The organism is Chryseobacterium sp. R2ACT005 (assembly GCF_049949215.1).
Lineage (GTDB): Bacteria > Bacteroidota > Bacteroidia > Flavobacteriales > Weeksellaceae > Chryseobacterium.
The window spans coordinates 4,554,411-4,612,081 of the sequence record NZ_CP188192.1; the positions used below are offsets into that span (position 1 = coordinate 4,554,411).

General features: G+C 36.9%; 53 protein-coding genes (2 of these 53 cut by a window edge). 18 read left to right on the forward strand and 35 right to left on the reverse strand.

The features are described from left to right. The 3 genes from dprA to ACPF63_RS20860 form a co-directional block, all read left to right on the forward strand. A protein-coding gene (dprA, locus tag ACPF63_RS20850; protein WP_426481160.1) for a DNA-processing protein DprA crosses the window boundary here: on the forward strand, positions 1-374 show its end. 736 nt of this gene lie to the left of the window's left edge; 374 of the gene's 1,110 nt are visible here — the last part of the coding sequence; its start codon lies off the left edge, out of view; the stop codon is at positions 372-374. Positions 375-564: 190 nt separating this feature from the next. Beyond that, entirely contained in the window at positions 565-1,923 is a 1,359-nt protein-coding gene (gdhA, locus tag ACPF63_RS20855; protein ID WP_047376148.1) for an NADP-specific glutamate dehydrogenase, read from the forward strand. Between the two features lie 131 nt (positions 1,924-2,054). After that, entirely contained in the window at positions 2,055-2,423 is a 369-nt protein-coding gene (locus ACPF63_RS20860; protein ID WP_180564928.1) for an iron chaperone, read from the forward strand. A 44-nt stretch (positions 2,424-2,467) separates the two neighbouring features. Here the strand turns inward: ACPF63_RS20860 and ACPF63_RS20865 are convergent, their stop codons facing one another. The 4 genes from ACPF63_RS20865 to ACPF63_RS20880 all read right to left on the reverse strand — a co-directional run bounded on the left by ACPF63_RS20865 (position 2,468) and on the right by ACPF63_RS20880 (position 5,707). Beyond that, the gene (locus tag ACPF63_RS20865) at positions 2,468-2,770 is read right to left on the reverse strand and encodes a hypothetical protein (RefSeq protein ID WP_077413351.1); all 303 of its coding nucleotides are present in this window, start codon (positions 2,768-2,770) and stop codon (positions 2,468-2,470) included. A 230-nt stretch (positions 2,771-3,000) separates the two neighbouring features. Beyond that, the gene (locus ACPF63_RS20870) at positions 3,001-3,489 is read right to left on the reverse strand and encodes a YkgJ family cysteine cluster protein (protein ID WP_426481161.1); all 489 of its coding nucleotides are present in this window, start codon (positions 3,487-3,489) and stop codon (positions 3,001-3,003) included. Continuing rightward, complete coding sequence (locus ACPF63_RS20875) at positions 3,490-4,461, reverse strand: ion channel (RefSeq protein WP_426481162.1); 972 nt, start codon at positions 4,459-4,461, stop codon at positions 3,490-3,492. A 256-nt stretch (positions 4,462-4,717) separates the two neighbouring features. Next, positions 4,718-5,707: a hypothetical protein gene (locus ACPF63_RS20880; protein WP_426481163.1), complete on the reverse strand. Its 990-nt coding sequence runs from the start codon at positions 5,705-5,707 to the stop codon at positions 4,718-4,720. A gap of 200 nt (positions 5,708-5,907) precedes the next feature. Here ACPF63_RS20880 and ACPF63_RS20885 point away from each other — a divergent pair, with 200 nt between their 5' ends. Continuing rightward, the gene (locus tag ACPF63_RS20885; protein WP_180564925.1) at positions 5,908-6,288 is read left to right on the forward strand and encodes a group III truncated hemoglobin; all 381 of its coding nucleotides are present in this window, start codon (positions 5,908-5,910) and stop codon (positions 6,286-6,288) included. A 75-nt stretch (positions 6,289-6,363) separates the two neighbouring features. On the opposite strand, the gene ACPF63_RS20890 is transcribed toward ACPF63_RS20885, so the two are convergent. The 9 genes from ACPF63_RS20890 to hflX all read right to left on the reverse strand — a co-directional run bounded on the left by ACPF63_RS20890 (position 6,364) and on the right by hflX (position 15,838). Further along, the gene (locus ACPF63_RS20890; RefSeq protein ID WP_426481164.1) at positions 6,364-7,434 is read right to left on the reverse strand and encodes a calcium:proton antiporter; all 1,071 of its coding nucleotides are present in this window, start codon (positions 7,432-7,434) and stop codon (positions 6,364-6,366) included. A 65-nt stretch (positions 7,435-7,499) separates the two neighbouring features. Next, complete coding sequence (locus ACPF63_RS20895; protein ID WP_426481165.1) at positions 7,500-7,838, reverse strand: DUF6122 family protein; 339 nt, start codon at positions 7,836-7,838, stop codon at positions 7,500-7,502. A gap of 28 nt (positions 7,839-7,866) precedes the next feature. Continuing rightward, on the reverse strand, positions 7,867-9,105 hold the full coding sequence (locus tag ACPF63_RS20900; protein WP_426481166.1) for a hypothetical protein: 1,239 nt from the start codon (positions 9,103-9,105) through the stop codon (positions 7,867-7,869). Next, entirely contained in the window at positions 9,106-11,118 is a 2,013-nt protein-coding gene (locus ACPF63_RS20905; RefSeq protein WP_426481167.1) for a hypothetical protein, read from the reverse strand. A gap of 17 nt (positions 11,119-11,135) precedes the next feature. After that, positions 11,136-11,804, reverse strand: a complete 669-nt coding sequence (locus ACPF63_RS20910) for a hypothetical protein (protein WP_426481168.1) — start codon at positions 11,802-11,804, stop codon at positions 11,136-11,138. A 134-nt stretch (positions 11,805-11,938) separates the two neighbouring features. After that, entirely contained in the window at positions 11,939-12,655 is a 717-nt protein-coding gene (locus ACPF63_RS20915) for a DNA alkylation repair protein (protein WP_426481169.1), read from the reverse strand. 13 nt (positions 12,656-12,668) lie between these two features. Continuing rightward, positions 12,669-13,955 carry a cation:proton antiporter gene (locus ACPF63_RS20920; protein WP_426481170.1) on the reverse strand — a complete coding sequence of 429 codons (1,287 nt, stop codon included), beginning with the start codon at positions 13,953-13,955 and terminating at the stop codon, positions 12,669-12,671. A 21-nt stretch (positions 13,956-13,976) separates the two neighbouring features. Further along, positions 13,977-14,612: a DUF4919 domain-containing protein gene (locus ACPF63_RS20925; RefSeq protein ID WP_426481171.1), complete on the reverse strand. Its 636-nt coding sequence runs from the start codon at positions 14,610-14,612 to the stop codon at positions 13,977-13,979. Beyond that, on the reverse strand, positions 14,612-15,838 hold the full coding sequence (gene hflX / locus ACPF63_RS20930) for a GTPase HflX (RefSeq protein ID WP_426481172.1): 1,227 nt from the start codon (positions 15,836-15,838) through the stop codon (positions 14,612-14,614). Before hflX ends, ACPF63_RS20925 begins: the two co-directional genes overlap by 1 nt. Positions 15,839-16,031: 193 nt before the next feature. Here hflX and ACPF63_RS20935 point away from each other — a divergent pair, with 193 nt between their 5' ends. From ACPF63_RS20935 to ACPF63_RS20950, 4 genes are all read left to right on the forward strand, one after another. Beyond that, positions 16,032-16,739, forward strand: coding sequence for a LytR/AlgR family response regulator transcription factor (locus ACPF63_RS20935; RefSeq protein WP_228408587.1), 708 nt, complete (start codon positions 16,032-16,034; stop codon positions 16,737-16,739). Between the two features lie 162 nt (positions 16,740-16,901). Then, positions 16,902-17,375: a T9SS type A sorting domain-containing protein gene (locus ACPF63_RS20940; protein ID WP_077413337.1), complete on the forward strand. Its 474-nt coding sequence runs from the start codon at positions 16,902-16,904 to the stop codon at positions 17,373-17,375. A gap of 6 nt (positions 17,376-17,381) precedes the next feature. After that, positions 17,382-19,904, forward strand: a complete 2,523-nt coding sequence (locus ACPF63_RS20945; RefSeq protein ID WP_426481173.1) for a beta strand repeat-containing protein — start codon at positions 17,382-17,384, stop codon at positions 19,902-19,904. A gap of 6 nt (positions 19,905-19,910) precedes the next feature. Beyond that, positions 19,911-20,330, forward strand: coding sequence for a hypothetical protein (locus ACPF63_RS20950; protein ID WP_426481174.1), 420 nt, complete (start codon positions 19,911-19,913; stop codon positions 20,328-20,330). Positions 20,331-20,418: 88 nt separating this feature from the next. Here ACPF63_RS20950 and ACPF63_RS20955 read toward each other — a convergent pair whose 3' ends face one another. After that, positions 20,419-20,853: an META domain-containing protein gene (locus ACPF63_RS20955; RefSeq protein ID WP_426481175.1), complete on the reverse strand. Its 435-nt coding sequence runs from the start codon at positions 20,851-20,853 to the stop codon at positions 20,419-20,421. Positions 20,854-20,939: 86 nt separating this feature from the next. On the opposite strand from ACPF63_RS20955, the gene ACPF63_RS20960 reads away from it, so the two are divergent. From ACPF63_RS20960 to ACPF63_RS20970, 3 genes are all read left to right on the forward strand, one after another. After that, positions 20,940-23,144 (forward strand): S46 family peptidase, encoded by a 2,205-nt coding sequence (locus ACPF63_RS20960; protein WP_426481176.1) that lies wholly within the window; start codon positions 20,940-20,942, stop codon positions 23,142-23,144. Positions 23,145-23,225: 81 nt separating this feature from the next. Beyond that, on the forward strand, positions 23,226-23,702 hold the full coding sequence (locus ACPF63_RS20965) for a DUF1905 domain-containing protein (protein ID WP_426481177.1): 477 nt from the start codon (positions 23,226-23,228) through the stop codon (positions 23,700-23,702). A gap of 133 nt (positions 23,703-23,835) precedes the next feature. Then, positions 23,836-25,062 (forward strand): spondin domain-containing protein, encoded by a 1,227-nt coding sequence (locus ACPF63_RS20970; protein WP_426481178.1) that lies wholly within the window; start codon positions 23,836-23,838, stop codon positions 25,060-25,062. A 119-nt stretch (positions 25,063-25,181) separates the two neighbouring features. On the opposite strand, the gene ACPF63_RS20975 is transcribed toward ACPF63_RS20970, so the two are convergent. The 12 genes from ACPF63_RS20975 to ACPF63_RS21030 form a co-directional block, all read right to left on the reverse strand. Next, the gene (locus tag ACPF63_RS20975; RefSeq protein WP_426481179.1) at positions 25,182-28,289 is read right to left on the reverse strand and encodes an amino acid adenylation domain-containing protein; all 3,108 of its coding nucleotides are present in this window, start codon (positions 28,287-28,289) and stop codon (positions 25,182-25,184) included. 455 nt (positions 28,290-28,744) lie between these two features. Then, a complete protein-coding gene (locus ACPF63_RS20980; RefSeq protein WP_426481180.1) occupies positions 28,745-30,280 on the reverse strand; it encodes a YifB family Mg chelatase-like AAA ATPase in 1,536 nt (511 codons plus the stop codon). 425 nt (positions 30,281-30,705) lie between these two features. Beyond that, positions 30,706-31,668 (reverse strand): T9SS type A sorting domain-containing protein, encoded by a 963-nt coding sequence (locus ACPF63_RS20985; protein ID WP_426481181.1) that lies wholly within the window; start codon positions 31,666-31,668, stop codon positions 30,706-30,708. A 41-nt stretch (positions 31,669-31,709) separates the two neighbouring features. Next, the gene (locus ACPF63_RS20990; RefSeq protein WP_426481182.1) at positions 31,710-33,110 is read right to left on the reverse strand and encodes an outer membrane beta-barrel protein; all 1,401 of its coding nucleotides are present in this window, start codon (positions 33,108-33,110) and stop codon (positions 31,710-31,712) included. Then, on the reverse strand, positions 33,103-33,669 hold the full coding sequence (locus ACPF63_RS20995) for an RNA polymerase sigma factor (RefSeq protein WP_077413328.1): 567 nt from the start codon (positions 33,667-33,669) through the stop codon (positions 33,103-33,105). Before ACPF63_RS20995 ends, ACPF63_RS20990 begins: the two co-directional genes overlap by 8 nt. A gap of 103 nt (positions 33,670-33,772) precedes the next feature. Beyond that, the gene (locus ACPF63_RS21000; protein ID WP_180564914.1) at positions 33,773-34,351 is read right to left on the reverse strand and encodes a DUF4840 domain-containing protein; all 579 of its coding nucleotides are present in this window, start codon (positions 34,349-34,351) and stop codon (positions 33,773-33,775) included. 261 nt (positions 34,352-34,612) lie between these two features. Continuing rightward, positions 34,613-36,028 carry an efflux transporter outer membrane subunit gene (locus ACPF63_RS21005; RefSeq protein ID WP_219072020.1) on the reverse strand — a complete coding sequence of 472 codons (1,416 nt, stop codon included), beginning with the start codon at positions 36,026-36,028 and terminating at the stop codon, positions 34,613-34,615. Then, positions 36,015-39,173, reverse strand: a complete 3,159-nt coding sequence (locus ACPF63_RS21010; RefSeq protein ID WP_426481183.1) for an efflux RND transporter permease subunit — start codon at positions 39,171-39,173, stop codon at positions 36,015-36,017. Before ACPF63_RS21010 ends, ACPF63_RS21005 begins: the two co-directional genes overlap by 14 nt. A 30-nt stretch (positions 39,174-39,203) precedes the next feature. Next, positions 39,204-40,325, reverse strand: coding sequence for an efflux RND transporter periplasmic adaptor subunit (locus ACPF63_RS21015; RefSeq protein WP_426481184.1), 1,122 nt, complete (start codon positions 40,323-40,325; stop codon positions 39,204-39,206). 235 nt (positions 40,326-40,560) lie between these two features. After that, the gene (locus ACPF63_RS21020; RefSeq protein WP_426481185.1) at positions 40,561-41,325 is read right to left on the reverse strand and encodes a LytR/AlgR family response regulator transcription factor; all 765 of its coding nucleotides are present in this window, start codon (positions 41,323-41,325) and stop codon (positions 40,561-40,563) included. After that, positions 41,322-42,440, reverse strand: a complete 1,119-nt coding sequence (locus ACPF63_RS21025) for a sensor histidine kinase (RefSeq protein ID WP_426481186.1) — start codon at positions 42,438-42,440, stop codon at positions 41,322-41,324. The genes ACPF63_RS21020 and ACPF63_RS21025 overlap by 4 nt, the downstream gene beginning before the upstream one ends. A gap of 57 nt (positions 42,441-42,497) precedes the next feature. Then, positions 42,498-42,692, reverse strand: coding sequence for a hypothetical protein (locus ACPF63_RS21030; protein WP_426481187.1), 195 nt, complete (start codon positions 42,690-42,692; stop codon positions 42,498-42,500). Between ACPF63_RS21030 and ACPF63_RS21035 the strand changes: the two genes are divergently transcribed. The 7 genes from ACPF63_RS21035 to ACPF63_RS21065 all read left to right on the forward strand — a co-directional run bounded on the left by ACPF63_RS21035 (position 42,670) and on the right by ACPF63_RS21065 (position 48,646). Next, positions 42,670-43,494 (forward strand): universal stress protein, encoded by an 825-nt coding sequence (locus ACPF63_RS21035; RefSeq protein ID WP_426481188.1) that lies wholly within the window; start codon positions 42,670-42,672, stop codon positions 43,492-43,494. The two genes, ACPF63_RS21030 and ACPF63_RS21035, sit on opposite strands and share 23 nt — an antisense overlap. Before the next feature lie 316 nt (positions 43,495-43,810). Further along, a complete protein-coding gene (locus tag ACPF63_RS21040; protein ID WP_426481189.1) occupies positions 43,811-44,365 on the forward strand; it encodes a hypothetical protein in 555 nt (184 codons plus the stop codon). Positions 44,366-44,377: 12 nt separating this feature from the next. Further along, on the forward strand, positions 44,378-45,022 hold the full coding sequence (locus ACPF63_RS21045; RefSeq protein WP_426481190.1) for a hypothetical protein: 645 nt from the start codon (positions 44,378-44,380) through the stop codon (positions 45,020-45,022). Positions 45,023-45,035: 13 nt separating this feature from the next. Then, positions 45,036-45,806 carry a sensor histidine kinase gene (locus ACPF63_RS21050; RefSeq protein WP_077413319.1) on the forward strand — a complete coding sequence of 257 codons (771 nt, stop codon included), beginning with the start codon at positions 45,036-45,038 and terminating at the stop codon, positions 45,804-45,806. Continuing rightward, positions 45,803-46,447, forward strand: a complete 645-nt coding sequence (locus ACPF63_RS21055) for a response regulator transcription factor (RefSeq protein WP_077413318.1) — start codon at positions 45,803-45,805, stop codon at positions 46,445-46,447. Before ACPF63_RS21050 ends, ACPF63_RS21055 begins: the two co-directional genes overlap by 4 nt. A 269-nt stretch (positions 46,448-46,716) precedes the next feature. After that, complete coding sequence (locus tag ACPF63_RS21060; RefSeq protein ID WP_426481191.1) at positions 46,717-47,562, forward strand: caspase family protein; 846 nt, start codon at positions 46,717-46,719, stop codon at positions 47,560-47,562. A 73-nt stretch (positions 47,563-47,635) separates the two neighbouring features. Then, the gene (locus tag ACPF63_RS21065) at positions 47,636-48,646 is read left to right on the forward strand and encodes a trypsin-like serine peptidase (protein ID WP_426481192.1); all 1,011 of its coding nucleotides are present in this window, start codon (positions 47,636-47,638) and stop codon (positions 48,644-48,646) included. Positions 48,647-48,922: 276 nt separating this feature from the next. Here the strand turns inward: ACPF63_RS21065 and ACPF63_RS21070 are convergent, their stop codons facing one another. The 9 genes from ACPF63_RS21070 to ACPF63_RS21110 all read right to left on the reverse strand — a co-directional run. Then, entirely contained in the window at positions 48,923-49,792 is an 870-nt protein-coding gene (locus tag ACPF63_RS21070; RefSeq protein WP_426481193.1) for a hypothetical protein, read from the reverse strand. A 149-nt stretch (positions 49,793-49,941) separates the two neighbouring features. Then, positions 49,942-50,310 carry a hypothetical protein gene (locus ACPF63_RS21075; RefSeq protein WP_426481194.1) on the reverse strand — a complete coding sequence of 123 codons (369 nt, stop codon included), beginning with the start codon at positions 50,308-50,310 and terminating at the stop codon, positions 49,942-49,944. Positions 50,311-50,312: 2 nt separating this feature from the next. Continuing rightward, positions 50,313-50,867, reverse strand: coding sequence for a hypothetical protein (locus tag ACPF63_RS21080; RefSeq protein WP_426481195.1), 555 nt, complete (start codon positions 50,865-50,867; stop codon positions 50,313-50,315). 128 nt (positions 50,868-50,995) lie between these two features. Continuing rightward, positions 50,996-51,502 carry a hypothetical protein gene (locus tag ACPF63_RS21085; protein ID WP_426481196.1) on the reverse strand — a complete coding sequence of 169 codons (507 nt, stop codon included), beginning with the start codon at positions 51,500-51,502 and terminating at the stop codon, positions 50,996-50,998. Between the two features lie 87 nt (positions 51,503-51,589). Beyond that, positions 51,590-52,087 carry a hypothetical protein gene (locus ACPF63_RS21090; RefSeq protein WP_426481197.1) on the reverse strand — a complete coding sequence of 166 codons (498 nt, stop codon included), beginning with the start codon at positions 52,085-52,087 and terminating at the stop codon, positions 51,590-51,592. Positions 52,088-52,091: 4 nt separating this feature from the next. After that, on the reverse strand, positions 52,092-54,329 hold the full coding sequence (locus ACPF63_RS21095; protein WP_426481198.1) for a cysteine peptidase family C39 domain-containing protein: 2,238 nt from the start codon (positions 54,327-54,329) through the stop codon (positions 52,092-52,094). A 77-nt stretch (positions 54,330-54,406) separates the two neighbouring features. After that, positions 54,407-54,913, reverse strand: a complete 507-nt coding sequence (locus ACPF63_RS21100; RefSeq protein WP_426481199.1) for a hypothetical protein — start codon at positions 54,911-54,913, stop codon at positions 54,407-54,409. 120 nt (positions 54,914-55,033) lie between these two features. Further along, entirely contained in the window at positions 55,034-56,611 is a 1,578-nt protein-coding gene (locus ACPF63_RS21105) for a hypothetical protein (protein WP_426481200.1), read from the reverse strand. Positions 56,612-56,641: 30 nt separating this feature from the next. Continuing rightward, a protein-coding gene (locus ACPF63_RS21110) for a hypothetical protein (protein ID WP_426481201.1) crosses the window boundary here: on the reverse strand, positions 56,642-57,671 show its 3' end. The gene runs 2,612 nt beyond the window's last position; only the last 1,030 of its 3,642 coding nucleotides appear in the window; its start codon lies beyond the right edge, outside the window; the stop codon is at positions 56,642-56,644.

The window sequence follows — 57,671 nt, forward strand, 5'->3', positions numbered from 1 at the left end:
CCAATGATTATAACCGTGATGTCTTTGCCCTTCCCGGAAAAATTACAGACCTCTGCAGTCAGGGATGTAATCAGCTGATTTTCCATAATAAAGCGACAGCCATTTCTACTATAAAAGATCTTATAAGCATGCTCGGGTTTAATGGTCCCAAAGAAAAAATCGAAGAGTTATTTCCTTATAGTGAGACCACAATACAATTGTCTGACAATCAATATTTAATATATCAATCTATTAAAGACCAACCACAGATTTCTCTGGATGATCTGTCACAGAAAATTAATATTCCTCCCTACAAAATTTTACCAATAATTTTGGAATTGGAACTTTTAGGGAAAGTAAAATCATTTTCCGGGAGGCAATTCATCGCAATTTAAGATTTAATGATTTCTTAATATTGCATTATTTCACACATAACATTTCATTTTTAATAAAATTTGAACACAAATTATCAATTTAATAATATTACGAAACATTATTATTTAATTTTTAACAATGTTGAAATACAGTGTTGTGAATCTTGAAAAAAAAATTAAATTTGTTGACAATAATATTCAACCTTAATATATGGAACAATATAATATTGACCAGAAAATCCAAGAGTTTATTGCAAAAATTGAAGCAAAAAATCCTAACGAACCGGAATTCTTACAGGCTGTAAAAGAAGTTGCCGTAACTGTAATTCCATTCATTGCTACTAAAAAAGAATATACCGGAATGAAGCTGCTTGAAAGAATGGCTGAAGCTGAAAGAATTATTATTTTCAGAGTTCCATGGGTTGATGACAAAGGAGAAATTCAGGTTAACAGAGGTTTCAGAATTCAAATGAACTCTGCTATTGGACCATACAAAGGAGGAATTCGTTTCCACCCTACTGTAAACTTATCAGTTCTTAAGTTCTTAGCTTTCGAACAAGTATTCAAAAACTCTTTAACAACTCTTCCAATGGGAGGTGGTAAAGGAGGTTCAGATTTCGATCCACAAGGAAAATCTGATATGGAAGTGATGCGTTTCTGCCAGGCTTTCATGACAGAATTGTGCAAACACATCGGTCCTGAAACAGACGTACCTGCAGGAGATATCGGTGTTGGAGCAAGAGAAATCGGATATTTATTCGGACAGTACAAGAAAATCAGAAACGAGTTTACAGGAGTTCTTACAGGAAAAGGTCTTGCTTACGGAGGTTCATTGATTCGTCCTGAAGCTACAGGATACGGTGTAGTATACTTCGCTGAGCAGATGCTTAAGACTATCGGACAGGATTTCCAGGGTAAAACAGTAACAGTATCAGGTTTCGGAAACGTAGCTTGGGGAGTGATCAAAAAAGCAACTGAACTAGGCGCTAAAGTAGTAACAATCTCTGGACCAGATGGGTACATCTATGATAAAGACGGTATCAGTGGAGAAAAGATTGATTATTTATTAGAGCTTAGATCTTCAGGGAACAACAGAGCTGAAGATTATGCTAAAAAATATCCTTCTGCTGAATTCCATGCTGGAAAACGTCCTTGGGATGTGAAGTGTGATGTTGCTTTCCCTTCTGCAACTCAAAACGAATTAGATTTAGATGATGCAAGAAAATTAGTTGAAAACGGATGTGTTTGTGTAACTGAAGCAGCTAACATGCCTTCTACACTAGACGCCATCAACTATTTCTTAGATAATAAAGTATTATTCTCTCCTGGTAAAGCTTCCAATGCTGGAGGTGTTGCTACATCAGGATTAGAAATGACTCAGAACTCTATCCGTCTTAACTGGACTTCTGAAGAAGTTGATGCAAGATTAAAGGAAATTATGATTGGTATCCATAAAGCTTGTAGAGACTACGGGAAAGATGAAGACGGTTATGTAAACTACGTGAAAGGTGCAAATATTGCCGGCTTCGTAAAGGTAGCAGAAGCAATGTTGGCTCAAGGAGTTGTGTAACAGAAAAACAAAGGTTGGGAAAAATTCCCGACCTTTTTTGATATAGCCTGTTCCCGGGATAATGGGAAAAAAGTAAAAAGTGAAAGGAGAAAGCGCTGCTATATGCAGTGCTTTTTTTTTATTTTTATATCATGAAAAACGCTTTTAAAAATATTGATGAATACATTCTTCTGTTCCCCATAGAAGTACAGGAAAAACTGCTTGAACTACAACAAGCCATCCATTCACTGGTTCCTGGTCTGGAAGAGTATATTGGATATCAGATGCCTGCTTTCAGGTACAAAGGAAAACCTTTGATTTATTTTGCGGGATATAAAAAGCATATCGGATTCTATCCAGGCGCTGAAGGTATCCATAATTTTGAAACAGATTTTAAAGAGAGAAAATATAAATTCTCTAAAGGTGCTGTGCAATTTCCAATTCATGAAGATCTTCCGCTGGATCTGATTACTAAGATTCTTCTATTCAGGGTAGAGGAAATTGATCAAAAAAAATCCTGAAATACAAGATTTCAGGATTCCGACTAGTGTTTGCTAAAGTACTTTTACTTTTTCTTCTTTTTGTCTTTCTTTTCTTCCTTAGGTGCATCTGCAGGTTTCGTTGCATCTGTAGGTGTTGTACTTACAGTTGGGTCAGTTGCAGGAGCAGTTTCCATTGTAGTTGCAGGTGTCTTTTCCTGTTGAGTCTTTGGATCCGAAGGACTTGTAGTCTGTGTATTCGGTTGTTGGGTTTGAGTTGTCGTTGGATTATTAGTAGAAGTATCCGCCGGCTTTTGTGGTGTTGATTGTGCTGATACTGCGATTACTCCGACTAATGTAAACGCTGCCGTTAAAAATAACTTTTTCATAATGTAATATTTAAATGATTGTTTAACTTAAACGAAGCATCATTTATAAAATTATATGTAATAAGCTTATTTAACGTACTTTATAATTATTTAAGAGGAATTTGCAAAAATTATTATAATAATTTGGCTGGAGGATCGAAGCTTGAAGCTTGAAGTTTATCGCAGTTGAAACATCAATTCTTTGGTGTAACAGCTTCCCTCTCCCATCATCCTGCTTCCATCCTTGAAATCTACTTCGCTATATTCTTCATCATTTTTTCCACGAATTCAAACGCGGCCGGGCAGATAACCGTATTTTTCAGCATCAGATTATTAATCTGGTAGATCTTCTTACGGTCTGTATGCGGATATTCGCGGCATGCTTTAGGTCTTACTTCGTAAATAGAACAGGTATTATCATTGTTCAGGAAATGGCAGGGAAGATTCTGCAATACCTTATCATTATCTTCATCCACTCTTAAGAACTTAGATTCAAAATCAGCAGACTTCATACGAAGATGTTTGGAAATACGCTCTATATCCTTTTCCGTGTACAAAGGGCCGGTTGTTTTGCAGCAATTGGCACATTGTAAACAATCTATTTCATCAAAAACTTCATCATGGGTCTCCTGTACAATATAATCGAGGTTTTTGGGCGGTTTTTTCTTTAATCCGTCCAGAAATTTCTTGTGTTCTTTCTGCTTTTGTATCGCTTGTTTTTTATAAAAATCTAAATTCATTTATTCATTATTTCTTACAAAATCCGGAAGATCCTCTTTCTTATACTCATTTATTTTATCAAGATCAAGAACCGTCGTAAGGCTTTCTTTGCTTGGATAATACATCGGAACAAATTTAGCCCCGTAAACAATTTCCCCGGTAGTATATGAAGATCTCTGCACTACGGTGTTTGAAAACACTTCATCAAATGCACGTACCTGTACAATAAGTTCAATATCCGTATTTTTAAAATCATCTTCAGAAAAGCCGTAAAACGGAGAGTTTTCATCAATTTTATGTACCACAGTCCAGTTTAAGGCTAGCGTATTGATCTTACTCATCTGAGTATTGAGTCTGTAAAAATTACTTTTAGCAACTCCATTTTCTATGACTTCAATAGCTGCAGAAAGAATCACATCTGCATCTGTCAGCGCATTGTTTTTATAAGGAGCCAGCCTGAACATCAGGGCCGAAGATTCCTGAAAAGGAGCAATCACAGCTATATCAGAAAACCTGAGATATGCTCTTGGTCTTGAAAATCTTCCGTAAAAAAGCCCTGTTGCAATAGCAAAGGTAAGCAATCCCAAAAAAGCCTCAAAAGTAGCCACAAGGCTGGCCAAAAATCCCACCGGAGCAATTCTTCCATATCCAACTGTTGTGAAGGTCTGGGAACTGAAGAAAAAAACGTCGATAAATTCATTCAGCGGATCACTTTTATCAATTCCTGTAAGATGTTCCACACCAATCAGGTAATAGATCATAGCAAAAAGAAGATTGATCAGAATATAAGCAACAACCAAATAGGAAATAAAGCGGAATGATGAAAGATTCAGCATGGTATGATACCAGCTTAACCTGTTAAAAACATTCACGCCTCTTCTCTGAACATTCGGGAGGCCGTCTTTATTGATAAATCTTCCGGATGCATTGGTTCCAAAACCACTGTTCTCCGCATTTTTCTGACGGATCTTTTTTCTGAATCCTCCTGTCATTTTTTAATCATTTTGATTGTGTTATATAATGATTTCTCTCTGCAAATAAGCCGGTTGATCAGCTCTTCCCTTTTGTTTTTATAATATTAAAAAAACAAAGTTATGTTTTTTAGCCATCATTTCTTTAACATTCATCATTCAGATAACAGATTATTTTTCCACAGGATTTTATGATGTTTGTATTCAAAACAACACACACAAAAACAGCAGAAAGTTTTGAATTTCTGCTGTTTATATTATATTGATCAAAGTGGCTTTATATAGTTTGTGCAGGTGATTCCAGGACCGTAACGCTTACATTGCTGACCGATTTCACAGTCCCTGACTCTCCATGTATATTAGAAAGAAAATTAGGGAAGTTTTCAATAGGAAAAGCCCAATAATAATGGCCATTGACTGGAGAAGGAAAGTTAGCCTGCAATCTTCCATTCAATTTCATGGGAACAAAGTATTCTACAGAAGATCCTTTTAGCTTCGTGAGGATAGAAATGGTCTTTTTAGAGTGTGCCGGGACAATAGCCTTGTAAGTACTGGTTTCTGTAATTTCTTCAGAATTTTCTGTGCCTTCCGTTGTATCTCCTCCTACAACAACTTTAGTGCTTGCTGAAGCTTTTGCAACCAACGGAATATCAACAGATACAGATGCAGCTACTTCAAATGATCCTGAAACAGTACGTTTCCAGGAGGTAGAATATCCCTTTTTGTAAGAATAGGATACCGTAATTTCGCTTTCACGATCTCCATTATTAATAGCTTCCGTAGTATAAGCATTATCCGGCAAATCTATTCCGTCGGTTTTTATCGTTACCTCAGGAGTTCCTAAAACAATGGAAACATTAGGATTAGGAGCTGTATTCCGGGTATCTCCATCTACAGAAAGATCAGGATTAAAGATAATTCCATCCGGGATCTGGCCAGCGTAAGCAAAAACATTTTTCAACTTTGTTCTTTCTCCGGAAAAACCGATATCATATCCCATATCTTTCAAATGTTTAGGCTTGAAAGGGATTTCACGCTCTTCATTAGCCGGACTGTTTACACTCAGACTGTTATTATCTGACAATTTAAACTCATCTACAATTTTCCAGCCTTTCTGCAGCATCTCAGCCTCTGTCAACTGTACTTTCTTTACATCAGCAGAATTCACCTTTTCTGAATCATTATTAATAGTATTCACTTCATCTCTTGAACATGACACCGAAAGCATCAATAAGAGAAACCTAAAAGAATTAATTTTTTTAATCATTTTAATAATTTTTTTAGCGTTTAATACTTAAATTTACAAAAAACAAACTCTTTTAATCTGTTTTTTTGCGAATTAATCAAATTTTAATTTTCCCAATTTCCCATCTGATTATCCTGTATTTTACTCTAAAATGCTGTTTATATGAAATTTATCAATTTAGAGACTGTAATTTTTTATATGATTTACACTAACTTTGGGCTATGAAAAAGCTTGAATCACGAGAAGATATTGAAGACCTAGTCAATAAATTTTACAGCAAAGTCGTTAAAGATGAAACCATAAGCTTTTTCTTTAATGATATCGCTAAAGTAGATTGGGACAAACATCTTCCCAAGATGTATTCTTTTTGGGAGTCTATCCTTTTTGGACAAATGACGTATAAAGGAAATCCAATGGGTGTACATTTCCCTATCAATGAAATACAGGCAATGGAGCAGAAGCATTTTGACAGATGGCTTTTGCTTTGGCGTACGACTATTGAAGAAAATTTTGTTGGAGAAAACGCAGATATGGCAATCTACAAATCCGAAAACATAGCCAAACTCATGGCTTTTAAAATGGAGCTGGCGAGAAGGCTATAATGTGGTACAGGGGATCGGAAAGCGTGACATGAAGCACGAAACCCAAGATTTATTTCAAATAATAAACTTGTTTTTTTAAGGAACAATTACTGTAAAGATATAGGCTGCGAGATTCACCAGTAGAACAGTTCCGTACAGAACATTTGTTTTTCCACGGCTTAATGAAAGCATTACGATAAATACGGATAAAGAAAGCAGGATAATATCCTTTTTGTCTAACCCTAATACCAGTGGAATATCATACATGATACATACTGCAGAAACAGCAGGAATAGTCAGGCCGATACTTGCCAATGCAGAACCCAGCGCAAGATTCAGGCTGGATTGTATTTGATTGGCTCTTGCTGCTCTAATTGCGGCAACTCCTTCAGGAAGAAGTACAACGGCTGCAATAATGACTCCAACAAGGGATTTTGGTGCTCCAAGACTTTGTACCATCCCTTCTATTGTATCAGATAATCCTTTTGCCATAAGCACTACAATAACAAGGCAAACCACCAAAAAACCAAAACTGATAAGCGTTTTTGTCAGTGACGGAATATAATGTTCTTCCGGATGCTCATCAGGAACAATGAAATAGCTTCTGTGGCGCACAGTCTGCACCATCAGGAATACTCCATAGATGACAAGACATGCAATAGATATAAAAATAAGCTGTGCTTCGTTATAGAAAGGTCCGTTGACACTTGAAGTAAAATTGGGAAGGACGAGGGTAAGTATCAGGATTGAAACAATACTTACCAGATAGGTAGTTGCTGAGGTTCTTGCAAAGAACTGCTCATGATATTTAACGCCGCCTACAAGAATACATATTCCCAGAATTCCGTTAAGAATAAGCATTACAGCGGCAAAAACCGTATCTCTGGCCAGCGTGATCGCCTGATCTCCGCCGGCCACCATCAGCGAGATGATCAGCGCGACTTCAATAATGGTGATACAAAGAGCCAGAATAATGGTTCCGAAAGGCTCCCCTACTTTATGAGCTACTACTTCAGCATGGTGTACTGCTGACAATACACTTCCGATCAGTAAAACACCCGCAAGAATATCATAAAGAACACCCGATCCCATCAGTCCGAAAAAGTAGTACCCTACCGCAAGGAGAGGAAAAATATAGGTATAATGTAAGAATTCTTTAGGTTTCATAAGTGACTACAAAATACAAAAAATCTATGAAATTTTCAATATCAAAAGAAAATATTAATAATATTTTAATGAGGCCAGAAGTTAAAGTCCTGATAATCTGTGAACATATGAAACAACAGCCCAATTCCTATAGTTCTGATATTTCCTTTAAAAAACAGCAGCAAAAAATACACCGCAATGGCATAATATGAATGTAAGAAGTGAAAACCTATACTTTCCCGCGATGGATCAAAAATCGGATTGGCAAAAAGATGGTCCAGATCTACCAGCATGGTAGCCAAGAGAATAAAATAAGCCTTTTTCCAGTTTTTACGATAAAAAATCAAAGCAATAAAGATCGGAAAAACAAGATGCAAAAAATAATGAGTAAAGGTTTTAAGTAACGCGATGTCTGATGGAGCCATTAATAGATAATTTTATTCGGTTTTATGCTTACCACCGTAAAATTAAGGGTAATTCTCCGTTTTTTGCTTTTATTTTCACCCAATAATCCTTTGACCTATTCCCATACAACACATAATCTATATCTGAAATGATTCTTTTTTCAGTATTACCAAGCGTTTTCAAAGAAGAATACAATAAAGCATTGTTTCTGATGAAAATATAATTTTCTTGTAAACGTGGTGATAATGTTATTGGTTTTCGGGTTGATTGTATGGCAACATCATCATTATTTTGACTGATTTTATTGGGTTGGAAAGGAATTGCGGTAAATTGATTTTCACTGTTGACCCACTTTTTAGATTGGAAATACTTCCATGTTTTTTGGGGATCATCACTTTTAATATCAAGCTTATAATTCGGTTGGGTAATTTTTTGAAAGGTCTTTTTTTCAACTTCATTGAAATTGTCATCATATTCATAACTGATAATTGTATCATTGACCTGTTCAAGATCCGCTGTTGCTTTAAAGTAAATAGCCTGTGAGGAATCAGCTATACTTTTATTGAAGAAACGGCTAAAATTTCTGATGTTTTCTTTGTCTAATTCTAACTCCAGAAAGTGATTCCTGTTCTGAAGTTTGGAGGCAACAGCATTAAGAATTTCAGGATTGGAATTGTTTTTTATTTCAATTTCATCATCATGTAATTCAATAGAAAAGTTTTGAATTTTCTTTCCTGAGATGAAAGAAATGCTCCCGGCCGTATTATGGATAAACTGATCTGCATCCAAAACAGGATTTGAAGAAGTCTTAAGAATATTTTTCTGAATCTTTTCAAAAGCCAGATCCGAAGTCCCTGCAACACAATGGCTTCCATTGATCATAATAAATAGCTGATCCTTCTGAAAACGATTATTCCCTTTATCTACAAAGTTTTGTTTCTTTAAAAAGGTGATGAATTTTTGAGAATCTTTCAGTTCTAAAATACTGTACCATTCTGAGAACTTTGTGTCTTTAAGATGGAAGATCTGTAGAAAATCCGGAATTCTGATTCCTGAGTCTTTCAAAGAACCTGAACTCTTGCCCTTGGCTTTGCTTCCGGACCAATGGGAGGGATGCGTTGCCAGGCTGAAGAGGTATTGTCCCGTTACTTTCTTTATATCAATTAAAACTACGGCATCTGCATTTTCAGGAATATATCTGAGGTTCTTATTTTTATAAAAAAACACAAAATATACTGCAATAGCCAGCAATAAAACTAACGGGACAATAATCTTCTTTTTATTCATCTATAAAATTTGTGGTTTCTCTTCTGTTTCTCTTGTTTTAAAAACCTGATCGAATACATCAAAGAAATACATTAAGCTGTTTTCTGAAGAATCTTTAATATTATAATTCATTTCTGTCTGGATACTCTCTCCTTTCACTTCTGTCTTATAATACATTTCACCTACATTTTTTCTGATCGCGTCCAGCGCTTTTCTCTCTTTAGGACTTTTGAACTCTTTGTCTAAACCTGTCAAAAGTTTTTGGATATCCAATCTTCCTGATAATGGATATTTAGCCGAATCTTTCGCCCATTTTCTGGAAATATCAGACTGATTTACAGGTAAAATATTGTCCGCCGAGCTCATTAGATAAACAACACCATCTTTTACCGTGAAGAACAACTGATCTATATATCCTCCGTTCTTTTCTTCTTTAAAGGTGTAAAGATTTCCTTTTTTTGAGAATCTCTTAGCCAATTTTTTATTGGTAGTCATTACATCAAAAATACGGTTCCAATAGCCTTCATTCTCCGTTGCAAAGGCAAAAGTAAAGTTAGGAACAGCGATATCTTTAGTCTTCTTTACTTCTTTTTCGTTGAAATCAGCATCATATTCATAATCAGTGTACTCTACTTTTTTAGATTTCAGTTCATTCAAAACAAAGATTCCGTTTCCTGGTGCTATTTTGGTAATAGCCTCTTCATCCAGAACAATTTTCATCGTTTCCATGATCAGCTCCATTTCCTTTTTGTACTCGTTTTCTCCGGAATCCTGAAGCAGGCTGTACATCATATCAAAACATTTGGCTCCATTCACGTTCATAGCATAGTAACCAACACTTTTTTCATTGATCAGTTCCAGTAGTTTTTTATTTTTCTTTCCTTTATAAATAGCAGAAATATTCTTTTGAATGTCAGCATTTTTGTGCTGATAATTATTAACGAGTCTTACTTTATCTTTATCAAAATACAGATTGTAAGAATAGTTGGAATTATACATATTTTTAAAAAACTGCCCATAACTGTAGAACTTCGTCATCTTGCCATAAATTCCTTCATTCACGATTCTTCCATAGTCTGTATAAACAAAAACATCAGAATTGGCATCTCTGAATGCCAGCATTTCTTTAGGAACTTCAATTTCCAGATTTGAACTGAAGTATTGGTCAAAATGATCTTCAGCATTCTTTTTAACGACCTTAAAGTTTTCTCTGCGGATAGAATCCTGTTCTTTTTTGTAAGCGATATCCTCTTCTTCATCGTAAGCATAAGCATCAGCAGGCACTTCTCCTTCATTTTCAGTACTCTCCTTCTCTTCAGGATATTTATGGTGTTTCTGCAGGTATTTGATATCTTTCTGAATTCTTGCGATCTCGTTGTTGTTATCTTTAATGCTTTCCTTCAGATACTTAATATCGTCTTTAAGGGTTTTAATTTCTTCTTTATAATCAAAAGGTTTTTCCGGCTCATCAGTATAAGCAGTATCTCCCGTTTCTGCGTAAACGCTGTCAACGGCAACAGCAGTGCTGTCTGTAACAGCTTCTTCTGACCAAAGATCTTTATAAGGTTGGGTATAGCTTATCATCCTAAGAACTGCACGGTTTCCGTTCCAGGCAACAAAAACATCATCATTGATGTCTACGTAAGAATAGTTCTTTTTATTAGAAACCTCCTGTCCTTTTTTCTTGACAGAATTAATAAATTCCTGAAATTTCTCCTTATTATCAATAATAAAATGAGTATTGTATGCCCTAATAGAATCATTAAAGCTTGCATAATGGTATTGAACAGCATCATATTTGATCCCGGTCTTGGAATAATCTGTCCACGAAAGGTTTTCTTTGTTCTTTTTGCTTAATTCGTGCAGCAAAGGATTCAGTTTATTCCAGTTGATTTTGTTGTTAAGCTCTTTCCCGTTGACTTCCATATAAAATACAGCATCAGTAGGGATTTTCATACTATTTTGGGCAAAAACCAGTGTAAAACCAAAGAGTACAAAAATAATTTTTTGTGTTTTTAATAAGATAGATTTCATGACTATAGTTTAGAAATTTATTGAAAAAGAATTGTGTTTTGTATTTGTTTTTTCTGAAGAATCAGATCCAGAATATCAGCTTCCAGTTTGAGTGCTTTTTTATTGGGAGAAAGCACATACGTATTGTTCGTTTGTGATTTCACTGTACTTTCGAACTGCATAATGGAAGTATATCTGGCATTGTTAAAAACTTCCTTATCCGTCTTGCTCATTTTGTTGTAATCTTCTTTGAAGGTATTGACCTTATTTCTTGCGAATGTCTTTTTCTCAAGATTTTGACTGTACACTTGTGTTGGAACCATTTTGCCCAATATATTCTGAGCTTTAAGTTTTTCCAGACCGGTATTAATGTTTTCAATCTTTTTGAAATTACAGCTCAGTTTGACAATATAATTATCAAAATCCATGGATGTTTTTACGTTGCTGATTCCGGGAGTTCCTTTAAAAATTTTTGCTGCTTCATTAATTTTATTTTCAATGTCAGTCTTTTTGGGAACCTTTTTCCCGTTAATGGTTTCCATTTTTGAGATGGATGCCAGTCTTGTCTTGCTTTTGCTGGCATTCAATATAATTGTATACTCTCCCGTTCCGTCAGCCTTCACATTCACCTTATCAAGAATATCAAAACAGCTTGTCAGGAATAATAAAGGTACAAATAGAAGAAATAATCTGAGAAAATTTTTCATGATTGGGTTTAAAGGCACAAAATTACTCAATTCTGACCTTAAATCCTTACAATCTTTAATTTTTTGAGCATAAATAGCTGTTTTCCGGTACTTTTTCAGGACAGGAAACTACACTACTATTGATTTTATTCTTTTTAAATACGCCCTTTCAGATAATCCTGGCGAAGATCTTCATCCAGCTTTTCAATAGCATACCGAAGACAGGTTCTCGGCATTTCTCTGTAATGCAAATTCAGATAGCTGATCAATTCTCCTTCATTCTTATTTCCCATTTCGCGTAACAGCCATCCGTTTGCTTTATGCATCAGATCGTGAGGATGCTTCAGGTTTCTGGTTACGAACTCCTTAGTAAGATCAAATGATCCCTTTTTTATATAATGCATCGTCCCGACAACAGCTACTCTTTTGTGCCACATTTCTTCAGACTCAGAAAGTTCTCTAAGAAGGTTTTCTTTCTGATTTTCAAAAGCATATCTGCCCAAAATCTTATAACAGCTTGAATCTACCAGATCCCAATTGTTGACATGAGAAAGATGATTAAGATAAAATGCAACCACTTCTTCTTTTACAGCTTTGTCTTTTGTTTTTTCAAACTTTGAAATCAGCATAAAAAGCGCTGTCAGCCTATGTTCATGGTATTTGGAAGAGATTAATGTACTGAGTTCTTCCAAATTTATTTTCGGATAATATTCTTTGGCAACAGAACGCTGATCCGGAACTTTTACGCCCAGAAATAAATCGCCTTCACCGTATTCTCCTTTTCCGGTTTTGAAAAACTTTGGAAAGAATTCTGCCTTTTCAGGAATGGATAGAACAGCCAGTGCTTCCTGTATTTCTTTAACAATGCTCATAGTATAAGCGTTTTTAAGCTTTTTCTTCTAAGGCAATATTCTCCTGCTCTTCCTCTTCTTTTGCAATCTTATTGGGGTTGGCTACCTTGGCAATGGTAAGCCCCTGAACGATGATCGAAAAGACTACTACACAGTACGTAATACTTAAAATAATCTCACTGTATTCACTTTTAGGAATAGACATTGCCAACGCAATGGAAACTCCACCCCTGATTCCTCCCCAAACCAGAACTTTTACGGTCTGCGGGCTGAAACTTCTTCTTAAAGAGGTAAACTTCGTAGGACCCCAGATAGAAATAAATCTTGCAAGCAGCACTACGATAATTGCCAGGAATCCAGGAATCATAAAATGCCTCAGATCTTTTATCATCAAGAGTTCAAATCCGATGAACAGGAATAATACGGCATTCAGAATTTCATCAATCAATTCCCAGAATTTGATCAGATAATCCTGAGTAACCGATTTCATTTTAAAACTTCTGTTGAAGTTCCCCATAAACAATCCAGCTGCCACCATAGTCAGCGGCCCTGAAATATGCATTTGTCTTGCAATAAGATAACCTCCCATCACTACAGAAAGCGTTACTAATACGGAAATAATATAGTCATCCACTTCACGCATCAATCTTGAAGTAACCCATCCTAACAGAACCCCAAGTAAAAGCCCTCCTCCGGCTTCTTTAAGCAAAAGCAATCCGATAGTTTCAACACTCAGATCCACTTCTTTCCCGACTGCCAGCTGTAAAATCACTGTAAAGACCACAACCGCCATACCGTCATTGAAGAGAGACTCTCCGGCTACTTTTGTTTCCAGTGATTTTGAGACATTCGCCTGTTTCAGTACACTCAGAACTGCTACCGGATCGGTAGGTGAAATCAGAGCACCAAAAACAAGACAGTAGATAAAAGGAAGCTTAACACCTACATACGGAAGCAGATAAAACATTCCAAATCCTACCACAAAAGTAGAAATCACAACTCCCACTGTGGAAAATATCACTACAGGTCTGAACTGTTCTTTCAGATCATTAATATTAATATGAATTCCTCCTGCAAAGAGTAGGAAATTAAGCATTGCTCCCATCAACACCTCTGTAAAGTCGATACCGTTCATAAGGTTGTGAAGATGTCCGAAAGTTCTCGGAAGTACTGTTTCTCCAAACATTACCAGAAAAATAGACACCACAATGGCGATCACCATAATTCCGATGGTACTTGGAAGTTTTAAAAACCTGTAATTGAGATAGGCGAATATTGATGCTAATACGATTAATGCTGAAAATGAATAATATAATTCCACTAAGTGTTTTTTATTTTATGATTAATTGGTGAGTTCCAAATAGAGTATTTTAATATAGAGCTGCTGCCCCTCTTTTTCCCAAACATCAAACATGCCATCCTTAGCAGGTTTTGAGCTTCTTGTATAATCCTTTCCTATATTCAGAATATTCAGCAGAATATATTCATCTCCTACAGAATTGACGATATAGGCTGTTTTTTCCGATTTTCCGTCTCCTGAAACTTTTATTCCTTCCGTAAGCGAACGAAACTGATTCAGATGATGCATAAAATTGCTGCCATCCTTCACAGAATCATATGCTCTGAGAAGGATCAGCAAAATATCCAGGTTCGTAGGATCTTTATCATACAAGGTTTTTCCCTGCTTGATACAGTCTGCAAAATTGTTCTGCTTAAAGGCTTCAGCAAGATTTTTAAAGCTATCGTCTGACGTACTTACTTTATCTTTTCTGAAATTTCTTCCATAGTAAAGATATTGTGACTCTATGCTGTCCAAAGATTTTGGATATCCTTTATATTTAAAAATAAGCTTCTCATAATTGTAAGGAGAATCAGAATTTTTAAGACTTTTCTCAACAGCTTTTAAATCAAGTTTTGATTTCTGGCTGAAACCAAAAACCGAACACATGATGAATAAAAGGAAAAAGTGATATTTCATTAATTGTTTCTTTCTTCTTCCTCGTCGTTATCGAAATATTCGAAAAGGAAATCGTTGTAAGGAAATCTGGAAATATGGATTTTCATCACCTCATCGTAAATCATTTTCTTCATTTCCGGAAAGTTTTCCTTCGTTAAAGCAGAAATGAATACCGTTGGATATTTTGATTTCCCCATCCATGTTTTCTTCCACTCTTCCAGCGAAATATTTTTACGGGTTGAAGGGGTAAGATCGTCTTCATCCTTTTTCTCATAGCTGAAATCGTCAATCTTATTGAAAATCATAATCATTGGTTTCTGATGAGCATTGATTTCCATCAGAATATGATTTACAGATTCTATATGATCCTCAAAACTCTCGTGCGAAATATCCACTACATGAATCAAAAGATCAGCTTCACGAACCTCATCCAGAGTAGACTTGAATGATTCTACCAGCTGAGTAGGTAATTTTCTGATAAATCCTACCGTATCCGTAAGCAGGAATGGTAAGTTTCCGATCACCACTTTTCTTACTGTGGTATCCAGCGTGGCAAATAGTTTATTTTCTGCAAAAACCTCAGATTTTGAAATAGAATTCATCAAAGTAGATTTTCCAACGTTGGTATATCCTACCAAAGCTGCACGAACTACTTTCCCACGGTTATTACGCTGAGTTGCCATCTGTTTGTCGATTGTCTTCAGCTTCTCCTTCAGCAAAGTAATTCTGTCACGGATAATACGACGGTCAGTTTCAATTTCCGTTTCTCCGGGACCTCTCATTCCAATTCCCCCTTTTTGACGCTCAAGGTGAGTCCACATTCTCGTCAATCGTGGCAAAAGATATTGATATTGTGCTAGTTCCACCTGAGTTCTCGCATAAGAAGTCTGAGCTCTCTGGGCAAAAATATCAAGAATAAGATTGGTACGGTCCAAAATCTTAACCTCCATATCTCTTTCCAGATTTTTAAGCTGTGAAGGAGAAAGTTCGTCATCGAAAATTACAGTTCCTATCTCGTTTTCTTTTACATATTCTTTTATCTCAATTGCTTTTCCACTTCCGATAAAGGTTTTGGAATCCGGCTGAGTCAGTTTTTGGGTAAAACGCTTTTGTACGGTTGCTCCGGCTGTGAAAGCTAAAAACTCAAGTTCATCTAAATACTCTGTCAGTTTTTCTTCGTCTTGATTTTGGGTAATAACACCCACTAAGACCGCTTTCTCATAGTTATGTTCTTTCTTTTCTAACATTAAGTTCTATCTATGTTTATGATTTTTACAAGTTAATATTTTTCAGAAAAAAAACAAAATCAATTTTTATTTAATAACATATTTTAATATAAATTTAAGTTTGCCAGTAAAAGTTTTATAAAAAATCAATAACTTTATGTAATAATTTTCTGATTTTTAAATATTTAAATCAAAAACTAATCTCCGGAATATCATGATTACCCATATTAGATGTATGATTATTGATGATGATGAACTGGACAGACTGGTTCTTCAGCATTATATCAGACAATATCAAAACATTGAAATTGTCGCCTCTTTTGATTCTGCAGAAAAGGCAATTCCCTATCTTGACATTCCTGCTGATCTTCTGATTATCGAGACTAATTTGCGGGGTATGAACGGACTTGAATTCCGGAGGCTGGCCCATAAGATCCCTGCCTGTATTTTTGTAAGTTCCCATCCTGAGCTGGCTGCCGGAGCTTTTGAGATCAGTACTTTAGATTTTATCACCAAACCCCTTACCGCAGAACGCTTTCATTATTCTATGGAGAAGCTTTTTGATTTTTTTGAAGTGAAAGAAAAATGTGAATGCTATGATGCCATGGTAGGAGAAAACTGCATCAAAATAAAAGAAGGAGGACATATTTTTCAGATTAAAATGAAAGACATTCTATATCTGGAAGCTCTGAAAGATTACACCAGAATTATCACTCTTGAAAAAAATCACTGTATTTTAAATTCTCTGGGAAACCTCCTGCAAAAAAATTTTTTTGATTCTTTTGTCAGAATTCACAGAAGCTACGCGGTACCACGTCACCTTATCCGTGGAAAAAGCTGTCATGAGATAGAACTTGCCCATCATATCAAACTTCCTATCGGCAGAACTTATAAGGATAATCTTTCTTTTTTTCATCCTTAAAAAAAGCCCAACAAACATTCCATCATAATTCACAAAATGCCATTGGTCGATTATTTCTGTCGTTGGTCTATTTTCCTGTCATTTGATTAAGATAGGTGGTAATTTAGTCTTCCCAAATTCCCCCAGAAAAAACACATCTATTAATCACCAAAACTGTTATCCATGGAAAGAATATCTATTTATTGTATTATTCTGTCTGTCTTTTCCATCTCCATACTGCACGCACAATCTGCAGTTTTGGCAACCGGACTGGATGCTTCAGCAGCTAATGGTTTTGTTTCTTACAGTGTAGGCCAGATGACCTACCTCGAAAAAGGAACAGGACAGGTTCTCGAAGGCGTACAACAGCCTTACGAAATTATCACTCTTACTTCCCTTGAAACTTCTTCTGAACTCACAGGCATTTTGCTCTACCCCAATCCTTTCAGAGATTATCTGTATTTAGATTTTACCTCAAATAATTTTAAAGGATCAGAGTATCAGTTATTTGATGCCCAAGGTAAGCTGGTAAAAAAAGATAAGATTTCACAATCAAAATCTGAGCTTAATTTCTCCTCACTTCCTTCTGCGATGTATATCATCAGGATCACTCAAAATGGAGAAAACATTAAAACATTTAAAATCATCAAAAAATAAAATGCCATGAAAAAAATATTATTACTGTTCTGGACCCTGACTGGTTTCTTTATGGGACTTTCTCAGGCTCCGGAAAAAATGAGCTACCAAGCTGTCATGAGAAACGGTTCCGGACAACTCTTAGTCAATCAAGGTATAGCCGTGAAAGTAAGTATATTGCAGGGATCTCCTGCCGGCGCTGCAGTCTATTCAGAAAGGCTCACCGGAAATACCAATGCCAATGGGCTTATCAGCCTTGAAATAGGAACAGGAACTGTGCTTACAGGAACATTTGCCACTATCGACTGGCCCACAGGAAGCTATTATTTAAAAACAGAAACTGACCCTGCCGGAGGAACCAGCTACACGATAGTAGGAACGAGCCAGCTGCTGAGTGTTCCCTATGCTATGTATGCCAAATCTGCAGGTGGCGGAGGCGGAAGCTTCGCTATTCCCTATACTAATACAGTCAATAATGCCACAACCTTATTTTCATTAACCAATGATGGTGATGGAACATCTTTAGAGGGTAACAACAATACAACTACGTCAAATATTGCAGCAGTAAGAGGAGTTGTTACCAATACATCTCCGGGAGGATTTTCTTCAGCAGTTCGTGGTATCAATAACGGAACCGGAGGATTAGGCGTGGGTGTATATGGAAGCCAGGCCGGAAGCGGATGGGGAGTATATGGCGTGACCCCAAATGGACTAGGCGTATATGGTAATGCCAGTGCTGCCGGAACCGGGGTTTATGCCAACAGCAATACAGGAACCGGTCTTACTGCTACCAGTAATAACGGAATCCCTGCGAGTATTTCAATCTTCAATAATGCGAATAATAATGTTGCTCTTAATGCATCCAGCGTAGGAAATGGTACCGTTGTAAATGTTACGACCTCAGGAAACGGAGCTGGAGTAAGAAGTTCTACCGGAGCAGGATTTGGGGTACAAGGAATAACTTCTGCACAGACATCTGCGGGTGTTGTAGGAGACAACAACGGCGGCGGTGAAGCGGTAGTGGGTAGAACAACCAGTGATATTGCCGGAGCAGTAGTAGGACGTAATGACGGAGGTGGATATGGGGTGAGAGGTTTTGTAGCTACCAATACATCCGGAACCGGTATCGGTGTTTACGGACAGGTGGGCTTAAATAACAGTACAGGTCGTGCCGGAAGATTTGAAAATTTTAACCAAACGAATACTACAGGAAATACTTTCGAGGTAGAAACCAATGGAAATGGAAACATTCCGGACAACACCCAGGGAAATGCAGCCTCTTTTCTGGTTGACAACACCAATAGTGTTGGTGCTGCAGTAAGAGGGGAAGTAAACACGATTTTCGGAAACTTTGGTGCCGCCGCTATTTTTGGGATTTCTTCCGGTACGGGAGGACGTGCCGGCTTATTTTATGCATCAAACCCTGCAGGAAACGGAGCTTCATTAATTGCCCTTACCGACGGGAACGGAAATGCGATCACCGCCAATGCAGGCAAAGACGGAAACGGAATTGAAACCAACATTGATGGCGCTGGAAATGCTCTCTATGCATGGGTTCCTACATTTGCTACCGGAAGAGCCGGAAGGTTTAACATCTTCAATGAGAATAATACCAGCGATGTTATAACCGTAACCACTGTAGGAAACGGTATTGCAGGAAATTTTAAAGTAGACCGAACCACAGGAACTTCAGCGGCAGTGAGAGGAGAAGTTAACTCTCAATTTGCCAATTTCGGAACAGCGGGTATCTATGGGATATCTTCAGGAACCGGAGGTTTCGGCGGATTATTCCATGCTTCCAATCCTGCAGGAAACGGACCCGCTTTAATTGCCATTGCAGATGGTAATGGTAACGGTATAACAGCTAATGCATCCAACACAGGGGATGGTGTAGAAACCACAGCAGACGGCACAGGAAGTGCTATTTATGCATGGATTCCTAATTTTGGAACAGGCCGCGCCGCAAGGTTCGTTAATTATAACACCTCCAATACCAATCCTCCTCTTACAGCAGAAACCCGAAGTGCCGGTTCTATTGCTGTATTCAGATCCGGCAATCCCAGTGCTGTAAATGTGGCTCGTATTGACAATACCGGACGGGGATTCTTTAATGGAGGAACTCAAAGCAGCGGTGCTGACGTTGCAGAGGTCTTTGATGTCAATGGAAACATTTCTCAGTACGAACCCGGTGATATTCTAGTCATCTCAACCAGTGCAGACAGAACCGTTGAAAAATCTTCAACACCTTATTCTAGCCTTGTGGCAGGAGTATATGCTACCAAACCCGGTGTACTTCTTACGGAGGAACATATTGACACTGATATTTCCAATAAAGCCCCCATGGGCGTCATTGGGGTAATTCCTACCAAAGTATGTCTTGAGAATGGGAAAATAAAAAGAGGAGACCTTTTGGTAACTTCATCTAAAACAGGTGTTGCAATGAAAGCAGATATCAAAAAGGTGAAAATAGGACAGGTAATCGGAAAAGCACTTCAGGATTATGACCAAAAAGAGATTGGAAAAATTCAAGTATTAGTCAACATAAAATAAACCGTCATGAAAATAGCATATATTATCCCATTATTATTTTTAAGCAGTATTATCTATGCTCAGGAAAATAAAAAAGCGGCTCCGATAGAGGAAGATCAAACACTGATTGTAAAACAGGCACAGGAACAACAGGCAAAACTAATGCAGGAAGCTAAGGAAAACAATGAAAAGAAAACTGTAAACTCAGGTCTTGTTACTGATCAAGGACTTGAAGTAAAAAAACAGGATTCCAAGCCCAAAGCAGCTGCAGATAATTCAGGAAAACTTCTTCCTAATACAGCAAGTCTTGAAGACCTAAAAAAAACAATCCCAAACAGACAGGCATCTCACAATACTATAAATTCTAGGAACACAAAAATGACAGTTACCGGGCTGCCTAACACAGCAACCCTGGAAGACATAAAAAAAACAATTCCCAAAAACTAATAACCGCAAAAAGCTGATAACCAAACTAGATTTTTCAAACAAAGAAGTCCGCTGCAAGGCGGACTTTTATATTATGATATGGGTATTATTAATCCCAATCAGCAGCTACAAATTTCATTGTATTTCCTTGATCATCGAACAAGGTAAGAAAATGTCCTTCAATAGAATACTTAGTCATCGTTTCAATTTTTTTCTGAAAAGAGGCTTCAAGATTCATATCCTGACAGGCTTTCATGGTACTTACTCCATTTGAAATCTTTACTTTTCCTCCTTTTTTAAATTCAGAAACAAAAGACATCTGGTTACATCCCATATAGGCATTCCCTTGAATTTTATTGTCAACCATACTGGCTGTCAGATTCATTTCAGCTTTATTAGCAATCAACTGTTCTTTTGAAAAACCATCAAAAGAAATCAACATCCACTGCCTTTGAAGGGAAGGATTTTTATCCGGCACTGAGGAACAATTTAAAACAAGTCCTAAAAATAAAACTGCAAAAATTGATGAGAGTATCTTTTTCATGCGGATTATCATCCCATTTTCATACCAATCCGGGACAGAATCTCGTAAAAATTAGTAAATTAGCGACACAAAAATTATTTTATAAAATGAAAAGACTATTTCTACTATTCACTTTCTTACTGGGCTTTGCTCAGATGAGGGCGGATGAGGGGATGTGGCTGCTAATGCTCATCAAAAGACTTAACGGTGTTGATATGCAAAAAGAGGGTCTACACCTTACGCCTGAAGAAATTTATTCTGTAAACAATTCAAGTTTAAAAGATGCTATCGTAAGTTTCGGTGGTTTCTGTACAGGTGAGATTGTTTCGGATAAAGGACTTATATTTACAAACCACCACTGTGGTTACGGTGCTGTTGCTGCGGCTTCTACACCAGAAAAAGATTATTTGAAGAACGGTTTCTGGGCTATGAAACAGAAAGACGAATTCAATGCAAAGGATCTTTATGTAAGATTTTTAGTGAGAATGGATGATGCTACGCAGAGAATCACTTCTAAACTAAACAACAATATGACCGGAGCAGAGAGAAAAGCTGTTATTGATGCTGAAACAAAAGCAATTCAAACAGAAAACTCTGAGAACGGAAAATATACTGTAGTGGTAAGAGATTTTTTTAATGGAAATGAATTCTACTATTTCGTATATCAGGATTATAAAGACATCAGATTAGTAGGTGCTCCTCCTTCCTCATTAGGGAAATTCGGGGGAGATACAGATAACTGGGAATGGCCAAGACATACAGCAGACTTCACTGTTTTCAGAGTATATGCTGATGCTGCAGGAAATCCTGCTGAATATTCTCCAAGCAATACTCCTTTAAAGCCTAAACATTTCCTTCCGGTTTCTCTTAAGGGAATTAAACCTGGTGATTTCTCAATGATCCTAGGTTACCCTGGAAGAACAAACCGTTACCTGACTTCTTACGGAATTCAGCAAATGGTAACTAAAGATTATCCGGCTTGGGTTGAAGCTTCTAAACTTGCCATGGATGTAATGAAAAAGTACATGGATAAGGATAAAGCAACTCAGCTTAACTATGCTTCTCAATATGCTTCTGTAGCTAACTACTGGAAAAACAGACAGGGAACTATTGATGCTGTAGAGAAAAACGGAACAATCACTGACAAACAAAAAACCGAGGAGGTCTTCAAAAAATGGTCTATGATGCCTGGAAATGAAGATTATGATGGTATTTTAGAAGATATTGGAATGTATTACAAGCAAGTTTCTGAAAGAAATGTTGAAAGAAATTATGCTTCTCAGTTCTCAAGAAATGCGAAATATATTTCTCTTGCTTTGCAGGTAGGCTCTGTACTGAAGACTTATGCAGCTCAGGATATGCAGGGAAGACTGGCAATGAAAGCTAAAACTGAAGCGGCTATCAAAGCGGCTTATGAAAACTTCAATCCATCTTTAGAAGGTGAAATGCTTGCATCTATGGCAGGGCTTTACCAGACAAGAGTTAAAAATCCTGAGGTTGCTTCTGCTACTATTTTAGGATTGGATGCTAAAACAGCTTCTAATTTAGCTTATTCTTCAATCTTTGCCAACAAGGCTTCTGCCACAAACTTCCTATTGAACCCGGATGCATTGAAACTTGATGCTGATCCGCTTTGGAAAGCCGCTAACGGTATTGTTGCTGATCAAAAAATGAGCAATGAGAGATTTGTGAAAGTAGATGATAATTTTGCTAAAAAGAACCGTCTATTCTTAGCTGGATTAATGAAGGCTATGCCTGAGAAAAAATTCTACCCGGATGCTAACTCTACCATGAGATTAACTTACGGTACTGTAGATAAATTACCTATCAGAAATGACAGAAACTATTTTGGTATTACGGATAACTATTACACAGATATGACTGGTCTTGTTGGAAAATACAAGAAAGGAGATGAAGAGTTTGATCTTCCTCAAAGAGTAATTGACCTTTACAACCTTAAAGATTTCGGTCAGTATGCTGATGCAGCAGGGTATATGCCTGTAAACTTCCTTTCTAACAATGATATTACAGGTGGTAACTCTGGTTCTCCGGTAATTGATGGAGACGGAAACCTTATCGGTATTGCTTTCGACGGTAACAGTGAAGCATTAAGCGGTGATATCGTATTCGAACAGGAATGGCAGAAAACAATCAACGTAGACGTTCGTTTCGTTCTTTGGACAATTGATAAGTTTGCTGGTGCAAGAAGATTAGTAGATGAATTGAAGCTTGTAAGAGGTGAAAACACTCCAGCTGATACAAAAACTAAAAACTCAGGTACTACAACAATGCCTAAGAAAGCTAAAAAATAATAATCTTATTTGATTTATTTTTGAAACCGTGAAATTTACTTTCACGGTTTTTTTTATTTTTGATTATTAAAATCTTTCATCATGAATCCTCAAATGATCAAATTTTCAGCTATTATTCAGCAAAACGGAGAGATGAACGCTGCGTTTGTAGAGTTTCCTTTTTCTACAGAAGAACTGTTTAATAAAAAAGGGCTGGTAAAGATTAAAGCTATATTTGATGACAATGTTGAATATCGTGGAAGCCTTGCCAAAATGAAATCAGACTGTCATATTTTAGGCCTTACACAGGAGATCAGGAAGCAGCTTGGGAAAACTTTCGGGGATGAGGTTTCCGTTTCTCTTACTGAGGACAAAGAAGAGAGGATCGTTGAAATTGCCGATGATATCGTCTCTGTCTTTAATGAGAATCCGGACGCAAAAAGTCTGTTTGACAAAATGAGCTACACGCACAAAAAAGAATACATCCGCTGGATTGAAGAAGCCAAAAAACCGGAAACAAGAGAAAACAGGAAGATAAAAATGATTCAGATGATTCTGGATGGAAAAAAAGGAATATAATTTACCCTACTTTTCATTCTCAGAAACTATACATTGAAAAAAAATTGAATTAAGAAAATATTTTTTGTCAGGATCTCAAAAAGTAGCCGACTATAGTTACAAATACCATTTATAACTATAAAAAATTACTTTTATGAACAAGTTTATTTTCAGAACATCAGTTTTAGCAGCGGCCACTCTAGCGGCACTCACCCTTTCTTCATGCAGTGATTCAAATGACGACATGATGACGGACATGGCTTTTCAAAGAACAATTACCTTTGAAAATGTGGTAACGCCTAAAGATTTTGTAGAAAGCGGAAGTTTTCAGGGAATGGGAACTGCTCCTATTATTTCGCCCGGACAATCTGTTTCTGTTACATTCAGCGCAGGAAAAACACAAGCGTTAATGTTTGCTACAATGTATGGAGCTTCAAAAGACTGGTTTTTTGCCTCCCAACAGCCGGGTATCAAACTGTTTGACACCAATGGAAATGCAATTACCGGAGATGTTTCTTCAAGCGTACGGCTATGGGATAACGGAACTAAAGATGATACCACAGGACAGGTTGAAAGTAAACCCATCATGCAGGTTCCTAATGTAAACACTTCACAGCTTATGAAGCTCAGTCTGGCTTACAATGATGTAACTTCGGAATTTACCCTCACCATTACCAATACATCTGGCGGAACTGCCAACGAGACTCCTTTTTCTCCCGGAGTATGGGCTGTTTCCAACTACAATGGTTCTCAGCTGCTGAACAGTGCCCCGTTCTTTACTCCTAATGCTTTATCAAATCCTGAAATCACAGATATTGCTCAAATGGGGAATATCAGTAAAATGATGACTCAACTGAATGCCAATACCGGAATTATGACAGGGCTTTCTCCTGCATTGATTGTTGTTTACCGTGGTGATAAAAATCCAATGTATGAATTGGGTAAAACAGATAACGGAATGGGACTGAAAGACATTGCCCAGTTTGGAAATGTAGCCAAACTTCAAAACAGTTTAAAATCTTTACCCAATGTAAAAGGTGTATATGTTGCCGGGAATGCTCCTGTAGCACCGGGAAGTAAGGTAACAACAAATTTCAATGCTGAACCGGGTGATAAAATTGCCTATGCAACAATGTTTGGTTTCTCCAATGACTGGTTCTATGCCAATGAACAAAGCATTGATGCCAACACCAAGGGAGACATCAGTTCAAAAACCTCATTATTTGATTCCGGAACAGGTATTGACCAATATCCTGGAGCTGGAAATCATCAGGCATTATTTGGAGGAACACCACAAATTGAAAGTAAGATCATTTCCAAAGTAGGAACCCAGTATCCTGTTCCTGCTGTTCAGAATGTAATTAAAGTAACCATCAATTAATCTTCAAATAAAGAAAAGGTCAGACGATATGAATGTCTGATTTTTAAATTGTAGTAAAACAAGAATAAGCATTATAAAGCCCAAGCAGAATCTGTTTGGGCTTTTTCAATTATTAAATACTATTCAACCGGAATTCCCAGATATTTTAAATAGGAATCCAGTATTTTTTTATCAAATACCGGTTCCTGAATATCTGAACCCTCCAGAAACTGAATCACATTGGAACAATCCCATACATAAGTATTCTGATAAAGCTCTACGGTGGATAGCCCTTCATGCATATTGTCCCTGAAAAGGCTTGTCAGTGGATACAACCGATTTTTACTGTCATCTTCCCATTGTTTTCGCCATTCTTTATAAGGAAGATCTTTCAGGGTGAAAGGATAATACTTTTTCATGAGTCCGAAGAATCCTTCCAGCGTAAGATTGGTTTCCGGGCGGGCAATCAGGTTGAATTTCTTACCTATTGCCTCTTTATTTTTTGTGATATGAGCCATAGATTTCGTCATATAATCTACTGTGATAAGACCTTCCCTAAGTTCAGTCAATGCAGGATAAGATTTGAATTCTATACAGTTTTTCACCAATCCGGACCACCATTGATAGGAAGCGCTTGCTCCTGTTTCACTGTGGCACATTGCATATCCAAGACGATAAGTAATCAATGGAAGCCCTTCTTTTGCAGCCAGATCTGCTACTGCCTCCATTACCCACTTGCTTCTCACATAACCAATGTCTTTGCTTACAGACATTAAATTCTGTTCAATATCATCAGACTCCAGCATCACCGTTTTTCCTGTAAACACATGTCCCCAGCTGTATACCGAAATGGTGGATAACAAAGCAAGACATTTGGTCCTTTCTGCTCCGGCCAATTTGATGATCTCTCTTAACCCTTCTACATTTGGAGCTTTCATGTAAGAATAAGGCTCAATGAAGTTTACGGAACTTCCGGAATGGTAAATCAGATCGGTCTGTTTTGCCAGTTTTGAGAATATTTCTTCTGACAGTCCCAAAGCCGGCAATGCCAGATCTCCGAGGACCGGAATAATTCTCGATTTCTGCTCTTCTTTCTGAGGAATTTTATATTGTTTAAAACACCTCTCTATCTTTTCCATCGCATGAAATTGATCCTGAGCTCTTACAAGGCAGTAAATATCAGCATTTGTAGTATCCAGAAGCTCCTGCAAAAGATGAATTCCTACAAATCCTGTAACTCCCGTTAAAAATATGGTCGTTGGATTTTCCACCTGCTTAGGATCAAATCCACCCGCAAAAACAGTTCCGGGAGCGAGATAAACATCTTTCTGCAATTCAACATAAGGTTCTACATCTTCCATGGGAACAGCCTCTCTTGTTGCTTTGGATCTTGCTATAAGAACTTCCGACAGCTCCTGCAACACCGGAAACTGATAAATATCCCGCAGATACACTTTTATATCCAGCTTTCTTTGCAATGCCACAGCAACTGTTGCTACTAACAGAGAGTTTCCACCGATATCAAAGAAATTATCTGTAATATTAATAACAGGCCTTTCCAGTGCTGAAGACCAGATATCAACAATAATCCGTTCTGTCTCATTGGTTGGCGGCTCAAATGAAATAAGTTCTTTCGCTTCTTTATCTGCCAGATCTTTTAAAGCCTGAGTATCTGTTTTTCCATTTGCCGTCAACGGAATTTTATCTATAAAAATAATCTGGGCAGGAATCATATAACCCGGAAGTTCTTCTTTCAAAGTATTTCGGACTGACGAAACATCTTTTGCCGCATCAGGCTTTAATACAATAAAAGCAATCAGATATTTGGTGCTTCCTTCCGTATCTTTGCTAATGACCACGGCTTCTCTGATATCTTTCTGCTGAACCAGCGTGCGTTCTATTTCTCCAAGTTCAACCCGGAATCCACGAATTTTCACCTGATTATCTATTCTCCCAAGAAATTCAATATCACCGTCCGGTTTCCATTTGGCCAGATCTCCTGTACGATAAAGCTTTTCTTTTTCATTGAATGGGTTGGGAATGAATTTGGAGTCTGTAAGTTCTTTATTATTAAGATATCCATCTGCTAAAATATTTCCTCCAATACACAGTTCTCCCACAGCTCCTATTGGTAATAACTCTCTATTTTCACCTAAAATATAGGCTTTTGCATTAGCAATGGGTTTCCCTATTGAAGAGACATATTTTCCATTGATATCTTTCACTTTTTTAAATGTTGCAAATACGGTACATTCCGTAGGTCCGTAATAGTCTATCAGTTCGTAGCTTAATTCTGTAGTAAGTACAGGCTTCAGTTTTTCACCTCCGGTAAAGAGATATTTCAACTTCAGATCATTATAATTCCGAGAGTAATTAACTACACCCGGCGCTAAAACAGAAGGCACAAAACCGTGTGTAATCTGATTTCTCCTATAGTAATCTACCAATGCATGAGTGTCTGTTCTGTCTTCATTAACTGCAATAAAAAGAGTTGCACCGGAAGTAAGGGCAGACCAGGTTTCCCATACAGATATATCAAATGCCAATCCTGCTACGAGGGTCAGTTTTGAACTGTGATCCACGTGAAAATGATGATTGTGCCAGGTTACCAGGTGCTGTATAGCCTGATGACTTACCATTACCCCTTTCGGTTTTCCGGTAGAGCCTGAAGTATAAATTGTATATGCCAGACTATTCTGGTGAATTATAATTTCCGGATACTCAGAAGGTAGATGATTAAGATTCTCCATGCTGCTCAGATCAAATACTTTTGTTCTTTCAGTTTCGGATAAAAGGTTTTCAAGATTTTGATTGGTTATAATAATATCAGTGGCGGTATCCGAAAGAATAAATTCTACTCTTTTAGCAGGATAAGCAGGATCTATAGGAACATATGCTGCTCCAGTTTTGATCACGCCAAGAACAGCAGCAACCCATTCTAAAGAACGGTCCAGCCAGACAGGAACATACTTACCTTCTTTGATTCCATAGCTCAATAACAGATTGGCAATCTGATTACTTTTCTCATCTAAATCACGATACGTGATCTCCTGATCCTGATAAACAACGGCTGTTTTATCGGGATGAAGGAGTGCCTGTTTTCGGAAAAGAGACTCTAATGTTTCTTCATGATGATAGTCCCAGCCGGTTTTATTGAATCCGTTTAACAATTTTTCTCTGTCTTCAGGCGACAGTAATACAGCTGTACCTATTGATAAGGTTTCTAATGAGGGAATTGTGTTTGACATAATAATAATTTGATTTGGTTTAAAAATTTGTAATTAATGGCTTCGGCCCTATTCTAAGTTGATTTTAGACTCTATGAAATAAGGAAACAACCAGACATAAGGCATAACCACAGCTTATTTACTAAATGTGTTTGCTTAATAGTTTAAAAAACTGAATGACATAAAGCCTTAAGCGATCCACTCAGAGAGCAGAACCGTAAACAGCGTTCAAACGTTATTTATTGAATCGGAAAGAAGAAAAACAGATTATATATTCTTCAGAAACGAGAGGTAAGTTTTTATTCAGTGTTTAAAAATTTGATTTCCATAATGTAATATTTTTAATAATTTGGCAATCAAATTTAACATAATATTTTAACCTATGCGTTACATAATTACTATGTTTATTCCAGAGAGTCGAATTAAACTTATGAAAATATCTTTTATATTTATTTTAAAATCAATTAAATATAAAACTAACCATTCCAAAATTCACGATCAAGGCTTCTGTATTGTATGGCTTCAGAAATATGATGAGACAGGATATTCTCTGATCCTTCAAGGTCAGCAACTGTTCTGGCGACTTTCAGTATTCTGTCATATGCTCTTGCCGAAAGATTTAGTTTCTCCATTGCCAATTTGATGAGACCGAAAGAAGTTTCATCCAACTCACAAAAGGCTTCAATTTCCTTAGGCCCTATTTGAGCATTACTGCTGATATTGAGGCTTTGATATCTTTTATTCTGAATATCTCTTGCTTTCAGGACACGTTCCCGGATGTTTTCGCTCATTTCTCCTTTTCTTTTTTCGGAAAGCTGTTCAAACTCTACCTTCTGAACTTCAATATGAATATCAATCCTATCCAGAAGCGGCCCTGAAAGTTTATTCATATAGCGCTGCATTTCATAAGCAGATGAGGTATTATTAGGATCATCGGGAAAGAAGCCGCTTGGGCTGGGATTCATAGAGGCTACCAACATGAAGCTTGCCGGATAGTTTACTGTAAACCGTGCTCTTGAAATTGTTACTTCACGATCTTCCAAAGGCTGCCTCATCACTTCCAGCACGGTTCTCTTAAATTCGGGCATTTCATCCAGAAATAACACTCCGTTATGAGCCAGGGAAATCTCTCCGGGCTGCGGATAACTTCCACCTCCTACCAAAGCAACATCAGAAATAGTATGATGCGGAGATCTGAAGGGACGAACGGTCATCAATGATGCTTCAGTTCCTATTTTTCCGGCTACGGAATGAATTTTTGTTGTTTCTAAAGCTTCTTTCAGGGTCAATGGAGGTAAAATACTGGGAATCCTTTTAGCCAGCATGGTCTTTCCGCTTCCTGGCGGACCGATCAAAATGATATTATGTCCGCCTGCAGCTGCGACTTCCATCGCTCTTTTGGCTGTTTCCTGACCTTTAACTTCGGAGAAATCAAAAGGAAAATCGTTGATTCTCTCATGAAACTCTTTTCTGGTGTCCAATATCATTTTTTCAAGCGGTTTTCCTTCATTAAAGAAATCAATAACTTCTCTGATATTTTCTACCCCATATACGTCAAGATCATTGACAATGGAGGCTTCTCTGGCATTTTGTTTGGGGAGAATAATTCCTTGAAAGCCTTCTTCTCTTGCCTGAATAGCGATGGGCAAAACACCTTTGATGGGCTGCAGGCTTCCGTCGAGAGAAAGCTCGCCCATAATAACATAATGTTCAATTTCCTCAGCCAAAATCTGATCTGAAGCCGCTAAAATACCAATGGCAATACTCAGATCATAGGCAGAACCTTCTTTTCTGAGATCCGCCGGAGCCATATTGATGGTGATTTTCTTTCCGGGAATTTTATATCCTACATTTTTCAGTGCGGCAGAGATTCTATAACTGCTTTCTTTAATCGCATTATCAGGAAGACCCACCAGATGGTATCCTACTCCACCGGTATCTACATTCACTTCAATTGTTATTGTCTGTGCAGCCACTCCATGAATGGCACTTCCATAAATTTTGATCAGCATGGTGTGTTTTTGAAGTAAAAATAATGAATATACTATTTTGAAAATCTGATGTTTACATGAATGATATTCTAGTCAGAAAGGGATATTTAAAAAGATATTAAGAAAAACTCAAAATAAAAAAATCGGCACAAAAAATTGTACCGATCCAACCATTATTAAAAACTAACGAAAGAGATTATTTCATCTGAATTCCGGATAAAATGCCAAATGTGAGTCAGGAAGCCGGATGCCGGAAAGAGAGAATTCCTTTTTTGGGGGGGGTAATTATGACGTCATTAGATTAACAAGGATGAAATTTTATCTATTGAGCGTAAAGTATTAAAATAAATTACTCTAGTTCTTCTTCAATACAAGAAACATCCCTCCTCTGACATCCAATCTTCCTTCCCACAATCAAAATTTTAACACATTCAGACTATGTAATCTTATTTCTTTATAAATCTATTTTTATATTCTTTTCCATCTGCGCTTTTAGAAACAATGATATAGTTTCCTGGCACGAGCTGACTTACATCAATCGCCTGATTATACCTGTGGTCATTTTTCTTTAGAACAAGTTTTCCGGACATGTCTATAATGGTAACTTCCTTATAGATTTTGTCTGATTCTTTTCCGATATAAAGATGCTGCGCTGTAGGATTGGGATAGATTTTCAGATTATTATCTTTAGTCTTCACCTCTCCTGTTCCCAGATTGGTGCAGAAATCCCAATTTCCGAAATTCACTTCCACAAAGGCAAACGGATCCAGCATCTGGCATTGATCCGGGCAATATTCTGTACAGGCATAAAAGCCATATTTTCCGGAACTTGTCGCAACATATGTATCTCCTATCACTCCAGGAATGATGCAGGGATCTCCCGGCAACGCAGGATTACTGCTTGGTACACATCTGAACCAGGTATGTTTGCCATATACAACAGGAAATATATTATCAAATTGTACAGATGCTCCATTACATACATTCACGGTTCCCATATTTTCCTGATAGGTTCCGGGAGTATAAGTTGTCATCATAGCCGGAAGACCATATACAAATCCATCAGCAAATACTGCCGGGCTTTCTGCTGTACAATCCCCATCTGTAACGACTACTTTAAAATAATTCAGCTGGTCATTACCACTAACGGTTAACTGCTGCGATGTAGCTCCCTGAATGCCCACCCAAGGGTTGTTGTTGGGTGTCTGCCAGGTCCATTCCTGTTTGTACCACTGATAGCTTCCATAGGTCTGTGTGGTAGAAATTATTTCATCTTCCACATCGCAGAACAAAATTGTTCCCGGATATTTCTGTCCAAGTCTCGGACTGGTAATGGTAGGGGTACACTGTGCTTTTATATCCAGAATGCTGAATAGTAAAAACACTAAAAAAATTAGTTTTGTTTTCATATATAATAATTAAGTTTGGTTTTGTTTTAAAATCCCCAACATTAATCCAGCAGCACTCTGATCCCGAATTTCATGTTAAAATGAAATGGTTTCTCTTTATAAATGGTATTAGGAGCATTTTCTTCCTTAAAATGATATCCTATTCCCGGTTCAGCATAAATTCCGACTTTGTCTATGACCTTCAGCTGAAATCCTACCGCAGTGTTAACCGAAAACTGAAAAGGTTTTGGTTCCACACGCTCTTTTGAGGATTCCTTTATTTCATCATTCACCACATAAGTTGTTGTGATATTTCCTGCTATAGGTTTTTCAATAAGCGCTCCGCCTGTAACATATCCTGTAAACCTCCCTTTCTGAATGATATTATAATTGACCTGCACCGGAATTCCTATATAATGAACCGTCTGATCTCCTTTAATATAATTGTTCTCCGTTCCTGAATGCAATTCAGAAGAAAGTTTCGTATAATTCAGTCCTGTTCCTATTCCCCATCTTTTTCCTAAATTGTAGTAAAGAGACAATCCAAATGTAACAGGCACCTTATGTCTGATTCTTGCTTCAACCGGCTGACTTTGATTTGCCAGAAATATAGCTGTCAGAGGATCATCATGATATTCAGAAGTACTCCAGACCTGCTCAACATTCATTGCTTTTCCAGTGATGGAAGCATATCCCGGAAACTGCTGTTCTGCAGAGTTGGAAGCAACATTTCCTGTAAGCATACTCAGCATCCACGACTTTTTGTCACGGGATTTTTTGGTGGTATGTTTTGTATTCTCTGCATACACTTCTTTTAATTCTTCCTGTTTGAAAAGAACCTCATCAGGGGTCTTCTCTATGGCCGGTTCTTTTACTGTATCATCGGTATGAGATACTTTCTGAGCGATCTTACTCTCCTGATGAAAAGGCTCCATTACAGCTGGAAGTTTGATGATTTCATGAATATCCTGAATATTCCCTACTTCATTTTTTTCTTCAGTATTAAAATATTTCTGTCCTGACTTTTTCTCCGGACCACCTGCTTTTGATATTTTTTCAGCTAAAAAAGGCACTGTTCCGGATTTCACTTCATCACTTGAGAGATGTTCAGTTTCCAGAGGTTTTAAAGAATTCTTTTCCTTTTCTTTTTTCACATCTGCCGGTTTCTGAGACAGGGTTTTACCTGTGTCATTCTGTGGCAGGAGTTTCGTCAGTAAAAAGAGCAGTGCAATGGCAGCTGCAATACCTCCGAGACGATAGAATAACGTTTTTTTTCCTGCACCGGTTCCCTTCTCTTTCTTGTTTTTTCCTCCTTCATGAATTTCTGGGATAAACCCGGGAATACTGCTGTTTTCTTCCCCGGAAAATAGTTCATCTTTGATGTCATCCCACAATCCTTCCGGAACGTCCTCTTCATGGTCATCCATTCTGCTTCGCAGGTTATTTAGCCATTCATTATTCATATTGTGCTTTTTTTGACATTTTAAATTCTTTTATTTTCTGAACAAGCAGTCCTTTTGCACGGTGAAACTGAGATGCAGAAGAATTTTCTGCAATTCCCAGCAGTCCGGCAATCTCCTTATGGCTTTTTTTCTCAAATACAAACAGGTTAAAAACAGTTCTGTACCCTTCAGGAAGCGCTCTTATCATCATCATAATATCATCACGCGGAACCTCTTCAAAGTCCGGTTCTTCTTCATTAGGAATATCCGGAAGATCATCCACTTCCACCGCAGAATTAAAATCTCCTTTCTGTTTGATATGTTTCAAAGATTCATTGACAGCAATACGGGTCATCCAGGCTTTCAAAGACCCACTTCCTCTGTATTCAAAAGATTCTATCGAACGGAACATTTTGATAAAACTGTTCTGAAGTATATCATGAACATCTTCTTTTTCAGCTACATAACGGGAGCAGACATAAGCCAGATTTCCGGAATAAGCTCCAAAAAGCTCTTTCCAGGCAGCCTCCTCCTTCTTCAGAAGGTGCTTTACCAAAATCTGTTCTTTACTTTCTTCCATATACTGCTGCCTCCGTATCCACTGGGATGTTATAAAACTGTCAAGCAAAAATAGATTGCATCTTAATAATAAAGCGCAATCCATTGATGATAATATCTATTAATTAATTTTTTATACAGAATGGAAAATTATAATCAATCACCTCATAAGGGGTAATCAATGTACCATCTACTGTAATTTTTTCTGCTGTTACAGCATACCTCAGCGTCTGGTCCAATCCTACATAATATCCTTTTTGTTTCGCTACAAATTCTACAACGGTCTTTTTATTCACTCCGTCTACAGGGATCTGAAGTTCCATAGCCTTAGGAGCAAATGTAAGTTCTATCACATTATTCGCAGTATTAATTACTGCAGCATACTTAAGGTCATACTTCACTTTTCCCATTGATTTCAATGCGGTTTCTGCTTTTGCAGGATTTTTCACCACAGTTTTTACAATTTCTTCTATTGGAAATTCAGCAAACGAGATTGTATCTTTTTTTACTTTAAATTCTTTTATTCCTTCTCTTTTGCTATTTCCCTGCACAATAACCAGCTTACCTTTGTAGTTTCCTTTTAAGTCTTCCATTTTTACAGGAGGTATGTCCGGACCATCATTATCATTACAAGAGGATAAAGTAAATCCTACTAAAACCATTAAAACTGTTATAAAAAATCGGGGTACTGTCAATCTTTTCATTGCATTACTTTTTTCGTTAAACATTAATTATTTTCGAGTACTCATCTATATAAATCCTACTTTTCAAAAATCTTGCATCTATTTTTGAAAAAAAGATAAAATTTTTCATAAATCACTGATTTAATGAGTGTAAAATTTCATCACTCCTGTGCAAATTCCGGACCTTATGCTCAATTAAATTGTATTTACCTTTAGAAATAACAAAAAAAAGGAAGCTATAAGATGCAGCTTCCTTTTAATTTAATATCTATTATTTACATGTTATTGTACTCCTCCTCCAAGCGATCTGTACAGGTCTACTTCTGCATTTAATCTTTCAAGGGTTACATTAATGGCTTCCAGGTCATTCTGAAGTTTATTGTTCTGAGCTGTAATGACTTCAAGATAGGTTGCCATCCCGCTTTTATACAGTTTCAGGGCATCATTGATTCCTTTATCCAGAATGGCTGTTCTCTGTTCTAAAAGCTGCAATCTTTCTGAAGAACCTTTAGACTTGGCCATAGCATCGGAAACTTCTCCCACAGCAGTCATTACAGATTGTTTAAAGTTGATGGCTGCTTTTTCCTGTTCAATCAATGCAGTTTCGTAAGCTGTTTTCAATTGTTTTTTCTGAAAAATCGGGGCTGCCAGATTTGCTGCAATTGTTTTGGTAATAGATCCGGGAATATCAAACCATGAGCTGAACTTATTTGAGTTCACTCCTATCTGCGGGCTCAGGCTGATACTTGGGTACATGGCTGCTTTTGCCAGTCCGGTTTTGGAATTCAGGCTAATTACGTTAAATTCTGCCATTTTCAGATCCGGTCTGCGGCTCAGCAGCTGGGCTGGTAATCCTTCAGACAATCTATTTTCCGGAATCATTGTTTTAAGATTTCCTTCTCTTTCTATTCTGGTGGGATATTCTCCACAAAGAATGCTCAGTGCATTTTCCTGAATAGAAATATTCTGTTTTGCCAAAGGGATCAGTAGCTCAGCTGTTTTCTTTTGGGCTTCTGACTGCTGAACTGCCAATGAATTAATCTGTCCTGCTTTAAACTGCAGATTCATCATTGTAAGAGTATTGTCACTGAGTTCAATGTTCTGCCCGGCTATTTTCAGCTGTTCATCCAGACTTATGAGATTATAGTAAGCCTGCGCAACCTGAACTACGATCCTGCTTTTGATGGCATTTAAGTTTTCTTTCTGTCCAAAATACTCAGCGGCGGCAGATTCTTTCTGCATTTTAGCTTTTCCCCAGATGTCTATTTCCCAGGAAAGCCTTAGGGCAGCACTGAAATCATCCATATACTTTGTTCCAACAAACTGTTCATTAAGAGAGCCGTTAAGAGTATTTTTGGACGCCCAGCTTCTGTTCGCCCCAGCGGTTAAATCCAATGTCGGCATCAGCCCCAGCTTGGCTTGTTTATAGATCAGATCCAGCTGTTCGATATTTTTCAGGGCTACGTTTACTTCGTTATTTCTTGAAAGTGCTTTATCTATTAAGCCTATCAATTTAGGATCTTTGAAAAAAGTTTTCCATGGAAGAACCACCGTATCTCCTGTTACCTGCACAGATTCTTTGTACGTTTCCGGAACCTGAAGGTCTGTTCTTGTATATTTTTTCCCTACGGCACAAGACATCAGCAGTGATGCCATTGCGCCTGAAATAAGGAAGTTTTTTATATTAAATATTCTCATTTGTCAATTGATTTTCTATCGTATTGTACTTCTTTTTGGCAGAGAATTTCTCATCCAGATACTGGAAGAACATGTAGAGTACAGGAATTACAAAAACTCCCAAAACCACTCCACTCAGCATTCCCATTGCTGCACTTGTACTGATTGATTTGTTTCCTGAAGCCATTCCTCCTGAAGAAATCATCAGTGGAACCATTCCTACAATAAAGGCTAACGAGGTCATGATAATCGGACGTAATCTCGCCTTCGCTCCTTCCAGTGCAGAATCCAGGATCGAAAGCCCCGATTTTCTCCTTTGGATAGCAAATTCAACAATAAGAATGGCATTTTTGGCTAATAATCCAATAAGCATAATCAATCCTACCTGTACATAAATATTGTTATCCAGTCCGATCGCTTTTATTCCCAGGAACGCTCCTACAATTCCCGTTGGGATAGAAAGCATTACTGCCAGAGGAAGGATATAACTTTCATACTGAGCTGCCAATAGCAGGTATACGAAAAGCAAACATAATCCGAAGATGGCAATCGTCTGATTTCCTGCAGATTTCTCTTCAAGGCTCAATCCTGTCCATTCATAGCTGTAGTCAGAAGGCAATTTGCTTAAGGTCTGCTCCAGTTTCCCCATCAATTCTCCGTTACTTACTCCCAGTTTTGGAGATACGTTGATATTTAATGAGTTGTAAAGGTTATAACGCTGAACAGATTCCGGACCATAGACTTTTTTCAAAGTGATCAGTGTATTCACCGGCACCATATCTCCTTTTTCATTTTTCACGAAAATATCATTGAAGGCCTGCTCATCCATTCTGAAAACACCGTCTGCCTTAATATTCACTCTGTAAAATTTCCCGAATCTTGAGAAGTTCTGAGACTGATCTCCTGAGAAATACGTCTGAACGGTTCCTAACAGGTTTGAAATGCTTACTCCCAGCTGTTTTGCTTTATCTTCATTCACTTCAAGCTCCATCTGAGGATAATCTGCCCTGAACATCGTGTAGGCAAATGCTACTTCCGGGACCTTCATCAGCTGACCAATTAATTCATCCGCTTTGGCCTTAAGAACCTGAGGATCTCTTCCCATACGGTCCTGAAGTACGATCTCTGCATCATTCGTCATTCCGTATCCTTCTACCGGAGGCATTCTGAAGGTCATCACACTTCCTTCTTTGATCACTCCCAATTTTGCATTAGCCATATCAACAACCTCCTGGATATCCTGAACTTCACCTCTTTCTTTTTTGGGTTTCAGTTTAACAAATCCCATGGCGTAAGCTGGCCCCGCACTGTTACTAAGCAGGTTGTATCCTGTAATGGAAGTATTTTCCTGAACGGCATCTACTCCTTTTAAAATTTCATTGATTTTGTTGGAAACTTCCGTAGTTTTAGTCAATGCTGTCCCTGGCGGCATACTTAAGGTGTACATAAAGAATCCGTCATCTTCCATCGGTACAAAACTTTTAGGAGTGCTTGACATCAGCCATCCTGCGACACCGATAACCGCTACTATTAACCCTCCTGCAATCCATTTACGTCCAATTAAGAATCGAACTCCTTTTGCATAACGGTTGGTCATATTATTAAATCCGGCATTGAATGCTACTGCAAATCTTTGCCCGAATCCTTTTGGTTTTTTACCTTCTCCCGAGTGGTTATTCTTCAAAAATACAGCACATAAAGCAGGAGTTAAAGTCAATGCATTAACCGCAGAAATAATGATCGCTATAGCCAATGTATAGGCAAACTGCTTATAGAATAATCCTGCTGAACCGGACATAAACCCAATAGGAATAAATACTGCAGACATTACCAGCGTAATAGAAATAACAGCTCCTGTAATCTCACTCATCGCTTTGTGAGTAGCCTCTCTTCCTGAAAGGTTAGTTCCTTCCATATTACTGTGGACGGCTTCCACTACTACAATCGCATCATCGACGACAATACCGATGGCCAGTACAAGGGCAAAAAGCGTCAGTACGTTGATGGTAAATCCTAAGACCAGAAGGAAGAAGAAGGTACCGATAATCGCTACCGGAACTGCCACTGCCGGAATAATAGTAGATCTGAAATCCTGTAAAAAGATAAATACTACAATAAATACCAGTATAAATGCTTCTATCAAGGTAGACTTCACCTGTCCTGTAGCCTCATCCAATCTCTCTTTGGTACTCATTACCTTTGTATATTTAATACCTGGAGGGAATGATTTTGACAACTGATCAAGGGCTTTGTTTACTCCTATTTCAATCTGATTGGCATTGGATCCTGTGGTCTGCATAATCGCTACAGTAACCGCATTTTTCCCATTGGAAAGGTTATCTCCCGTATTTGAAATCGCTCCGAATTCTACACGGGACACATCTTTAAGCCTGATTACCTGACTTCCGGTATTTTTAACACTGATATTCTCATATTGCTCCGGCTTGTTCTTTTTCCCTTTATATCGGATGACATATTCTAAAGCCGCATCAGATTCTTCTCCCAATTTACCCGGAGCTGACTCCAAACTGTGGTCAGCAATCGCTCTGGAAACATCTGCCGGCTCAAGTCCGTAAGATGACATTTTCTGAGGGTTAAGCCATATTCTCATGGAATAATCCTTCAACCCAAACACCATGGCCTGCCCTACTCCTTTTACCCTTTTGACCTGAGGGATAAGATTAATATTCGCGTAGTTCTGAAGGAAGGTTTCATCATATTGTTTATTATCTTCAGTATAAATATTGAAAATCAATACCATACTGTTCTGCTGCTTGGATGTAGTAAGTCCCATTCTCACCACCTCCTGAGGAAGTATCGGAGTGGCCTGCTGTACCCTGTTTTGGACATTTACAGCAGCCTGATCTGCATTCACCCCTTGTTTGAATATGATGGAGATTGAAAATGTGCCGTCATTACTTGCACTGGACTTCATATACTCCATATCTTCCACTCCATTAATCTGTTCTTCCAGTGGAGTTACCACGGAACGGATCACTGTTTCACTGTTTCCTCCCGGATACGATCCTGAAACAGTAATGGTAGGTGGAGAAATATCCGGGAATCTGGTCACTGCCAGCTGGTTTAATCCTATGATCCCTAAAATAACAATGATAAGGGATATTACCGTCGCCAGTACCGGACGGTCTATTATCTTTTTTAACATTTTTTGAATTTTCTAAGAATGGTTATACAACTATTTCAAAGGAACTGTTGTCGCAACAACCTGTGCGCCGTCTGTAAGAGCATCAATTCTGTTGATGGCAATCTTGTCTCCTGCATTCACGCCTTCTTTGATAAAGTAATCCTGAGATGTGCTTCCAGAAACGGTAATCTGGGTCATTTTCACTTTATCCTTACCATTCAGTTTATAGACAAAGAACCTGTCCTGAATATCTTTTACAGATGTTTTCGGAAGTTTGATCACCCCATTCAGTGCATTGTGAATCATTACTCTTGCTGTTCCTCCGGCTCTCAATAATTTATCGGGATTTTGAAAAACAGCTTTCATCTGAATACTTCCTGTATTTCTATCGAAGTTTCCGCTGGCATTTTCCAATTTTCCTTTAAGAGAATAGATGGAACCATCTGCAAGGATCAGTTCTACATCTTCTGCATTATTTCCTGATACCGAAGCTTTACTATGCGCGATAAAATCAGCTTCATTCATTGAGAAGTATACATTCACACTGTTTATGCTTGAAAGCGTTGTCAAAGGAGAAGCATCTGACGGACTGATAAGGTTTCCTACTCTATTTGGAATTCTTCCTATATATCCGCTCACGGGAGCTTTGATGTAGGTAAAATTGGCATTGATTTTTGATGATCCTAAAGAAGACTGCGCCTGTGCTACTTGTGCTGAAGCGGCTTTATAGCTTGCCTGAGCTGTTTTCAACTGCATATCAGAAACTACTTTTCCTTCGACAAGAGGTTTTAGTTTTTCAACTTCAAGTCTTGCTGTCTCCTGTGCTGCTATAGCTGATTTCAGAGCAGCTTCATTGGTATTTACCTGCTCATTATATACTGAAGGATTTATTCTGAAAAGGGTCTGTCCTTTACTTACATATTGTCCTTCTTTGATATATACTGCTTCCAGATAACCTGTTACCTGTGCTTTAATATCTACATTGTCCTGCCCTTCTATGCTTCCCGGATATCCTATAGACACATCGGCATCTCCGGTCTTCACCTGAATAAAATCTGTAGGCAATGCCTGCTGCATCTGCCGGGCATTTTCCTGGCCATTCCCTGAACCGCACGAGGACAGTATTGCTGCAGCTGTAAGTGAGAGTACCAGATATCCTTTTCTGTAATTCATAACATGAGTTTTTAAATTTTACAGGAGCAAAATAACTTCATATAATAAGGATATTCACTTAGAAATTGGGTGAAGTGTCATTAATCGCAGGTGAAACGTATGATAGTAAAAATGAAGGGAAAACAGCTGTTTTCTCTTATAAATCTGATAAAAAAAAGCTTTTCTGGGTAAAATAAGACTGAAACAAAAAAAAGACTGCTTTTAGATAAAGTAGTCTTTTTTTGTTTTTATGAGATTAATAATCCATCCAGGATTTGAAAATAGAGGCTTTTTCACGGCTTACAATCACTTCCATATCGGGCTGTTTTCTCAGTTCCAGTTTTAGCTTTCCATTAAAATGATTAAAGATTTGCTTTACTGAATTGATGTGAATGATAAATTGTCTGTTGGCCCGGAAAAAGAATTTGGGATCTAACTGTTTCTCAAGTTCTTCCAGCGTTTGCGGAACATTCTCTACCCCCCCTGTATTCAACATCGCTTTGCTGATTCCCAATTCAGTGTAAATGTATAGGATATCTTCTGCCAAAACGGTTTTATATCCATCTCTGTGGGCTATGAGAAAGCGCTTTCGGTAATCTTTCGGCTGAATATAATTCAATAATCCTTCAATAGCTGTTCCTACTACCGGAACGGCTTCCATAAAGGTTTCATAACGTTTTAAAGCAGCATCCAGCTCTTCTTCTTCAATGGGTTTCAAAAGATAATCCACACTGTTGTATTTAAATGCCTGTACTGCATATTCATCGTATGCTGTAGTGAATATAACTGCACTTTTAATTTCATGCTTGTTGAATATTTCAAAGCTAAGCCCATCTGCAAGGCGTACATCCATCATGATGACATCCGGAACGACATTATTTTCCAGCCAGTGTACCGTTGAGGTTATCGAGTCTTCTACAGACAGGATTTCGATATGGGGTCTTAACTTCAACAACAGTCTTTTTAATCTGTCAGCATTGGGTCTTTCGTCTTCAACGATTAAAACTTTATTAATCTTCATATCAATGGGAGTTTTACAATAAATTTATCTTCCGTTTTTTCAATTACAGGCTTAGGATATCCCAGGATTTCGTACCGTGCAATAATATTGGTGAGTCCTACTCCTGAGGAATCCGGCTTATTGATCAAAGGCAGAAATGTATTGGAGACTATCAATTCTCCTTCAGAATTTGTATAAACGTGAATTTCCAGAGGATTTAATTTAGAAGTTTGATTATGCTTAATGGCATTTTCAACCAGCAATTGTAAAGACAGGGGAAGGGTAAATCTGGACCTGTATTCTTCCTGAATATCTATTTTAAAAACAACACCTTCGCCAATTCTTTTTTCAATCAGAAAGATGTAGGATTCTAAAAATTTGAGCTCCTCTTCTACTGCAATAATATCTTTTTTGGAATTGACCAACAGATATCTGTATACTCTTGCAAACTTCTCTGAATATTCATACCCTAACTGCTGATCTTCAAGGATGAGTTCTGACAGTACACTTAAGTTGTTGAAAATAAAATGAGGGTCTATCTGAAGCTTAAGAGCCTGAAGCTCTGCCGCCATAGCAGCCTGCTTGTGTTTTGATGCCCTAAGTTTATGCTGAGCAGCTTCTACGGCAGTTTTTTTCCAGTTTTCAAGTAAATAATCCACGGTATTAAAAGCACTGATAATCAACGATATTACAATATTAGTTGCGATCCATTGTCCCAACAGCGTGTATTCTTTGCGGGAATCCATTTCGGGTAATGTCACTGAGGTACAGTCTACAATGGCATTAATAATGATCACAATCATGACACTTCCCACGATCTGAATCAAACACTGGATGAGCAACCGCTTCACGGTTCTGTTACTCCAGGGAAGCAGCTTATTGAGTGTTCTGTCTATAAATATACTTACCTCTGAGATGATGATAGAAAAAAAGACAATCCATGAGGCATCTTCCAGAATCATCCTCAGCGGAGCGTTCAAATATTCTTTCCAAACGGGATCAAAAGGATCAATAAGATAGGAAAAAACACAGAAAGTAACTACTGCTACTGCCCAGATCACGAGCCTTCTCTTCATGGTAGAAAGAATCTTCTTATTTCTTACTATATTTTTTCTGATGGTAGAAATCCTATTCATATCCGGGATTTTATGAATGTAAATATAGAAATAGATTTTAGACGAATATCTTCTATTTTAGACGAGACCGCCAAAACCGTACCTGAAACGTAAAATAGCAGCGTTCAAATGGATGTGACGGTTCATCACCTGAAAAAGACAGTTCATCATCATTTTATGCAATGTCACCTTATTTTTACCATAGGTGAAATCCTGTATACCATAGTTTTGCAGTATTAAATCCGGAACAATGAAAACAATAATTGTCTGCACAAATTTTTCCCACGAAGCTGAAAATGCTACTCATTATGCAGCATCTATGGCTAAAGAAAATAAATACAGGATTATACTTTTTAATCTTCAAACCGTATCTATTCATGCTTTGAACGCACAGGCTTCAGCTGATTTCTTCTATGCTCAAACGCTTAAAAATCAGAAAAAGCTGGACGACAAGGCAGCCGAACTTGCGGCGCTTTATGCTATAGAAACCGGATATCATCTGGCTTCCGGCAATTTTATTGAAGAGCTTGAAAAGTGCATACAGCTCCACGAATGTGATTTTATTGTGATGGGAATGGCAGAAAGAACGCTTGAACAAAAGCTTTTGGGTAACAGTGTAACAAGAGCTATCCACCGGCTCAAAAAACCGATACTCATTGTTCCTTCTCATATAGAATATACAGGGATCAGGAAAATTCTTTTTGCTTATGATACCCACAAAAGCATGACCTGGACAGCAATGAATGATATTTATTATTTCATTAATAAGTTTAATGCTGAGATTGAGGTATTCAATGTAAGTGAAAGGCTGGAAGATTTTGCCGAGGTTATTCATGATATTGACCTGAATTCCGGATATGATCTGGATGATATTAAATATAGTTTTAAAATGACTCAATCCATAGAAGTTATCAAAGCTATTGAGGAGGAAATCAGACTCACAAACCCGGATCTTCTGACTATGGTTCCCTACAAATACAACCTTATAGAATCTCTTTTTCACCGAAGTAAAACAGCTATAATGGCTTATAAAAATAAAGTACCATTACTATCAATTCCCCTAAACATAGATTAAGATCAATAAAAATCTGAACACATTTTGAATTATCCTTTTTGCCTTTAAAGGCTAAATTTTACACTTAATCTTGTTTGACAGGACCGGAAATCTCTTCCCGGTCCTGTTTTTTATACTTAGTTTCGGAACCAAACAGATATTGTTATTTTAATAATCATAATTAATATTTTTTTTAAAATAAAAACAAATCAACAATTCATATTCAACTGAATATTAAAAAGCCGTAAATTTAGTAAAGGATAAAAACAGTGTTTTCCCTCTTTTTTATAGTTGTGCCGTTAGCTAATTTTGTTCCATAAAATTAAAAACCATAAAAATGAAAACTTCCTTTTTTACTAAGACTTTAAGTTTGCTTTGTGCAGCATTTATTCTAACGCTCTGTTTGTTAAGCTGCACCCGCTGCTCTGAACCTCCTAAAGAACCCGTTAGTAACAGTTATAAAAAGAAACTGATCAGCTATCGTGAAGGCCGGGTCCTTTTTGATGAATACACGAGAACCAATCATGAAATTCTCATGAAATACAGAAACGGTGAACCTGATTCCCGATGGTACTGGTTTTCACTGGAAGATATGGAAGGCTATATTAAATACGTAAAAGAAAATGCCAAAAAACAAAAATTAAAAAATCCGGGAATCAGGATCTATATGGGAAAATATCCTGTGAATCATCCTAAAAACAAAATGGCAAAACCTGAATATGCAGGCTATCAAACCATATTTTTAGTTCCTACATCCCAAAAAAGAAAAGGTGACAATGCGATGGCCAGATCGGCGTCCACCGAGGAAAATACAGACGTCCCTTCTATAGAATCTATGAATATGACCAATCTGGCACCACCTCCAAAAACCCTGTCAGGAACCATGCCTTAAAAACACAAAATTATGAACTGGAATATTGAAACAGGGAAACAGATATCGATAATCCTATCCATCATAGTGATGCTTTTAATGGTCATAAAACATAGAAAAACCGGAAAGGAGAACTTATTTTTTATTATTGGATATCTGTTGTTTTCCCTGATTGATATTTTCTGTTATTTCTACTACGACCTGACAAACCTGCCTACGGACATATTTTATGTAATTGGGTTTTTAATGATCGTATTCTTTTTGTATTTATTTTATTATCACCAGTTATTATATGTTCCGCTGCTCAAAAAGATACAGACTATCATCCTGGCTCTTTTCGTCCTCAATATTGCTGTAATGTTTTCTACGGAAGACAATCTGCTTCATCATTTTTCTTTTAATATGCTGTATGTAGATATTCTTCTGTTGTTATTTTCAATTATTTTGTTCCTGTACCAAACCTTTAATTCTGATAAGATACTGGAAATAAAGAGCTATTTACCATTCTGGATATCAGTGGCTTTACTGATCTTTTTTATTGGAAGTATTCCGATACTCTTTTTCAGGACTACTGTTTCGGAGACTATTTATTTCTTCATTTTATTTATGCTGAATCTGATCAGTAACGGTATACTCATATTGGGCTTAATTTGGAACAAACAAGAAAAAATAAGATAAATCCTTTTCAGATATGGAAGAGAATAATTTGGTCATCATCTTTACGATTACTTTATTCATCGTTGTTTTGACAATGATCTTCATTTATGCTGTTTTCATTAAGAAAAAGACAACCTTGCTGATAGAGCAAAAAGAAAAAGATTTGCGGTTTGAAAAAGAGCTGGCCACTTCACAGGTAGAAATGAAGGAACAGACCTTGAATTATATCGGACAGGAATTACACGATGATCTGGGACAAAAACTTTCTGTGGTCCGGCTGCGGCAAAACCAACTGATTACCAAATTAAAAAACAACGAAAAAGAAGATCTGATTGAGCTCAATGAACTATTGGGCGAATGTATACAGGATATAAGAAACCTGTCTAAAACATTAATTACCGAACAGATCATTCATTTCGGACTGGCAGAATCCATTGAAAGAGAAGTTCAGCGGATCAAAAAATTGAAATTATTAAAAATAGAATTTATCACTCAAAAGCAGGATATTGATATTTCCCCTAAACATGGTCTGATCCTTTTCAGGATTGTCCAGGAAAGTATTAACAATATTCTAAAACATTCCAAGGCCAAAAATGTTTCCGTACAGATAGAAGATGACTGTGAAAAATTACACATCAGTATCTCCGACAACGGAAGAGGCTTTGATACAAACATTATTCAGGATGGCTCAGGATTAAAAAACATGGAACTGAGAGCAAAACTGATTCATGCCGAACTGTCTATACACTCAGAATTGAATAAAGGAACACAAACTTTGATAACCTATCACAAAAATTTATTATGAAAACTATCCCCATAGCGATCGTTGATGATCATACCTTAATTTCCAAAGCTTTGGAAAATATGATCACAGAAAACACTCAATATCGGGTAATTATGAATCATCCCAACGGAGAAGAATTTATTGCAGATGTGGAAAAAGCTTCTGAATTACCCGCCGTAGTACTGATGGATGTTAATATGCCTTATAAAAACGGTATAGAAACTACAGAATGGCTTACGGAGCATTATCCTGACATCAAAGTCATTGCCCTGACCATGGATGATGATGAAAAAGTTCTTATCAGAATGCTGAAGGCAGGTGCTAAAGGATATTTACTGAAAGACATGCAGCCTGCTATTCTCTTTCAGGCCATAGACACTGTATTCGAGAAAGGTAGTTTTTATACTGATTTTGTAGCTCAGAAATTATTGAAAGTAAAAACAGAGGAAATGAAAAATGCATCCCTGCTTTCCGAGCTTAAAGACAGAGAGAGAGAATTTATAAAATGGGCGTGCAGTGAGCTTACCTACAAAGAAATTGCTGACAAGATGTGCCTGAGTCCGAAAACAATAGATGGTTACAGAGATTCTGTTTTTGTAAAACTGGATATCAAAAACAGAGCAGGCCTAGTCCTTTTTGCCTTGAAACATGATCTGTGTTGATTGAATAGTCTCATTTTAAACTTATTTCTTATCCTATAAAATAAACATCTTTACATTCTTTTTACGAATCCGGCAGCTTTTCAAGCTGCCGGATTTTTAATTCATAACACACTCATATACAGTCAAAAAGGTGTTTTTCCTTTTTCAAAATACGGTTTTATCCTCTGTTTTTGTCCTTCAGAATGATGGAATTTTGTCATAGAAAAAACACAGAAAGGCAGAACCCGAAAAGCCGAAACAGAGTAGGGAATATTTTTAAAACTAATACAATGAAAAAAGCACTTATCGTAGGTATTAATGATTATGCACCTGTCGGTTACGGAGGACCGGATCTTAATGGTTGTGTGAATGACGCAAGAGATATGGCAAATACATTGGTGATCTGTGGTTTTAGTCCGGCAAAGATTAAAATTCTGACCAATCAAAATGCAACACGAGCGAATATATTAAACTATCTGAAATCCATGATCAGCACAAGTGTAAAAGGAGATTCTCTTGTTTTTTATTATTCGGGACACGGGACCAGAGTGGCTAATATAGGATCAGATCTGGAACTGGACGGTTTGGATGAAGCCATTTGCCCACACGATTATGCCAATAACGGAGTCATTCGTGATGATGATTTTAAAACAGTTCTCAGTAAGCTGAAAGCCGGAGTCAATATGGAAGTCATTTTCGACTGCTGCTATTCCGGAACAGGAACCCGAAAAATGGATCTGGGACTGGAAGCAGATTTTCTGAACGAAACCGCCCGTTATATTCCGCCCATGCTTGAAGATGAATTTTATCTGACTTATGCCAGTGAAATGGAATCGTCTAAGAATTCAAAAAAATCAACTGTTCTTACTAAAGCACTTATCCCTGTTGCCGGAATGAATCATACGTTATGGGCAGCTGCAAAAGACAATCAGGTATCTATGGAAGGGAGTATCAGCGGACAGATACGAGGATATTTCACCTATCATTTCTGCAAGATTTTACGTGCTACCAATGGGAGTATTGTCAGAAAAACGCTTGATAAGCAGGTTGCTATTGCATTGGCGGCTATGGGAGCAGCCCAGATCAACCAGACAGAAAGCATCACTGCAGAATTTTCACAAAAAATATTCACTTAACCAATAACCTTTACCGGCGGAATCCGAAAAGCCATCAAAAGAGTAGGAATACACTAGATTAAAAATAATAATCATGTCTAAAATTGAAAACAACAACCCAATGACAGCAGAAGAAGTTTTAAGACTTAGAACTGTTAAAGCAAAATCAACTGAAAAACCGTCAGCAATTGAAAAATTATCCAGCCAGCTTCCAGCTATGGAAACCCTTAACGGAAGAACTTTTCCGAAAGGAATGAAAACAATAGGAATGCCTATGGATGAAAAAACAGCTGAGATCCGATCTCTGGAAACTGATCATTTCTACCCTACCCATGCTGATTTTGAATACAATCCAAAGCTTGAACCGAAAAGAGACCGTAAACCAAAATTCATTGACAGAGATTCTTTCCTGACTCCGGAAAATACAAGAACAATTTTCGGAGCAGATCAAAGAAAAGTATATAATTCTACAGCCTATCCATGGAGATGTGTCGGCAGGGTAGAAAGTTCTTTAGGATCAGGAAGTGGTGTAATGATAGGACCAAGACACCTTCTTACCTGTTCTCATATTGTTGACTGGCAGCCTAATAACACAACGGGATGGCTGAAGTTCACTCCAATGTATTATAACGGCAGTGCTCCTTACGGAACAGCCTGGGGTACATTAACATATTACAAGTATAAAGTAGCAGGTCCATCTATTGATTCAACAGAAATACAATACGATTATGTTGTCATTGTATTAGACAGACCTATCGGAAACAGCACAGGATGGCTAGGTTCAAAATCCTACTCTGACTCATGGGATGGAGGCGCTTACTGGACTCACGCTGGATATCCGGGAGACCTTACAGGAACTCAAAGACCAACATACCAAACAGGTATCGCACTGGATGGAGATTTCTGGAGTGCTGATGACAACGAAAGCATGAGCCATAAAGCAGATATATGGCCTGGACAAAGCGGAGGCCCTTTCTGGGGATATTGGGACGGCTCTCCGTATGCTGTGGCTACTCAAAGTGCCCACAACCCAAGCGATAATTTTGCAAGTGGCGGCTCAGATTTAGTCAATCTGGTCATCAGAGCAAGAAATGAACATCCTTAATTTTTAGTTTAAAACCCCACTCGCTTTTAAAGGTGAGCGGGGTTTTTGTAATTTTTGTGTTGTAGATAAATAAATATGTTTATTTAGATTTAGATTTTATGGTCGTTCTAAAAACCTCATATTCATTAGGTTCTTCAGTTTTAAAATTGCACGTAGTAATAATCTCACAATCTTTTATGTCATTTTCTTTTAAACTGGAAATTATTTTCTTTTTCATCTTTGGGTCAATACATATAGATTTCAAAGGATTATTATAAAAACTAATCCCATCAACATTTACTGAGGTGATTTTAATTTATTTTCATCTAAATAAATATTTTTTAATCGTGTATTTTTTATTGCATCGAGTGAAGATATCATATTTGAATCTAAATCTAAGTCTTCCAATGCTGACAATTCTGTAATATTTAAATCTCTTAATTGATTGTTAGCAGCAAGTATAGATTTGAGCTTAAAATTATTTTCAAAAATTATCTTTTCTACCTTGTTATTTTCAATATCTAATGATTGCAGATAATAACAATTTGAGACATTCACTTCTCTCAATTCATTGTTGTGTAAAAAAGCATCTTGTACAACCGGAAAATTAGTTAATTCTATCTTTTTAATTTTATTATTTTCAACAGAAATTGCTTTTAAAAGTGGAGAGAAAGAAATTTCTATATTCTCAATTTGATTATTGGCAAATAAAACTATTTCCAACGACAGACAATTTTCTAATTTTACATTTTTAATACCAGATTTCTCTGCCATTATTGATTTCAGTTTCTGTTTATTATTTAAACTAAATATTTCAATAGAATTATTTTCTATTTCTAAATCAGTCAGGTTTTCCAAATCGTTCAACTCATCAATTTGATAAATAGAATTATTAGTACAATTCAAATAGATTAAATTTTTGAAATTTTTAATTCCATCTAAATTTTTAATTTTTGAATTGGAAATATCTAAATAAAATATTTTTTCGCACTCATTTTCGTCTATTTCTTTATCGTTATTCTGATCAATAATGATATATTTTCCATTGATATCCTTGGCTACATTTTCAAGTAAAAGTTTACTTTTAAAGTTAGGGTCTTTAAAATTTATTTTTGCTGAATAGCCTTTAATTGACAGTAAAATAAATAGTATTAATATTTTTTTCATAATTTATTTTAAATTGAAACTGTTTAAACTTTGTCTTTTGAAGATACCTTTTTGAGTTTCATTAGGATGTCTGGTTTAATGATTTTAGTCAGTCTTTTTAAGGACTAAGTATTAAAAAAATGAGACCGCCTCCTAAGAAGCGATTTTAATTATTTAAAATATCTTATAAACTGTTCTTCATTTTTAATATAGTTCAGGAAATTTTTAAAATTTCCATCATCCCAATTTTGTTTAATTAACGTAACCATTTCTGCTTTATAAAGTTCGTTATCAGAGTAGTCTAATATTGCAATAGCGATTAACCATGAAGTAGTTACACCTCCCATCACAAAATCATCAATATTATTAACATCAATTAATTCTGAAAAAAGAAAATCTTTGAATTTATCTATTCTCTTTGCAAATACGGGATAGTAATTTTGCTTGCCAAAAATCACTGGTTTCTTTGCAAAGTTTTTTTGTAGTTCAGCATCACTCATTTTTTCTATAGTTGAATTGAGTGGTAAAATATGTCCCATTTTTATAAATTTTTAAAGTTTTTTATCCTATCTATTAAATCTGTACTCGTAATATCTCCAAAGTTTTCAATAATATATTTAAACTCTTCAAAGAAATTTTGTTTTAACTGTTTTATTATTTTATCATTATTTTTACCTAAAGATTTTACAAATTCTATTTCTTTCGTATATGCATTTACTTCAGTTAATACCCTATAATTTGAATCATACAATGATTTCATACCCAAGAAGCCTCTTTCTTCATCATTTAAAAAATGTATATATTCATGCTCCCAAGCAGAAATAGACGCATTCTCATGAATTATAATTTGTCCCGGTATTCCTTCTCTTAATCCAGGGGAATATCCTAATGCTTCATCTGATCTATAAATGATCTCTACACTTTTATTTTTTAAATCAGCTATAATATCTTTTAATCTTTCAGGATGTGATCTTGATGCATTTCCTAATAAATCTAAAACAGGATCTGCTTTTGAGTTAAATTTATCATTCCTTATTTGTGCTTTTTTTGCATCATTAAGTTTATTTATCTCACGCTTCTTCTGCTTATCCTTCACTGTTTTCTCCGCAGGAGACAAATCATAATCCGCAACCTCTTCGCCAAAACCAAAGACCTCATTTAAAATCTTTATTAACTAAAGAGAAACCACTTCATAATATGAAGTGGCTTTAAGCAGTAAAAGTCCTATTTAAGGGTTTTATATGTTGTATAGTCTTTTATTGTTTTTAGCTCATAAATTTCTTGCTTATCTGAATCTATGATTCTAATATTATCTAAAGGAACATTTTGACAATGGATAAAGCTAATGAATTGCCATGCATTAAATTTACCTTTTACAATAATATCAAATCCTTTTTCTGTTTCTAAAGAGCTATACCATTCCCATCTTCTGATATCTTTATCAAGAAAATTATCAACACTTGAATGAACTCTATATAAAAGTTCATCATATTTGTAGTCATCGTCACTTAATTGTTTGAGCTTGTTTACAATTCCCTTAGGTAGTAGTTGCTCCCACTTAGGATCCTCATCACTTAAATTCTTGTTTTTTATAATTGTTAAAACTGCATTCTTAAAATTCTCTAATACTTCTTTTGAATGAGCTATATTTCTCACTCTAACAATCTGATATCCTTTTAAAGGTTTTTCTCCCCTAATATTATATTGTATGTTGCCTGATTCTGTTATCATTTTATCTTTGCAGTTAGAGGTTTTATGGTTGAAAACCATTCTCTACTATAATTCAAGAATGGTTCTGTTTATAAATATTAAGTTATCTTATTTTAAGACCTTATAAGAAGTATAATCTTTAATTGTTTTTAACTCATAAACTTCCAGCTTATCTGCATCTATAACCCTGATATCATCTAAAGGGACATTTTGACAATGAATGAAATTGATGAATTGTCCAGCATTAAACTTACCTTTAACAATAATATCAAATCCTTTTTCTGTTTCTAAGGAGCTATACCATTCCCAATCTTTTATTTTTTGGAATTTATAAACAGACATATTTACACTTTTTAATAATTCATCATATTTTTTATCATTATCATCCAATTGTTTTATCTTGTTTACTATACCTTGTGGTAATAACTCCTCCCATTTAGGGTCTTCATCACTTAAATTCTTGTTTTTTAAGATTGTTAGAACCGCATTCTTAAAATTATCTAATACTTCTTTTGAGTGGGAGATATTTCTCACTCTAACTATCTGATACCCCTTTAAAGGTTTCTCTCCTTTTGTATTGTATTGTATATTTCCTTGTTCTGTCATCACTTTATTTTTTTATAATTACTGCTTTGTCATTAAATATCTTCTCAAAGTCTTCTATATTCATAGAATAAGAAGCTCCTTGTTTCATAGGTAAAGGGTCACGTAAAAATACCTTTCCATCTTCCACTTTTTCCAATACTACAGCATGGCCTTTAAACTCATCTGTCCTTAAACTTACAATTGCTTTATCTCCATCTTCTAGTTTTTCTAATAACTTTGAAAACTTGATGTCTTTTTCAGCAATAGCTGTTACCTGATCTTCCAATCTTTTAAAATATAAAGCCTCAGGAATATCTAAAATTGAAGCTCCATTAGCATCGGTTTTTAAAGCTCTTGCCAATTCATCTTCTAATAATAAAATATCTTTGTCATGTAATGTCATTCTCAAAGAAGTAGCGGCACATGTATAATCTGTAGACTGCCCAAAAATTTTAGTTTCACTTACAAATATTTCTATTTTTATTCCTGCATTCTCAGCGAAATTTTTAGTAGGATCACCTCCTTTTACAATATCAGGGAAAACTTTATTTTTCTGATTAATCTTCTCCTGAGTCCTCCTCTGCTTATCCTTCGCCATCTTCTGTTTAGGAGATAAGCCGTAATCAGCAACCTCTTCGCCAAAACCAAAGACCTCATTTAAAATCTTTTCTAATTTAGAAAAAATTTCTTTTGATCCCTTTTTAAATTCCCGGAGAATCATTCGAATAAATTCTATAATCCTGTTGAGAGCATTCTCTGATGCTGTAATCGCTTTGGTAATCTTTTCCAAAGGGTTCAGGATAAAACTTTCTACGGATTTGGCCAGCCTGGCGACTGCTGCAGTTCCACTTGTAAGAAGTGTTTCCACAATAATATCAATGATAATCCCAATGATATACCCGTAATAATAGGCCGCTTTTTCCAGTGTGATCTTAGGAAGATTTTTTTCTACCCATTTTACCAGACGGACGATGGTTTTTAGCTGAAACGTAATGCATTCCTTAAAGAACTCCACATAATTAAAAGTCAGAATACCTTCCAGCAGGTCTTCCATCAGTTCCAGGAACATTTCCCCATATTCCACTTTCCTGTCATTCACTTTATCCATGGCAGCGACTGCTTTGAAGATAAAGCCTATGATGGAGAAAATTCCGGCAATAATATCAACCAGACTGTTATAGATTCCACAAAGAAAGGCATTGGCAATCTGATAGTTTCTGTACACAATATGCTGCATTCCGGTGAGTGGGTCTGCAATAAACTTCTCCAGCTTATCGATCTGGTTGAAAAAGAAGGTCAGAGATTTATTAATTCTTTTATAGATAAAAGTGGGAAATAAAGTTTCAGCGTTATTCAGCAGACTATTAAAACCATCCTTTACCTCATTGATGCTTTCAAAAAAAGATTTTACAATTTTAGCATTGATTTTTTTCTGGCCCGCAAGATTTTCATAAGGGTTCTGGGATGCTTTATGTTCATAGAAATCTTTGATCTCTTTATAAAAGACCTCCGGAATAAAAGTGGGATTATATTCTCCTTCTTTCGGATTGGGATTCCATCCGTTCTCTGAAATTCTTAGTTTGACAATATTTTCGGCAATACCTTTTGTAAAAAACACTGACGCTCCTTCTAATGCTTCCTGCTTAAAAAAACTGAATATTTCTCCGATACTTTTATCTTTAAGCCCCAGAAACCAGCTTATAAAATCAACTTTATTTCTGTAAATCCCTTTTTCAATAAGGTTTCTGAGTGATTTTGGTGTAACGGTTACTTCATGTTTTCTTGTAAAACTGAGAATGTCTGCAAAAGGCATATCCTTTTTATTCGTAAGTCCTGCTCCCGCTACTGCACGCATTACTGTATTATGATTGTAACGGTCATCAATTTCTAAAAAAAGAATCAGTTCATTACTATTCGGTAAAGCTTCCATATAACGCTGCAAAAGAAATGCTCCGTTTTTACTGGCAAAAAGAACAACATCAATTCCGGCTATAGTCTGTCTGAATCTGCTTTTATAGACAACAACTTCGTCGATATTTCCTCCAAATACAGGATCATCCGAATAGATCTGAAATCCATTACCGTCTACAACGGGTTTCCCACCGTAATAAGTATTGGCAATTTGCCTTGACGTTTTTTGCTTTAATTCCGGAGGAGATTCCTGCACCGGAAAAATAGTCTCAAAAGGATCAGGACTACTCTTCTCCGGAAAGAAATCCTTGATGTTCCTCAACAGAGGATTATTTAAAATTTCTAAACTCATTTTGTGATTTTTTAAGGTGAATAAAGGCAGGGCTTTAAGACCCTGCCAGTGAAATGATCGTTTAAATAATCAATGTATTAAGAAAGCCTGTTCAGCTCATTGCTTTTCATCTCAGCAAATTCCTGTAAATAGCTTTTCAGAAGATCCAGAAAACCTATTTTATTGTTCTTCACAAGCCAAAGCATGTAATGATGGGTATTCACTTTGACAATAGATGTTTTGGGATGTCCGTCCTCATCCAGAACAGGGTTCTGGGTTTCTTCATCTACTAGAGGAACCAATATCCTGTTAAAGTTTTCATCTCTAAGGCTTGACCATTCTTCTTCCCCAATCAGCCATTCAGGAGTCGGGAGGTTTGAAGGTTCAATTTCATTCGTTTCTTTATCTCTTAAAACCTGCTGGTAAAAGAGATAGATTCTTGGAAGCTCTGTATCTACCACCATTTTATTGATCCTGATAAATCTGTTAAAAGTTGAGAGCAGAGGATGTTCAGAGATTTGAATTTCCCCCAGGTTTAGATTTGTCGTATTGATTTCTTTTAAAAGTTGCTGTACCTCTTCAGGGATTAATAATTTTTCTTTCATTGTTTTAAAATTTTGCTTGGTTAAATAATTCGTGGCTAAGTTTATAGACACTATTTGATTGAAAGGCAGAATTTTCAGGCTCTGCCTTTTTATTGCTTTAAGCTCAAAGCTTAATAAAGGTTATAATTTATACAGTTCAACGATATTGGCACTTACCCCTGTATTCCCCATGGTATTCATGTTGTACATTCCAAAGGCAACCGGGCCTGTATAGCCTGTTTTGGTATAGGTAACCGTCTTGTTATTGAAATTGACAATGACTGTCCAGCTTCCACCTCGTCTTATAAATGTTGCATTAAGGGCATAAGTAGGCTCCGCAGTAGTTACTGATTCAGCTGAATTATCGGGAAATATTTTTCCCATAGGATACCAGTAAGACTGAACCAGCCTTACATTCGCAACTGTTTGATTTAGTAGGTCTACTCCACTGGCAGCATTTACTAATCCTACAAAATGAGTCATCGTTCCAAAACCGTTAGGTCCGTTAATTGTTGCAGTTTTACCTGTAATTTCAACACTCATGTAAAAATCTTCATCTGCTCCAATCAGTTGATTCGTCTTTCTTGCAGCGATAAAAGTAGAATCATCGGCAAGAGCCTTTACATTGCTATCGGAACTGTAGCTTACTGCAGCTCCTGCTTGTGTAATTGCGGGTGATACCGCATTATTGTATATTTTTTGTTCCCAAACAATGTTATTGAGAGGAATACGCTGTATCTGAGTTACCACACGGATGGTAAAACTTGTTAAATACCAGGCTACTCCATTCCACAATCTGATTTTATATTCTCCTGTCGGAATATCCTTAAAGTTATAATAGAAGGTCAGGTCAATACCATTGGTATACAGCTGGACCTGTGAACCGGGGATAGCAGCAGCAACAGTAGCTGTATCAGCTGAAACACTATCCTGAGTACATAATTCGACTTTAAAGCTGATGGATGGAAGGTTTAGATTTGCTCCCTTTAGATTGATCCAGAATGGACGGTCTGCTTTATCCACAATTGGTGGTGATATAACAGCCACACTCATGGTATCAGTACTCCAGCCTCCATTCATTTTCGTTTTCCATAATGACCTTTCAACTTCTGTCATTTGATTGGGCATTTCCAACAGTAAATTTTTATTATCTACCACAGCGTTTAAGCCGCTGGTATTTTGGACTACAACTTTTTGAAAATTAGCAATATCAGAATTCTTATTAGGCAGCCCAGATAATACATAGGGATTCCCTAAAGTATTGATCGAAAATGAGGCATTAAGAGTATGACTTCTTGCAGCGCTGTTTGACAGGTTTGCATTCATCATATTTTTTCCCAAATCACCCGCAGGAAGTTTGGCAACATTCCCGTTATCATTCAATCCTATAATTTTAGGATAATCCTGTGCATTTCCGTCTGTCAATGGAATTTCTAATTTCTTAGCTAATTTCTCTCTTGTATTAAGATTATATTGAGCCTGGCTTGCTATTCCTTCTGCCAAAAGATCAGCATTTGAAATACTGACATGATTATCATCTAATTCCAGGGGAATGGTTCCGTCAACAACGGCATGGGTCTTTAAATCTCCGTTTTCGTCAACAGCATAATCTGTGTATGATAGAGAACCTGGTGCTGCTACCTGATAAATAGCATTGGTTTCTCTTTCTCCAATGGGAGGCAATTCATTGACACGTATAATTTTTCCTATAATTGGCATTTTTTTTAATTTTTAAGGTTAATGACTATTTTATTTCCAGTCTCCTGAAATAACTTTCTGCCCTTCCAGTGATTCTACTCCAAGAAGGTTATTATTAGGTTCGAAATTGAATCTGTCTTCAGTAATTACTTCGGAAGGCACTTCAAAATCATCTGGATTCTCGGTAGTAAATGGCAATGCGTGAGCGACTCTCAGTCCAATACTTTCTGCCTGAAGAATATTTAAAGTAGTAGGAAGTCTGGTGATCCATGCTTTTCCATGTTTTTCCCCTTTAGGCTGCTTCATTTCATCCACAATTGATAAATAAAGTTCATCTCCAATTACAGGAACCTCTCCACCATTCCAGATCTTTCCAGTTGCCAGATAGAATTGTACAGCGGCCTCAAAACCAGGACGTACAGTGGCAACCACTCTGGCCATACCACTTTGTAAAAATGCCTTAAAAACAGGATCTGTATTCTCTGCTTTATATAAATCTGACCAGTTTTGTTTATTCCCCCAATAATAAGGGTACAGATAATAGGATAGATTTTCCCATTCAAATGCCTGCTCCATGAATTTTACAAAAGCAGAGTATTGGTCAAGATTCTTAGAAAGCTTTGTTTCATAATCAGTAAATGAATTTCCTTGTGTCAATCCTGACAAGCCATAGCCATGAACAGAGTCTGAAGCCCTGTCTGCCATATAGGAAATACAGTTTTTCCGTAGGATTGTATTTTCAATCTGCCTGTAAAAATTTGGATTTGAATCTTTAATGGCAGTACCTTTATTTTCTTCCTCAGAAACAGCATTATTATATTCGATTACAGCCACTTCGTAAGCATCAATAATAGCCCTGAACGTCTCCTGCTGCCATTCTCTTTTGGCTTCCTGGGTCAATTGGCATGTCGCAACAAGCGAACCGGTGACTCCCTTCATATCCCATGAAACAAAAGAAACTGTAATTTTATCTCGTATGGAATCCAAAGGCATATCTACTGCAGTGCCGGCTTCTTTTCCACAAATATATACAGTATGTCTGGAATTCATTCCCAGTCCATCATTCATAGCACCTGCACCA

Bases quoted from the DNA above. Each gene is read 5' to 3' on its own strand.
- ACPF63_RS21020 (WP_426481185.1), bottom strand. From the start codon at position 41,325: ATGAAGATTAATAAAGTTTTAATCGTTGAAGACGAAAGACCCAATGCT.
- ACPF63_RS21055 (WP_077413318.1), top strand. From the start codon at position 45,803: ATGAAAACTATCCCCATAGCGATCGTTGATGATCATACCTTAATTTCC.
- ACPF63_RS20990 (WP_426481182.1), bottom strand. From the start codon at position 33,110: ATGAATAATGAATGGCTAAATAACCTGCGAAGCAGAATGGATGACCAT.
- ACPF63_RS20970 (WP_426481178.1), top strand. From the start codon at position 23,836: ATGAACAAGTTTATTTTCAGAACATCAGTTTTAGCAGCGGCCACTCTA.
- ACPF63_RS21010 (WP_426481183.1), bottom strand. From the start codon at position 39,173: ATGTTAAAAAAGATAATAGACCGTCCGGTACTGGCGACGGTAATATCC.
- ACPF63_RS21015 (WP_426481184.1), bottom strand. From the start codon at position 40,325: ATGAATTACAGAAAAGGATATCTGGTACTCTCACTTACAGCTGCAGCA.
- ACPF63_RS20910 (WP_426481168.1), bottom strand. From the start codon at position 11,804: ATGAAAAATTTTCTCAGATTATTTCTTCTATTTGTACCTTTATTATTC.
- ACPF63_RS20895 (WP_426481165.1), bottom strand. From the start codon at position 7,838: ATGGCTCCATCAGACATCGCGTTACTTAAAACCTTTACTCATTATTTT.
- ACPF63_RS21070 (WP_426481193.1), bottom strand. From the start codon at position 49,792: ATGAAAAAAATATTAATACTATTTATTTTACTGTCAATTAAAGGCTAT.
- ACPF63_RS20870 (WP_426481161.1), bottom strand. From the start codon at position 3,489: ATGAATTTAGATTTTTATAAAAAACAAGCGATACAAAAGCAGAAAGAA.
- ACPF63_RS20940 (WP_077413337.1), top strand. From the start codon at position 16,902: ATGGAAAGAATATCTATTTATTGTATTATTCTGTCTGTCTTTTCCATC.
- ACPF63_RS20900 (WP_426481166.1), bottom strand. From the start codon at position 9,105: ATGAATAAAAAGAAGATTATTGTCCCGTTAGTTTTATTGCTGGCTATT.
- ACPF63_RS21075 (WP_426481194.1), bottom strand. From the start codon at position 50,310: ATGGGACATATTTTACCACTCAATTCAACTATAGAAAAAATGAGTGAT.
- ACPF63_RS20915 (WP_426481169.1), bottom strand. From the start codon at position 12,655: ATGAGCATTGTTAAAGAAATACAGGAAGCACTGGCTGTTCTATCCATT.
- ACPF63_RS20860 (WP_180564928.1), top strand. From the start codon at position 2,055: ATGAAAAACGCTTTTAAAAATATTGATGAATACATTCTTCTGTTCCCC.
- ACPF63_RS21095 (WP_426481198.1), bottom strand. From the start codon at position 54,329: ATGAGTTTAGAAATTTTAAATAATCCTCTGTTGAGGAACATCAAGGAT.
- ACPF63_RS20950 (WP_426481174.1), top strand. From the start codon at position 19,911: ATGAAAATAGCATATATTATCCCATTATTATTTTTAAGCAGTATTATC.
- gdhA (WP_047376148.1), top strand. From the start codon at position 565: ATGGAACAATATAATATTGACCAGAAAATCCAAGAGTTTATTGCAAAA.
- ACPF63_RS21060 (WP_426481191.1), top strand. From the start codon at position 46,717: ATGAAAAAAGCACTTATCGTAGGTATTAATGATTATGCACCTGTCGGT.
- ACPF63_RS21100 (WP_426481199.1), bottom strand. From the start codon at position 54,913: ATGAAAGAAAAATTATTAATCCCTGAAGAGGTACAGCAACTTTTAAAA.
- ACPF63_RS21040 (WP_426481189.1), top strand. From the start codon at position 43,811: ATGAAAACTTCCTTTTTTACTAAGACTTTAAGTTTGCTTTGTGCAGCA.
- ACPF63_RS21005 (WP_219072020.1), bottom strand. From the start codon at position 36,028: ATGAGAATATTTAATATAAAAAACTTCCTTATTTCAGGCGCAATGGCA.
- ACPF63_RS21065 (WP_426481192.1), top strand. From the start codon at position 47,636: ATGTCTAAAATTGAAAACAACAACCCAATGACAGCAGAAGAAGTTTTA.
- ACPF63_RS21090 (WP_426481197.1), bottom strand. From the start codon at position 52,087: ATGACAGAACAAGGAAATATACAATACAATACAAAAGGAGAGAAACCT.
- ACPF63_RS20925 (WP_426481171.1), bottom strand. From the start codon at position 14,612: ATGAAATATCACTTTTTCCTTTTATTCATCATGTGTTCGGTTTTTGGT.
- ACPF63_RS20885 (WP_180564925.1), top strand. From the start codon at position 5,908: ATGAAAAAGCTTGAATCACGAGAAGATATTGAAGACCTAGTCAATAAA.
- ACPF63_RS20890 (WP_426481164.1), bottom strand. From the start codon at position 7,434: ATGAAACCTAAAGAATTCTTACATTATACCTATATTTTTCCTCTCCTT.
- ACPF63_RS20945 (WP_426481173.1), top strand. From the start codon at position 17,382: ATGAAAAAAATATTATTACTGTTCTGGACCCTGACTGGTTTCTTTATG.
- ACPF63_RS20975 (WP_426481179.1), bottom strand. From the start codon at position 28,289: ATGTCAAACACAATTCCCTCATTAGAAACCTTATCAATAGGTACAGCT.
- ACPF63_RS20965 (WP_426481177.1), top strand. From the start codon at position 23,226: ATGAATCCTCAAATGATCAAATTTTCAGCTATTATTCAGCAAAACGGA.
- ACPF63_RS21045 (WP_426481190.1), top strand. From the start codon at position 44,378: ATGAACTGGAATATTGAAACAGGGAAACAGATATCGATAATCCTATCC.
- ACPF63_RS20995 (WP_077413328.1), bottom strand. From the start codon at position 33,669: ATGGAAGAAAGTAAAGAACAGATTTTGGTAAAGCACCTTCTGAAGAAG.
- ACPF63_RS20985 (WP_426481181.1), bottom strand. From the start codon at position 31,668: ATGAAAACAAAACTAATTTTTTTAGTGTTTTTACTATTCAGCATTCTG.
- ACPF63_RS21085 (WP_426481196.1), bottom strand. From the start codon at position 51,502: ATGATAACAGAATCAGGCAACATACAATATAATATTAGGGGAGAAAAA.
- ACPF63_RS20905 (WP_426481167.1), bottom strand. From the start codon at position 11,118: ATGAAATCTATCTTATTAAAAACACAAAAAATTATTTTTGTACTCTTT.
- hflX (WP_426481172.1), bottom strand. From the start codon at position 15,838: ATGTTAGAAAAGAAAGAACATAACTATGAGAAAGCGGTCTTAGTGGGT.
- ACPF63_RS20875 (WP_426481162.1), bottom strand. From the start codon at position 4,461: ATGACAGGAGGATTCAGAAAAAAGATCCGTCAGAAAAATGCGGAGAAC.
- ACPF63_RS21000 (WP_180564914.1), bottom strand. From the start codon at position 34,351: ATGAAAAGATTGACAGTACCCCGATTTTTTATAACAGTTTTAATGGTT.
- ACPF63_RS21035 (WP_426481188.1), top strand. From the start codon at position 42,670: ATGAAAACAATAATTGTCTGCACAAATTTTTCCCACGAAGCTGAAAAT.
- ACPF63_RS20880 (WP_426481163.1), bottom strand. From the start codon at position 5,707: ATGATTAAAAAAATTAATTCTTTTAGGTTTCTCTTATTGATGCTTTCG.
- ACPF63_RS21050 (WP_077413319.1), top strand. From the start codon at position 45,036: ATGGAAGAGAATAATTTGGTCATCATCTTTACGATTACTTTATTCATC.
- ACPF63_RS20935 (WP_228408587.1), top strand. From the start codon at position 16,032: ATGATTACCCATATTAGATGTATGATTATTGATGATGATGAACTGGAC.
- ACPF63_RS20865 (WP_077413351.1), bottom strand. From the start codon at position 2,770: ATGAAAAAGTTATTTTTAACGGCAGCGTTTACATTAGTCGGAGTAATC.
- ACPF63_RS20980 (WP_426481180.1), bottom strand. From the start codon at position 30,280: ATGCTGATCAAAATTTATGGAAGTGCCATTCATGGAGTGGCTGCACAG.
- ACPF63_RS21025 (WP_426481186.1), bottom strand. From the start codon at position 42,440: ATGAATAGGATTTCTACCATCAGAAAAAATATAGTAAGAAATAAGAAG.
- ACPF63_RS21105 (WP_426481200.1), bottom strand. From the start codon at position 56,611: ATGCCAATTATAGGAAAAATTATACGTGTCAATGAATTGCCTCCCATT.
- ACPF63_RS20960 (WP_426481176.1), top strand. From the start codon at position 20,940: ATGAAAAGACTATTTCTACTATTCACTTTCTTACTGGGCTTTGCTCAG.
- ACPF63_RS20955 (WP_426481175.1), bottom strand. From the start codon at position 20,853: ATGAAAAAGATACTCTCATCAATTTTTGCAGTTTTATTTTTAGGACTT.